Source organism: Halomonas huangheensis (genome assembly GCF_001431725.1).
Taxonomy (GTDB): domain Bacteria; phylum Pseudomonadota; class Gammaproteobacteria; order Pseudomonadales; family Halomonadaceae; genus Halomonas; species Halomonas huangheensis.
Genome location: NZ_CP013106.1, coordinates 3,395,514 through 3,453,184 on the forward strand (window position 1 = coordinate 3,395,514; position 57,671 = coordinate 3,453,184).

Annotated in this window: 50 protein-coding genes and 1 tRNA gene (2 of these 51 cut by a window edge); 19 read left to right on the forward strand and 32 right to left on the reverse strand. The window is 58.8% G+C overall.

The window, feature by feature from the left end; all coding sequences use genetic code 11:
• From AR456_RS14705 to AR456_RS14785, 20 genes are all read right to left on the reverse strand, one after another.
• Window positions 1-380, reverse strand: the start of a protein-coding gene (locus tag AR456_RS14705) for a GIY-YIG nuclease family protein (RefSeq protein WP_021818595.1). The gene continues 562 nt to the left of window position 1, outside the view; the window shows 380 of its 942 coding nt (coding positions 1-380); the start codon lies at window positions 378-380; its stop codon lies beyond the left edge, outside the window.
• Window positions 377-1,780 carry a restriction endonuclease subunit S gene (locus AR456_RS14710; RefSeq protein ID WP_021818594.1) on the reverse strand — a complete coding sequence of 468 codons (1,404 nt, stop codon included), beginning with the start codon at window positions 1,778-1,780 and terminating at the stop codon, window positions 377-379. The genes AR456_RS14705 and AR456_RS14710 overlap by 4 nt, the downstream gene beginning before the upstream one ends.
• Window positions 1,777-2,757 carry an Abi family protein gene (locus AR456_RS14715; RefSeq protein ID WP_021818593.1) on the reverse strand — a complete coding sequence of 327 codons (981 nt, stop codon included), beginning with the start codon at window positions 2,755-2,757 and terminating at the stop codon, window positions 1,777-1,779. The genes AR456_RS14710 and AR456_RS14715 overlap by 4 nt, the downstream gene beginning before the upstream one ends.
• Window positions 2,758-2,893: 136 nt before the next feature.
• Window positions 2,894-4,873, reverse strand: a complete 1,980-nt coding sequence (locus tag AR456_RS14720; protein ID WP_021818592.1) for a type I restriction-modification system subunit M — start codon at window positions 4,871-4,873, stop codon at window positions 2,894-2,896.
• 440 nt (window positions 4,874-5,313) lie between these two features.
• Window positions 5,314-5,910: a plasmid fertility inhibition factor family protein gene (locus AR456_RS21835; protein ID WP_417935339.1), complete on the reverse strand. Its 597-nt coding sequence runs from the start codon at window positions 5,908-5,910 to the stop codon at window positions 5,314-5,316.
• Window positions 5,911-5,941: 31 nt separating this feature from the next.
• The gene (locus AR456_RS14725) at window positions 5,942-6,172 is read right to left on the reverse strand and encodes a hypothetical protein (protein ID WP_021818591.1); all 231 of its coding nucleotides are present in this window, start codon (window positions 6,170-6,172) and stop codon (window positions 5,942-5,944) included.
• A gap of 68 nt (window positions 6,173-6,240) precedes the next feature.
• On the reverse strand, window positions 6,241-6,507 hold the full coding sequence (locus tag AR456_RS14730; protein WP_021818590.1) for a hypothetical protein: 267 nt from the start codon (window positions 6,505-6,507) through the stop codon (window positions 6,241-6,243).
• A 12-nt stretch (window positions 6,508-6,519) separates the two neighbouring features.
• Window positions 6,520-8,022: a P-type conjugative transfer protein TrbL gene (gene trbL / locus AR456_RS14735; protein ID WP_021818589.1), complete on the reverse strand. Its 1,503-nt coding sequence runs from the start codon at window positions 8,020-8,022 to the stop codon at window positions 6,520-6,522.
• 13 nt (window positions 8,023-8,035) lie between these two features.
• On the reverse strand, window positions 8,036-8,266 hold the full coding sequence (gene trbK / locus AR456_RS14740) for an entry exclusion lipoprotein TrbK (RefSeq protein ID WP_021818588.1): 231 nt from the start codon (window positions 8,264-8,266) through the stop codon (window positions 8,036-8,038).
• An 11-nt stretch (window positions 8,267-8,277) separates the two neighbouring features.
• On the reverse strand, window positions 8,278-9,045 hold the full coding sequence (gene trbJ / locus AR456_RS14745) for a P-type conjugative transfer protein TrbJ (RefSeq protein ID WP_031207559.1): 768 nt from the start codon (window positions 9,043-9,045) through the stop codon (window positions 8,278-8,280).
• A 286-nt stretch (window positions 9,046-9,331) separates the two neighbouring features.
• Complete coding sequence (gene traI / locus AR456_RS14750) at window positions 9,332-11,113, reverse strand: TraI/MobA(P) family conjugative relaxase (RefSeq protein WP_021818586.1); 1,782 nt, start codon at window positions 11,111-11,113, stop codon at window positions 9,332-9,334.
• Between the two features lie 34 nt (window positions 11,114-11,147).
• On the reverse strand, window positions 11,148-11,519 hold the full coding sequence (traJ, locus tag AR456_RS14755) for a conjugal transfer transcriptional regulator TraJ (protein ID WP_021818585.1): 372 nt from the start codon (window positions 11,517-11,519) through the stop codon (window positions 11,148-11,150).
• Window positions 11,520-12,136: 617 nt separating this feature from the next.
• Complete coding sequence (locus AR456_RS21330; protein WP_155829227.1) at window positions 12,137-12,514, reverse strand: hypothetical protein; 378 nt, start codon at window positions 12,512-12,514, stop codon at window positions 12,137-12,139.
• A gap of 9 nt (window positions 12,515-12,523) precedes the next feature.
• The gene (locus AR456_RS14760; protein WP_021818584.1) at window positions 12,524-12,736 is read right to left on the reverse strand and encodes a hypothetical protein; all 213 of its coding nucleotides are present in this window, start codon (window positions 12,734-12,736) and stop codon (window positions 12,524-12,526) included.
• A gap of 638 nt (window positions 12,737-13,374) precedes the next feature.
• Window positions 13,375-13,602, reverse strand: a complete 228-nt coding sequence (locus AR456_RS14765) for a hypothetical protein (protein ID WP_021818583.1) — start codon at window positions 13,600-13,602, stop codon at window positions 13,375-13,377.
• Between the two features lie 146 nt (window positions 13,603-13,748).
• Window positions 13,749-14,126 carry a hypothetical protein gene (locus AR456_RS14770; protein WP_021818582.1) on the reverse strand — a complete coding sequence of 126 codons (378 nt, stop codon included), beginning with the start codon at window positions 14,124-14,126 and terminating at the stop codon, window positions 13,749-13,751.
• A gap of 97 nt (window positions 14,127-14,223) precedes the next feature.
• A complete protein-coding gene (locus tag AR456_RS21335) occupies window positions 14,224-14,910 on the reverse strand; it encodes a hypothetical protein (RefSeq protein ID WP_021818581.1) in 687 nt (228 codons plus the stop codon).
• 228 nt (window positions 14,911-15,138) lie between these two features.
• Window positions 15,139-16,200, reverse strand: coding sequence for a tyrosine-type recombinase/integrase (locus AR456_RS14775; protein WP_021818580.1), 1,062 nt, complete (start codon window positions 16,198-16,200; stop codon window positions 15,139-15,141).
• 97 nt (window positions 16,201-16,297) lie between these two features.
• Window positions 16,298-16,374, reverse strand: a tRNA-Ile gene (locus AR456_RS14780).
• Window positions 16,375-16,530: 156 nt separating this feature from the next.
• Window positions 16,531-17,574 (reverse strand): hypothetical protein, encoded by a 1,044-nt coding sequence (locus AR456_RS14785; RefSeq protein ID WP_021818579.1) that lies wholly within the window; start codon window positions 17,572-17,574, stop codon window positions 16,531-16,533.
• Between the two features lie 281 nt (window positions 17,575-17,855).
• On the opposite strand from AR456_RS14785, the gene AR456_RS14790 reads away from it, so the two are divergent.
• The 6 genes from AR456_RS14790 (at window position 17,856) to AR456_RS14815 (ending at window position 25,585) form a co-directional block, all read left to right on the forward strand.
• A complete protein-coding gene (locus AR456_RS14790; RefSeq protein WP_236995513.1) occupies window positions 17,856-20,090 on the forward strand; it encodes a TonB-dependent receptor in 2,235 nt (744 codons plus the stop codon).
• A 268-nt stretch (window positions 20,091-20,358) separates the two neighbouring features.
• Window positions 20,359-21,795: a DHA2 family efflux MFS transporter permease subunit gene (locus AR456_RS14795; RefSeq protein WP_021818577.1), complete on the forward strand. Its 1,437-nt coding sequence runs from the start codon at window positions 20,359-20,361 to the stop codon at window positions 21,793-21,795.
• On the forward strand, window positions 21,792-22,928 hold the full coding sequence (locus AR456_RS14800; RefSeq protein ID WP_021818576.1) for an ABC transporter substrate-binding protein: 1,137 nt from the start codon (window positions 21,792-21,794) through the stop codon (window positions 22,926-22,928). The genes AR456_RS14795 and AR456_RS14800 overlap by 4 nt, the downstream gene beginning before the upstream one ends.
• Window positions 22,921-23,934, forward strand: coding sequence for a FecCD family ABC transporter permease (locus AR456_RS14805; RefSeq protein ID WP_021818575.1), 1,014 nt, complete (start codon window positions 22,921-22,923; stop codon window positions 23,932-23,934). Before AR456_RS14800 ends, AR456_RS14805 begins: the two co-directional genes overlap by 8 nt.
• Window positions 23,931-24,962 (forward strand): FecCD family ABC transporter permease, encoded by a 1,032-nt coding sequence (locus tag AR456_RS14810; protein WP_021818574.1) that lies wholly within the window; start codon window positions 23,931-23,933, stop codon window positions 24,960-24,962. The genes AR456_RS14805 and AR456_RS14810 overlap by 4 nt, the downstream gene beginning before the upstream one ends.
• Complete coding sequence (locus AR456_RS14815) at window positions 24,962-25,585, forward strand: RraA family protein (protein ID WP_021818573.1); 624 nt, start codon at window positions 24,962-24,964, stop codon at window positions 25,583-25,585. The genes AR456_RS14810 and AR456_RS14815 overlap by 1 nt, the downstream gene beginning before the upstream one ends.
• Window positions 25,586-25,728: 143 nt before the next feature.
• On the opposite strand, the gene AR456_RS14820 is transcribed toward AR456_RS14815, so the two are convergent.
• The 6 genes from AR456_RS14820 to AR456_RS14845 form a co-directional block, all read right to left on the reverse strand.
• On the reverse strand, window positions 25,729-27,810 hold the full coding sequence (locus tag AR456_RS14820) for an IucA/IucC family protein (protein WP_021818572.1): 2,082 nt from the start codon (window positions 27,808-27,810) through the stop codon (window positions 25,729-25,731).
• A complete protein-coding gene (locus AR456_RS14825) occupies window positions 27,807-28,616 on the reverse strand; it encodes an HpcH/HpaI aldolase family protein (RefSeq protein WP_021818571.1) in 810 nt (269 codons plus the stop codon). Before AR456_RS14825 ends, AR456_RS14820 begins: the two co-directional genes overlap by 4 nt.
• A complete protein-coding gene (locus tag AR456_RS14830; protein WP_021818570.1) occupies window positions 28,610-30,541 on the reverse strand; it encodes an IucA/IucC family protein in 1,932 nt (643 codons plus the stop codon). The genes AR456_RS14825 and AR456_RS14830 overlap by 7 nt, the downstream gene beginning before the upstream one ends.
• 55 nt (window positions 30,542-30,596) lie before the next feature.
• Window positions 30,597-31,964, reverse strand: a complete 1,368-nt coding sequence (locus AR456_RS14835) for a type III PLP-dependent enzyme (RefSeq protein WP_021818569.1) — start codon at window positions 31,962-31,964, stop codon at window positions 30,597-30,599.
• Complete coding sequence (locus AR456_RS14840; RefSeq protein WP_021818568.1) at window positions 31,957-33,339, reverse strand: IucA/IucC family protein; 1,383 nt, start codon at window positions 33,337-33,339, stop codon at window positions 31,957-31,959. The genes AR456_RS14835 and AR456_RS14840 overlap by 8 nt, the downstream gene beginning before the upstream one ends.
• A 695-nt stretch (window positions 33,340-34,034) precedes the next feature.
• The gene (locus tag AR456_RS14845) at window positions 34,035-36,155 is read right to left on the reverse strand and encodes a TonB-dependent receptor (protein ID WP_021818567.1); all 2,121 of its coding nucleotides are present in this window, start codon (window positions 36,153-36,155) and stop codon (window positions 34,035-34,037) included.
• 240 nt (window positions 36,156-36,395) lie between these two features.
• Between AR456_RS14845 and AR456_RS14850 the strand changes: the two genes are divergently transcribed.
• The 5 genes from AR456_RS14850 to AR456_RS14870 all read left to right on the forward strand — a co-directional run bounded on the left by AR456_RS14850 (window position 36,396) and on the right by AR456_RS14870 (window position 42,784).
• Window positions 36,396-37,346, forward strand: coding sequence for an ABC transporter ATP-binding protein (locus tag AR456_RS14850; protein WP_021818565.1), 951 nt, complete (start codon window positions 36,396-36,398; stop codon window positions 37,344-37,346).
• The gene (locus AR456_RS14855) at window positions 37,343-38,350 is read left to right on the forward strand and encodes a sucrase ferredoxin (RefSeq protein WP_021818564.1); all 1,008 of its coding nucleotides are present in this window, start codon (window positions 37,343-37,345) and stop codon (window positions 38,348-38,350) included. Before AR456_RS14850 ends, AR456_RS14855 begins: the two co-directional genes overlap by 4 nt.
• Window positions 38,351-38,464: 114 nt before the next feature.
• Window positions 38,465-39,340: a siderophore-iron reductase FhuF gene (gene fhuF / locus AR456_RS14860; RefSeq protein WP_021818563.1), complete on the forward strand. Its 876-nt coding sequence runs from the start codon at window positions 38,465-38,467 to the stop codon at window positions 39,338-39,340.
• A gap of 17 nt (window positions 39,341-39,357) precedes the next feature.
• On the forward strand, window positions 39,358-40,401 hold the full coding sequence (locus AR456_RS14865; RefSeq protein ID WP_021818562.1) for a helix-turn-helix transcriptional regulator: 1,044 nt from the start codon (window positions 39,358-39,360) through the stop codon (window positions 40,399-40,401).
• A 220-nt stretch (window positions 40,402-40,621) separates the two neighbouring features.
• The gene (locus tag AR456_RS14870; RefSeq protein ID WP_021818561.1) at window positions 40,622-42,784 is read left to right on the forward strand and encodes a TonB-dependent siderophore receptor; all 2,163 of its coding nucleotides are present in this window, start codon (window positions 40,622-40,624) and stop codon (window positions 42,782-42,784) included.
• Window positions 42,785-42,869: 85 nt separating this feature from the next.
• Here AR456_RS14870 and AR456_RS14875 read toward each other — a convergent pair whose 3' ends face one another.
• From AR456_RS14875 to AR456_RS14885, 3 genes are read right to left on the reverse strand one after another with little or no spacing between them, the layout of a single operon-like run.
• A complete protein-coding gene (locus AR456_RS14875) occupies window positions 42,870-43,790 on the reverse strand; it encodes a 5-oxoprolinase subunit C family protein (protein ID WP_021818560.1) in 921 nt (306 codons plus the stop codon).
• The gene (pxpB, locus tag AR456_RS14880) at window positions 43,787-44,500 is read right to left on the reverse strand and encodes a 5-oxoprolinase subunit PxpB (RefSeq protein ID WP_021818559.1); all 714 of its coding nucleotides are present in this window, start codon (window positions 44,498-44,500) and stop codon (window positions 43,787-43,789) included. The genes AR456_RS14875 and pxpB overlap by 4 nt, the downstream gene beginning before the upstream one ends.
• Window positions 44,497-45,249, reverse strand: a complete 753-nt coding sequence (locus AR456_RS14885; protein ID WP_021818558.1) for a 5-oxoprolinase subunit PxpA — start codon at window positions 45,247-45,249, stop codon at window positions 44,497-44,499. The genes pxpB and AR456_RS14885 overlap by 4 nt, the downstream gene beginning before the upstream one ends.
• 189 nt (window positions 45,250-45,438) lie before the next feature.
• Here AR456_RS14885 and AR456_RS14890 point away from each other — a divergent pair, with 189 nt between their 5' ends.
• From AR456_RS14890 to AR456_RS14905, 4 genes are all read left to right on the forward strand, one after another.
• Window positions 45,439-45,876: a VOC family protein gene (locus AR456_RS14890; protein WP_021818557.1), complete on the forward strand. Its 438-nt coding sequence runs from the start codon at window positions 45,439-45,441 to the stop codon at window positions 45,874-45,876.
• Window positions 45,877-46,115: 239 nt separating this feature from the next.
• Window positions 46,116-47,132, forward strand: coding sequence for a TRAP transporter substrate-binding protein (locus tag AR456_RS14895; protein WP_021818556.1), 1,017 nt, complete (start codon window positions 46,116-46,118; stop codon window positions 47,130-47,132).
• A gap of 135 nt (window positions 47,133-47,267) precedes the next feature.
• The gene (locus AR456_RS14900; protein ID WP_021818555.1) at window positions 47,268-47,828 is read left to right on the forward strand and encodes a TRAP transporter small permease; all 561 of its coding nucleotides are present in this window, start codon (window positions 47,268-47,270) and stop codon (window positions 47,826-47,828) included.
• Window positions 47,829-47,884: 56 nt separating this feature from the next.
• Window positions 47,885-49,186 carry a TRAP transporter large permease gene (locus tag AR456_RS14905; protein WP_021818554.1) on the forward strand — a complete coding sequence of 434 codons (1,302 nt, stop codon included), beginning with the start codon at window positions 47,885-47,887 and terminating at the stop codon, window positions 49,184-49,186.
• A gap of 115 nt (window positions 49,187-49,301) precedes the next feature.
• On the opposite strand, the gene AR456_RS14910 is transcribed toward AR456_RS14905, so the two are convergent.
• Window positions 49,302-51,095: an ABC transporter ATP-binding protein gene (locus AR456_RS14910; protein WP_021818553.1), complete on the reverse strand. Its 1,794-nt coding sequence runs from the start codon at window positions 51,093-51,095 to the stop codon at window positions 49,302-49,304.
• Between the two features lie 127 nt (window positions 51,096-51,222).
• Window positions 51,223-51,834, reverse strand: coding sequence for a superoxide dismutase (locus tag AR456_RS14915; RefSeq protein ID WP_021818552.1), 612 nt, complete (start codon window positions 51,832-51,834; stop codon window positions 51,223-51,225).
• Window positions 51,835-52,214: 380 nt separating this feature from the next.
• Between AR456_RS14915 and AR456_RS14920 the strand changes: the two genes are divergently transcribed.
• The 4 genes from AR456_RS14920 to AR456_RS14935 all read left to right on the forward strand — a co-directional run bounded on the left by AR456_RS14920 (window position 52,215) and on the right by AR456_RS14935 (window position 56,758).
• Complete coding sequence (locus AR456_RS14920) at window positions 52,215-52,982, forward strand: ATP-binding cassette domain-containing protein (RefSeq protein WP_021818551.1); 768 nt, start codon at window positions 52,215-52,217, stop codon at window positions 52,980-52,982.
• Window positions 52,983-53,042: 60 nt separating this feature from the next.
• Window positions 53,043-54,068 (forward strand): iron-siderophore ABC transporter substrate-binding protein, encoded by a 1,026-nt coding sequence (locus AR456_RS14925; protein ID WP_021818550.1) that lies wholly within the window; start codon window positions 53,043-53,045, stop codon window positions 54,066-54,068.
• The gene (gene fhuB, locus AR456_RS14930; RefSeq protein ID WP_021818549.1) at window positions 54,055-56,043 is read left to right on the forward strand and encodes a Fe(3+)-hydroxamate ABC transporter permease FhuB; all 1,989 of its coding nucleotides are present in this window, start codon (window positions 54,055-54,057) and stop codon (window positions 56,041-56,043) included. The genes AR456_RS14925 and fhuB overlap by 14 nt, the downstream gene beginning before the upstream one ends.
• 157 nt (window positions 56,044-56,200) lie before the next feature.
• The gene (locus tag AR456_RS14935) at window positions 56,201-56,758 is read left to right on the forward strand and encodes a peptide-methionine (S)-S-oxide reductase (protein ID WP_021818548.1); all 558 of its coding nucleotides are present in this window, start codon (window positions 56,201-56,203) and stop codon (window positions 56,756-56,758) included.
• 75 nt (window positions 56,759-56,833) lie between these two features.
• Here AR456_RS14935 and AR456_RS14940 read toward each other — a convergent pair whose 3' ends face one another.
• Window positions 56,834-57,671, reverse strand: the 3' end of a protein-coding gene (locus AR456_RS14940) for a TonB-dependent siderophore receptor (RefSeq protein WP_021818547.1). 1,238 nt of this gene lie beyond the right edge of the window; only the last 838 of its 2,076 coding nucleotides appear in the window; the start codon falls outside the window, past its right edge; its stop codon occupies window positions 56,834-56,836.

The following is a 57,671-nucleotide window of genomic DNA, read 5'->3' on the forward strand; positions in this document are numbered from 1 at the left end:
TCGCCGGCGTTCTTGATCAGCAGGCTCTCGAGGTACTTCACGTGGGCCTTGGTCAGGTTCTGATCCTTGCTGGTGATCAGGCAGACCTTCTCCCAGAAGTCCTTGCCGCCCTTCTCCTCGGGGCGGTTATGCTGCTTGAGGCGCGTGGCCACGTCGTCGCTCTCGCCAATGTAGACCAGCGGTCGCGGGTTGCCCTCAGGATCCGTACCGACCAGGAAGTAGATGCCGGTGCAGCCACACTCCGGTCGCTGGACCAGCTCGCTGAGCTTGCTGCGGGGTCCGGTCAACACATGGCCGGTCCAGTTCATGATCTCGGCGGTGAGTAGGCCGCTGGGCGTGCCGTCCACCAGGAAGAGCCGGATGCTGCGTCCTTGGGTCATACTGCCTCCGTTTGGATTGCCTCAGAGGGAGCCGATGAGCCCGCCGGAGGCTGCCAGCCACGGACATCAATCTTGCCGGTGACGGCGGCGGAGATCAGGGCGGAGCGGCGCTCCTGAAGGAAGCTAATCGACTGCTCTGCAGCCTCAAGGAGCTTTGAATAGTCTCCGAGACATTGATTTAAGTGCTCAACTATTCGGTCTTGCTCGTCAACTGGAGGTGTCGGAAGAACGTAGTTCTCATAGCGCTCAGCGCTAACATTCTGAATCGTCGCTTGAATTTGCTGCTGACCAATATACTGCCAGTAACCATGAGACTGGAAAGAGAAGTAAATGAACTCGGGCAGGGCCTTTCTCAAATCGATACGAGCGCGAATCAAGTATCCCGCAAAGCAGCACTCCCCCCATGATCTTTTATATATAAACGACTTTCCAACTGTGGCGCCGCTACGTGCGAAAAGAATGTCACCTTCTTCCAAAAGATATTGCTTAGCAACATCTGGAGGAAGCGAGCGAAATGTCTCATCACGCAACGTGCCATCGGGGGCAACATCAGTAATTCTAACGAACCGTGGATGACCTGCATTGTTGTCTGCTGCAGCTTCGTTAGCTCCATATTTAAGGGGCTCTCTGACTAGGTGCTTCAGTGGCAATGCCACCCAATGCGCCGGCACTTCCCCCAGCCACTCCACCCCGGAGTCCTTCATCGGCACATCGGTGTCCACCCCTTTGGTGACGGCATGAGAGATCACCGCCTGGCGCTTTTCCTTGAGCAGCTCGGTCAGGCGCTGCTGCTCCTCCACCAAGGCGTCGATGCGGGCGGTTTCGTAATCCAGAAAAGCAGATACTTCCACCTGCTCATGACTTGGTGGTAGAGCTACTATTCTTGTCCCCATCGTAGACAATGGAATTCGAGACCGAGTAGAGCCTGTTGACAGTAGACCTGCATCAGCCTCTGCACCGGCTGAAAGTTGATATGCCAAAAAATCAGGGAGCGCTCGTTTAGTATCCAGCCTGAACCTAAAGCAGTCGGCTTTAACCATTGCAGGAGCAATATTGCATGGGGCAACGCAAGCCCGCCCTACTACGTTATTATCATCACCTAGCCCAGCAACGAGGAGGTCGCCACCAATCACATCACTCTTAGCTATTTGCTGGCAATAATAGCCAGCATCGATATAAGCTGCATCTTCTCCATTGAAGAAATATTTCTTTATGTTTTGCAACCGAATGACACGGACACCATTATCACGGTAATGCTCAGACTTTATCGAAGATCCGAATGGACCATCACACTTCTCGAGCGAAATCAGGCTGAGCTTTAGTTTTTCCCAATGTGCGGGCACCTCCCCCAACCACTCAATGCCAGAGTCCTTGTATTCGGGGTATTTCGGGAAAGTCATGCCTTTGCCCCCTCTCTTGCGTTCATCACTGCTTCTCGCCAGAAAGGCTCCGTATCCCAATGCCCAGGGAAACCCATATGTGGACGTGAAACCTGAGGGTAATGGTCCAGCAGTGTCACCAACCGCTCAGCCCATTGGCTATTAGGCGACACGACCTGCATCAGCGACTCGATCACCACGAGTTGGAGATACAGGCGCCTACGCGGGTCGAGACGCTGATCGGGGTGCTCTTGAGACCCCGTCTCGATGCTACCGGGGATGCTCGGCCAGCCGGCCGGAACCTTTCTCGGCATCTCGGGCCGGCTACCGAATTCGCGGTTCCACACTCGGCCATGGTGGGCGCAGACGTTGCGCAGATCGGACAGGCTGCGGAACCAGGATCGCAGCACCGGCATCTTCCAGCCGAAATGGCGCTCGATACGCTGGGTATCCTTTGGAAGCCGCAGCTTGGCCAGCAGGGTCGAGACTTCCTTGAAGGTCAGCAGCTCCACCGCCATCCAGATGGGCGGCTGATTGGGGGCTGATCGGTACTTCGTGCGATAGTGCGCCAGGAAGGTCTCGATCTCTCGTCCCTTGGCCGCGTTCTCCAGCTTCTCCAACAGCCATCCATGGTTGTAGCGGGTGTCGAAAATATCGGGATCCAGGTAGCCGTGAGGGCCATGGTGCTCAGCCAGGGTGTTGGTCAACTGGGCGCGTAGCGCGACTTCCAGCCGCTCGATGGCATCAAGCAGCAGCAGGCGGAGCTCACGATCGAACACATAGAGCCTCAGCACATCCTCGAAGGAGGTGCCCTCCAGAAAACGATGCTCCTGGAGGCCTGGCTGGTAGAAGGGACGCGTGTAGGCTGAAAGGCGGAAATAGCTGATATTGGCCAGATAGTGACGCACCCGAGCCTCGTCGGGTATCGCCAGGCCACGGCTGCATAGCGTCGCGATCTGCTCATCAATGCTGTGTGCAGGCTTGTGGAAGTCGCTCATGCTCGACCTCCGGACACAAAAAACCCGCCAAAGTGTGCTTCAGTGAGAGGCATGGCGGGTGTGTTACCCGGCATGCTAGGGCATGACCCTTTCACTGTCAATGACTGTGCAAGACAAGGCTGAGCGGCGCCCTTCCTCATGCCGACAGCTCCTCGATCATCTGCTTGATCCGGTCGGTACAGGCCTTGAGGTCGGCGTCGATCTCTTCGAGCGGGCGCGGCGGCGTGAACTGGTAGAAGTGTCGGTTGAAGGGGATCTCGAAGCCGACGATGCCGATGCGGCCGTCCAGCGGGTCGCGCTTCTCCTCGTCGATCCAGGCATCGGGGACATGGGGCGTCACCTCGCGCTCGAAGTAGTCGAACACCGACTCATCGAGCGGCACATTCTCGTTATCGCGCAGGCCGCTGTCGGGCTCGGGGTTGCCCTTCTTGTCCAGGCAGATGTCCGCCTCCGGGTCGCGCTCGGAGAGAGCGTTGAGGGTAGCCTTCTGCACCGGGGCCCCGACCTTCAGGCCTGCCGCCTTGAACGCGGCCTTCAGCGCCTTGGTGAAGGTGTCGCGGTTGGTGTAGCGCTGCTCCGGGTCCAGGGTGGCGCAGGCGGCCTTGAGGGCCTCGCGCTCACCCTCCTCAAGCTTCTGGATCGGCTTCTCATCGTCGAGCCGGGCCAGGCGCTCGGGGCTGGCCTGGAAATTGAGGCGTAGCGGGCGCTCCACGGTAATCCGCCGGTAGCCGAACGCCTCCACCGGGAAGCGCTTGCTCTCCTCACTCTCCTCAAAGGCGCCGTAGAGACGAACGATCTCCTCGATGTCGCGGTCGGCGACGAACTGGCGCTTGCTGCCCAGCGACTTGCGCATCTTACTGGCCCGGCTGGTGGCGTTGATCAACTGCACCTGGCCACGGCGCTCGGCGGGCTTGTGATTGGAGAGGATCCACACGTAGGTGGCGATGCCGGTATTGTAGAACATGTCCGTAGGCAGGCCGACGATGGCCTCCACCAGATCGTGCTGCAGCAGGTAGCGGCGAATCTCGGACTCGCCGCTGCCGGCGCCGCCGGTGAACAGCGGGGAGCCGTTGAGGATGATACCGATGCGCGAGCCACCGTCCTGGCGAGAGCGCATCTTGCTCACCAGGTGCATCAGGAACAGCAGCGAGCCGTCGGAGACCCGCGGCAGGCCGGGGCCGAACCGGCCCTCGTAGCCCTTCTGCTTGTGTTCGACGGCAACCTCTTTCTGTACCTTCTTCCACTCCACACCAAACGGCGGGTTGGAGAGCATGTAGTCGAAGCGCTCGGCGGGGAGCTGGTCGTCATTGAGTGTATTGCCGAGCTTGATCTGCTCCACCGCCTGGCCCTTGATTAGCATGTCGGCCTTGCAGATGGCGTAGGACTCTGGGTTGAGCTCCTGGCCATGCAGCGAGACAGTGACGTCCCGGCTGACTTGCTGGATGTACTCGTCGCTCTCGGAAAGGAAGCCACCGGTACCAGCCGTGGGGTCATAGACGGTGACGATGCCATTGGGGCGCAGCTTGTCGTCCTGGCCGGTGAGCACCAGCGAGGTGGTCAGATGGACGATGTCGCGCGGAGTGAAGTGCTCCCCCGCCGTGTCATTAGAGCTTTCGGCAAACTTGCGGATCAGCTCCTCGAACACCAGACCCATGCCGTAGTTGGAGAGCCACTGCGGGCTCATGTCGATGGCGGCGAAGCGCTGCACCACCTGGTAGAGCAGGTTACTGGCACCAAGCTGCTGTACGAATCCCTCGAAATCGAAGTGCTCGAAGATCTCCCGGGCGTCCTGGCTGAACGACTGCACGTAGCTCATCAGGTCGTCGGCGGTTTGGGTGTCGGAGAGCGTGCCCAGGGTCAGCGGCGAGGCGTTGAAGAACGGCTGATCCGCCGCACGCAGCAGCAGCTTCTCGCGCACCGCCTCGGGCTTGGCCTGATGGGCGTGGGCTTCACGGAGCACCGCGTCCTTGGTGGGCTCCAGCACGCACTCCAGGCGGCGCAGTAGGGTGAAGGGCAGGATGATGCGGCCGTACTGGGATTGACGGAAATCGCCGCGCAGCAGGTCCGCCACGGACCAGATGAAGGCTGCCAGCTGAGAGTGACTCTCCGTGTTCATGATGCTCCCCGCGCTCAGATACCGATATTGTCTGGAGGGCCATATCATACACAGCCAGGCACGCTCTCGGGCAGTGGCGACGCTGCAAGGCTATAGCACCAAATCACTGGCAAGTGAGTCTACCAAGTCGCGCCTACCGTTCGTCTTGACTATCCAGCTCCTTGCTCTCCTCTCTCCCCAGGTGCACTGGGGGCACGCTGCAGCCGCCCCGCGAGCTTCTCCTGGAGCTCGTGCCGTTCTGTCTTCATTGGCGGCTTGGAGTCCACAAAAGCCGAGATGTACTTAGCTCGCTTCTGGTCTTTGGGGACACATCTGTTCAGGCCATTGGCTATCAACAGGAAGGGGGCACGATGATAAGCCCCATGCCCTTGAGTGCAGTCCTCCCAAGGACAGGTGGTTCGCATCGCTTTCAACTGATTGTTCGATGGCCAAGCTGTTGTTTATAGAAAATACGGCTGAGCGTTGGAGAACACTTCAGCTAGAGACTGTGGTTCAGGACCAATACCAGCGACATGGTGCAACAGACTGGCGCTGTCTGCGCCATACACTTCCACGGGGAAGGCAGGACAGCGGTTAGCCAGAAGCCAGAAGGTACGTGTTACTCCGTTGGTAAAGTCCAAGTGTAGCCGCCCACTGGTGTCGACATGGGCTCCTGCCTCAGCCAGGGGCACAGGGTTATTTATGCCATGAGAAAAGCCATCAACTGCCCATTTGTACTTGTAGTCGAAAGGCATCTGAGAACGGCAAATACAGTCTGAACCATGACGCCTTGTTATCGCTGGGCTGGCCTTAAGCCATGCGTGATAGAAGCGTTCAGCATCCAAATGCACAACAAAGAACTTGTGGTCGATTGCACCAGAGCTAACCGACATAAAGCGTGGCTCGCAATTCGGTATTGAAACCCGCCATACTGCTTCAAATGGGTCAACCTTCACGAGCGCTGGTAACTCTGGGCTTCTATGGGACTGAGCAGCCTTGCGGAGTTGGCGCAATTCCAAGTGACGGGACAGAACGTCATGAATCCTGCGTCGAAGCATGGTCAGAAAGCCGAGGCCGTGATAGGTGCCATCAATTCTCACCAAACCGCCTTGAGTTTGACAACTCGCCCTCCCTACGCCGCTTCAGCTCAGCCCGCGCCCAAGCGGATGCATCTTTCATATCTCGCCGCAGTTCGTCCAGCTCTTCGGAAGTCAGCCACCGAACCGCCGACTCCCCGCTTTCTGGGTGCGTCTCGCCGACCTGTTCGAAGGTCTTGTCTTCCAGCTCTTTCCACCGTTGTCGGCGTGTCTGTTTGCCCATATTCCCCTCCTAGCGGAAAGGCGGCCATTGGCCGCCTGAGCTATCGCTGGTCAATGGCTCCCATAATGTCAGAAGCCAGTATCGGAAAATCCCGCCGCCTCTGAAAACGGGGTTCTTCCGGTTCCAGCTTCCACATCGTTGCTAGTGTGCGTGCTGCGCGGTGTATCCTCTCGGCCCGCGTGGGCCGGACGGTTCACAAAGGCGGCAATCTCTGACTCAGCGTTCCTCTCCCCCTCGGCCGATAGCTCGACAGCCGGTAAAAAAGCGGCTTCAGTGTGGGCTTCATGCGCTTCGTCGAGCATATCCAGGGCTACCATAAAATGGCGTTGTTTCATCGTGGGGTCTCCTTAGGTGTCCTGCTGGCCACGGTTCACAAAGCGTGCGATCTCGTCGCTACGGTCCTGCTGGTGTTCACTACCGCCCAGGCTGTCGCTGTCGCTGTCGAATGAGGGAGCAGAGTCGTCCGCTTCTGCGACATCACTACCACCTTCCGGCTCCATGCCCTTGCGAATTGAGGACGCCAAGCGACCACCAGCGGTTTGATCAACCTTGTTCTGGAATTTTCCGGCCATCTTCATCCCAACCCCTTTGGCCAGCTCGCCAGCCGTTCCAGCTCCCAAGGATGCTGCTCGCTTGATTCCGCTACCGCCACCAGATCGGGAGCCAGAACCAGCGAAACCAGCCGCCTGCGCAAATGGGGTGTCACCGGTGCCAGCTTCATCTCCGGTGGAGCTGCTGCCACTCCCACCACCGCTGCTGTCACCTCCAGTGCCAAAGCTCGGCATGTCGGCTCCAGACCCCGACATATTGGACTGTGCCTTCTCGAAGGCAGCCTTGATGGCTGACCCGCCACCTACCGCATTCGCCGCACCGCCCAACATCGCGCTTCCAGCCATCTTGCCCACCGTGAGGGCCATACCTGCCGCTGTCATGGCTGCTCCTACCGCAGCACCGGCACCGAATGACCCGATGCCCATCGCTCCCACGCTGCCACCCGACACCAGGCCGGAAATCATCGGTGGAATCTTGTTAACCAGAAATAGCAGGATCACCGAAACGACCAGCATCACGACCAACTCCTGGGACGCCATGTTCTCGCTCATCTGCGAGTAATAGTGAGTAATGAACTCTCTACCGATAGCGACCAGAAGCACCATTGCCATCAACTGAGCCGCTATGCCGAGAATGGCCTTGTAGTAATTGATCGCCATATCTGAGGTCCAGCGAGAGCCACCGAATCCCAGGAAAAACACTCCCGCATAAAGCAGTATCCAACTAGCGGCTAGCAGCAGGAGCAGGTTGACGGAGATAATCGCCAACACCAGCAATACGGCCAAGGCCATACCTTCCATCACCAACGCAGTGGCAAACTGTTTCCAGCTCAACTCTGACGTAGCCTTCACTGTCTGGTCGTACAGTTCAAAACCGATATCGAGGATGCTGGAAGGCCCCAAGTTGCCGCTAGAGAGGCCACCGGCTTGTGCCCCAAGGGTTTGCAATGACTGTACGATGGTTCCCGCGATGTTCATGCCCTGAGTCGCGTTCGTCAGCAACCACCAAAAAAAGCCTGTAAAGATGGTGAAACGAACAAGCTCGGCAAAGAACTCACCAATGTCGGCCTTGCGCAGCGCCATCATGCCGAACGTCCAGACCATCGAGATCACTACCAGGGTCCAGAACAACCGACTGGCGGCCGCTTCTATGGCAGGCCCCCACGCTGATGCCGCGGAATGAAAGCGGTCCAACACATCATCCATGATGTTGCTGCTGGATAGCTCCTGAGCCATTGCGGTATCGGACAGCAGGACGACGGCGATCACGCCCAAACCACCAAAGACGAATCGTTTCATGCAACGCCCTCCCTCAATATCTGCCGGGGGAGCTGGGTTCAAACTCCCATTCCCGCATGCGTTGGGCCTTCTCGAACGACCGGCAGGCTTCGGTAAAGGCTTTTCGGTTCGATTCTCGGCTCAGCTCGCGGATAGCCTGCTGAAAGGCAACTGGCGCACACGTGATCGCGCTCGCCTCTGGTACCATTTCCTGCTCACAACCTACCAAGGCAACAGCTGCCACAAGTGGGATGATCTTCTTCATCGCGGCTCTCCTTAGTAGCGATCTGCTGAGCTGGGTTGGTAACTCCAGGTACGCATCTGCCTTTCCCGTGCTTCCCCTCTGGCGTTTGCATCCAGTTCAGCAGCGAGACGGGCGGCTTCAGCGTTCTGCTGAGCAATCAGCAAGCTGCGGATTTGCAGGAGTTGGTTGGCTTGGTTACTGGCGAGCTGGTTGGCGTAACCAATAGCGGCAAGCTGGCCATCCGCGCCCTGGGCAGCAGATTGCAGACGTTCAAGCTGTCGAGCATCAGACACCAGGTTATCCTGTTGCTGATCCAGCCCGCGGAAGAGCGCATCGTTGGCCGCTTTCTGCGATTCAGACGCCAGGCGACGATTTTCATCCATCGCCGTACGTTCGGCATCCGTGCAACCTCCACCATTGAAGCAGGGAGAACTCCGGTAATACGCCACGTCCTGGAACTTGCCCAAGTAGGCATCGAGGCTGCCGAGCTGGTTCTGGTAATGCTGAAGCGTGTTGGTTGCCTGAATCAGATCGTTAATCGTGGATTGTGCCCTGTCCCAGATATAGGCCGCTGGGGCCATGGTGTTTTGCAACTGGTTTTCATACTGCTGGAGCTGGGCCTGGTACTGCTCGATCTGCTTGAGGGTCTGGGCCACGGATTCCATTGCAGTCATGATGTTCTGTGACAGGTTGCCACCATCGATGACAGGGATGCCCGCTTGGGCAGGCATGGAAGTGGTCAACGCCAAGGACATGACGAGGGCAGCCGTTTTAGCCGCTAAAATTCGTTCTCTTCTCATGATTGAGTGCTCTTAGCTTCATCGTGACTAAGTTGCACTCACCAACCTGTAGCGGCTCGCTCATGAAGATTGCGAGCCACTACCCCTGCCGGAGAACCCAGCGGTGAAGTGTGGACCTCTACAGGGATAGCTCGTCACTTACTATCCCGGCGTCCGACCTGCGCGACACCGTTAGAATGCGCGGCCAATGGTTGTTTAACATCGGTGTCATTGTCCTGGAGAACGGTTAGGCTTCCCAAGGGTTAATCGCATCTACTGTTTGTTGCCGCCTTCCAAAGAGAAAGCACTATAGTGACCGTCCCTTCTGTTGTCTTTTTGCCCTCTTGGCGTCCATCTCTGCCCGTAAATTGGCTTTGCGGCGCTCTTGCTCGCTCGGCCTCTGTAGGGGCGGTGTCGGAGTCTTGCCCGTTTGTCCCTCAAGGTGAAGCACATCGGCCTGGGACAGCGATTGCAGACGGTTCCGGCGCACCGGGGGTGGCGGCTGACCGATGGGCGGCACTCCCGCGCGTTTGCTTCGGGTCTTGGCCGGGGCGGTGTTCTCGCCGTTCGCCAGGGCTTGGCGGCGACGTTCCAGCCCGGCGTCCGCAAACCGGATAGGCAACTGTCCATCCGCTGCCGCCTTGATCACCCGCGCTTTGAACTCGGGCGAACCGTTCACGGTGATGCGCTCGCCGTAGCGTTCCATCGCCATTCTTAGCGCGTTCTGGATGCCTGCCTGGTCGGACTCCCTGGACACCTGTAGCCGGTCGCCATCGTCGCGCACGGCGCTGGCTCCGGCCCGGTAAATGATGGTGCCCTTCTTGGTGACGTTGTCGATCACCGGCGCATGGCCGGGCTTTGCCTGTCCCTCACCCTTCAAGGTGTTGCCCTTGAGGCCCTGGGCGGCCTCTCTGGCTCGCAACGCGGCCAGGGCCTCGATATCGCCCTGCAAGGCTTCCCGTTTTAGCCAGTCGGCCCAGGTGCGGCGCCCGTGTGCTTCATGGATCGCCTGGCGTTCCTCACGGTACTGCTTCTGGATCGCGTCAATGTCGGCTTTCAGGGCGCTGCTGGCCTGCGCATACAGCACCTTCTTGGTCAGCCTGCCGCTGGTGAGCTTGATGGTCGCCCGCCGGGCCTTGCCCTTCTTCTTGGCGTTCTCAATCCGGCGGTCTTTCTGCCGCCGGGCTTTGTCCAAGGCCGCCGTCTTGTTGGCTGCCGCGCTCTGCTGTTCTGATTTGAACCGGGCGTAAAGCTCGGTGGTGTTCACGCGCAGCCGTACCGGGTCTTTGCGGTACTGGCGGTGGGGCTTGCCCTGTTGCGCCTGGTCAGGCTCGAACGGGCCGAAACGGGCCTCTAGCTTCGGCTTGGAGAAATTCCGCCCCAAGGTGCTCGCCTTGACCGCCGCGTCATCACCGGCCACGACAACCAGCCCATTCCCCCGCGCCCGGAGTTCCAGGCCATTGTCACGCATGACCTGGTGTAGCTCAGCCCAGGACTGCGCGGTTTTGATGTCGTCCAGGCACTCGCGCTTGATCCAACCGATCAGGCTTTCAATACCGGCATGACGCTCCATGTCGGTGGCTCGCGCCTCGGCCCCGCGTCGGCGCGGCATGTGGTTGTCCTGCTGCAACCCATAGTCCCGTTCCATGACCTCGCACAGCTCGGCTAGCGTCTGGTGTGGGTAGTAGGGTTCGTGGATGATGTTGCGCGTCGGGTGGATCTTGTTGACGGCGATATGGATGTGCAGGTTGTCGGTATCGTTGTGAACGGCGCTGATGCGCTGATGCTCACCAAAGCCCAGCCCCTTGCAAATGCGGTCCTCGATGGCCACCAGGGTATCGGCCTTAACCTGTTCCCCGGCCCGGAAGCTGACAATCAAGTGATAGGTCTTGTCGCTCTTCGCTCGGGTATTGGCGAACTGGGTCGCTAGTACCTCGCTGACGGCATCCTGGACCGAATACGCCTCGCAGTTGGTCAGCCGTACCGCGCCAAGACGGTGCTCCTTGCTTTGCTCGTCGGTGATGTAGTTCACCAGACCAGCAAAGTCTGACTTGCCCAGGGAGCGCATGGGGACGTGTTTGGCGATCATCAGTGCCAGCCCCACATTTTAGCGGCTAAAAAAATCACGATCTGGCCCTTGGCTGCACCACGGATTTCAACACCTGACTCATTTCCTCCTGAGTGGCTTCGATCCTTCCAAGCAGACTAAGGATGGTAGCCGCCCCGAAGTGAGCCGTTCTCACGTCATCTGTCAGCCAGAGCTTGAGCAAGCCCCCTAAACGCCCCAAGTCACCATTTACACGAACCAGCTCGCGGACATACTCGTAGTCCATAACGCCACTGACCTGATAGCCCTGCCCCACTTCCCGCAGATAACAGGCAACGCTTAGCCCCGCCTGCCTGGCGTTGGACTCAATCAGTTCCCTCTCTTCCGGAAGGCAGTACACCTTGAGCGGAGTACTGTTCTTCCGTGTCACTATTTGCTTCTCACTCATGCCAGCTCCTATCTCAGGTTCCATGCCTCGCAGAGCAGGATGTCCGTTGAGCACCGCAGGTGCGAATAAGGACCAGTGAAGAGGAACACCACGCTTGCGAGGTGGGACTACTTCACACATCCTGCCCGCACTTCAGCGTTGATTCTTGTAGGTACGCCATGTGCAAAGCAGCGCTATTTCTCTGTATTTCGTTGCACGGTCCTGTTTTTTCCTGTGCATCCGTGACGAACAGTCTAGAACCCTGATGAAATCGACACTTACGGCGGTAATGCAGCGCTACAGAAGCGGTAAAGCAGCGATCTAACAGCGATTTCACCATAGCGGAACCCTTGCGCTTTCCACATTGAATTACACAGCTTTCCACGCGATTTCCGCACTGCCCCTCAAATGTCAATGAATCAGAAGCGCTGCCCCTCAAGTGTCAACATCACTGCCGCGCAAACCATTCCTTCCATCTGATAGGTTTACTGCGTGTCAATTGACGTGAATTGACGTGGTTGGCCTTTTCTTTCTTGGCGTGCTAAACACGGCGAATGCCGTTCATCTACTTACTACCTAAGTACTTACTATACTTAGTACTTTCTAGCCTCTTTACTTATTAGCGTTGGATTTTCCGCCTACGGACTATCCGGAGTTGGATTAACCGCATTCGGAAAATCCGAACGTGGTGGGTCAAGCTCAAAGTCCCCCGGTCGGTCGGTGACTAGCCATGTGGTGCGCACGAACTTTCCACATTCACCACGCTCCCGCTGAATGCACAGATACCCCGCCTGTTGAAGTTCCTTCAGCCCCGCTCTCGTAGCATCTCGACCAGAGCCGACCTCCTTCTCTTTTGAAAGGTGCGATAGCCTGAGTTGCCAGTTATCGGGCAGAGAAAGCACGAACACCAGAATGCCCAAGGCTTTCCAGGAAATTCGCCGATCTCGAATCAATTCATTATTGAGCGTTGTAAAGTTTGAGCGCACCCGACGACGGATGATGGCGGTATCGTCCACAGTTCCCCCTCAGGACTCGTCAATCAGTCCAGCAACGTCAGTTGCACGGAAATAGACACGCCTTCCAACCTTCCTCTTGGCGGCATTCCATTTCAAAGCAAATTCTGATTGGCTCTGCAAGGATATTCGTAGCCCATCGGGGCTACGCTTCAATAACTCCGATAAATCGGTTAGTGAAAGTAATGGCCCATAACGCTCAAGCAACTGTTCTTCGGTTGTCATAAACACCTCCAGATAACGTACAACTAAACTCCATGCTTAATATTTACGACATCCTTAGCAAACTTTCAACCACATGATTTTTCTGTAAAAAAAGTATAGCTATACATCCCTTGAAAAGTTTACCTATACTTCATCAAAGGCCTTGGTTAAAAAATAAAAGTTCATGTGAAAATAAAAAAGACCATTTCCATCAAGCGCTAACAAACGGCTTTAACGGGTTTTATTAAGCACAATATTTAGTCACTGCAATTTCATTGGCACTTGAGGGGCATTTTTTATAACCACAATATTTCAAGCACATGAGCACTTGAAAAAGTATGACTAGTATGAGAACTGCTATGAGAGTGAAGATGGTATTGAGTATGCGTACCACTGAGCTCACACCAGAAAAGCAGAGGAAACTTTAGCCGCTAAATTTCCCCTATTTATTGCTGAGGGACGTTCACCCTCCAGCCGATGTAGTATGTTGTACGCTACTACAACATACTACACGCTACATAAATCCCATAACTTAAAGTTCTGGTATCGGCCAAAAGCTGCCTTTTAGGCGTCTCTGATATAACGCAGTGCTGAGGCGCGCGAGCTGTGCGAGCGTCGCCTCCAGCGCATGGTTAGAGCTAGTCCGTCAGCTCGCTCAGTCACTGATCCCGCACCACCCGCAACCCATCGCCCGCGTCCACATCATTGATGTATGCGTTCACGTTCATCGTGCCCACTGTCACGTTGACTTCCGCGCCCGGGTGGAGCGTGGCCGTAACCTCCGTACCGTCCTCCATTTCCACGCGGATGGAGATCGCGCTCGTCTGCTGATTATGGAAATTCAGCTTATCGCCTAGTTTAAGATGTTCCTGGATATTGCTGGCCATTCTGTTCCTCCTCTCTCTAACGCCCAATTAAGGTGTGAGGCACGCAATACCAATGCTTCCGCAGACCACCTTAATCACTAAAATCAACGCATAGTGAAAATACCATGCGTGCCGAATCACTCTTAAACTGTTTATTATGCAGCTTTCTAATACGGTAACTCATCAGCTTCAATGCCAACATGATCAGGAGCTAGATATTGAGGAAACCTGACTGCTCGGATTGTATCGTGACCAAGTAACACTGCCTTACACACTCTGTGCATACCATCCATTACCCTACCTTTATGACACAGAATGATTGGGTATGATAAGTCAGTTTTTTGGATGAGTTTCGTGTGCTCTATAATATTTCTACAGGTTGGTTTTTCACCACCTAGCTCAAACCAAAATTCTTCGTCTAACTCACTGATATCTGCTAGAGAGATTTCGATAACTGTAAAATCTTTAGCTAGTTCAATTAGCCGGAAAACATCCCACGATAACAGCCCTTCATCTGAGCTTCGAAAATGATACTGTTGTCTCATAATTCTCCTTGCTGCATAACGCCGCCAGCACGCGCGGCTTTGTAGTGAAGGCAAAGCCGCAACGGAAAAGCCGTCGCCGTGCCTGGCATTGTTAGGATCATTCCCATTGCGCTACGCAGCCGACGTATTCGTTTATTATAATACGAACCTCAATATAACCAACTGCCGATGCCGCATAGCGATACATATTCGGTTGCACAACGATCCAACCAGTTGGATCCATATCTTGTCCAGTTAGCATGCGCTGCATAGCTCGACTTCCTATTTCTGGCCAAACTTCGGCAGTGACTGGCTGATCGAAATCTATGCGCTGCTGTTCTGTTAGAGAAAGAAGTGGAAATACGGAAATATCATCTGGCTCACGTGCAACTGACTCATGAAGCTCAAATAACGCATGCCCTTGAGCTAGCTTGGTCAGCACTGCCTTCACCCGATCATGTTCTGGCTCAAAGATTATGTTGCCTTCGATCACAGTTATCGAGGATTCAAGTTTTGATCGGAGCGCATGTTTTCTGCGAAGAATCTTTGCGACTTTCTCGCGGCCAACTCTATCTGGATCTGTCGTGCCAGCCAAAACGCATGAAATTAGGCACGCCAAATACTCTTCGTCTTTGGAAAAGCTACTATTGCACTCTACGCAAGCGGGCACCACCGGCAAATTTTCTGGAAAAGGCTGATCAAGGAAAACGCGCGATGGGCAGTGATCCCTCGTTCCAGTTTCGCCGCCACAAAAGGCGCAGTATTTCAGTGTTCGCAGGTCTCCGAAGTTTGATATCTGATCCATGCTGACCTTGCCTAACAGGTATTAGATAGCCTGCTCATTTATTGACTTGAACGAGCGGGCGCGTTCAACATTCTTATGCCTCCACATCAAACCATTGTTTTTTCGATATTTTTCCACTGACGTGGCTATATAATACCAATACACGCACCTGCTGCCTTTGCTGCCACGTCCGCTAAGGGTCGGAATCCGCCTGATCGTTCTACCTAGTTTTCTCAAGCTATTAATGTATTAGATCTCCCTTAGTCTATCCAGCTTCTCCACCAAGTCCTCTGCCCTCAAATGTGTATATCGCCTCAGCATCTGCATGGACTTGTGACCACTGATTGCCGCTACCTCTTGGTCAGATAGCCCTGCTTCTACTAATCGGCTGACTGCCTCATGTCTTAAGTCGTGGAAGCGAAAGTCATCGAGTCCGGCCTTCTTCTTCGCTTGGTTCCAGAGCTTGGTGTAGGCGTAGGGGCCACGCTTTCCATCCCTGCCGGGCTCACCGAAGAACACCAGGTCGCAGTCGAGCGGTCGCACCGGATTGTTCAGCGCCTGCTTGAAAACCTCGGTGGCGGCCTGAGTCAGCGGTACCAGGCGGGCTTCGTTGTTCTTGGTGTCGGTGAGTCGCACCACGCGGCGTTTCACGTCGACCTGGGAGCGAGTGAGGGTCAGGATCTCTGAGGAGCGCATGCCCGTCTCCAGGGCGATTCTGGCGATCCAGGCCAACATGGGATTGCTGTGCTGCCGTAGCACGGCGAACAGGCGCTTCTCCTCGTCGGCGCTCAGGCGCCGGTCGCGCCCTTCTCCAGGGCTGGGTTTGCGGATGTTCTGAACGGGATTGTAAGTCAAACCGAGGCCCCATTCCTGGATGGCCACAGTATAGAGATGGCCAAGCAAGGCGAGCTCCAGGCGCACGGTATTGGCGCTGATCGGCTGGCCACGATGACCAATGCTGTTCAGGCGGGTGTCACGGAAATTGGCGATCAACTCCGGCGTCAGGGCCGCGAGGGAGTACTTGCCCAGGTGCTCGGTCAGCATGCTGGCCTTGTGGCGCTCGCTCTTTTGGGTGCTGGGCTTCTTGGTGGGTGTGACGTCGGCCAGGTAGCGCTTGAGCGCGGCTTCGAGCGTCATGCGCTCCGAAGCGCTGCGCTGGATATAGACACCACGCACCATTTCGTCTTCGGTGCGGCGTGCCCAGTCTTGGGCGTCTCGTTTGGTGCGGAAGGTCTTGGCGGTGGTGGGCCAGCCGGTCTTGCGGATAACGGCTTTCCAGCTACCGGCAGGGGTCTTGACGATGGTGGCCATGAAAGTCTCCAGGGGGCTGAAGGATCGGCACTGTACCGAAACTGTACCCTTGGACTATGGGACTCACCAGAGAGAATTCGTAAGATACTGATTTTAATGGTGGGCCCAGCTGGACTCGAACCAGCGACCAAGGGATTATGAGTCCCCTGCTCTAACCAACTGAGCTATAGGCCCGTCTTGCGAGGAAGGTGGCGATAGTTGCCAGGCTGTTGATCAGCCCAGCAAATCTACGCGGGCAGTATCATACCCAAAGCTGCCTGGCGCTTCCAGTGCGCAAGGCCATGATCCGACAACTTTTCTCGCGCCAGCAGGCTCTGTCTTTTGCCCACATCAGGTTCGGGCGAGGCCGAGGATGGTGTACAGCGCTTCGCAGGAGTGGCGCTCGTCTCGCTCGTCGACGCTGCCGAGCTGGTGGTTGCGGTCGTTGTCATAGGCGACGAACAGTCGCTCTCGGTCGAGCACTGCGAGGCCTTCTGCCTTGTGTTCGAACTCCAGCGGGGTGCCATCTTCCAGCGTGACTAGCGTCGGTTCCTTGCCGTCGTGGAAGTCTTCCAGCGACATCACCCACAGGTAGCCACCAATCAACTCTTCGCCGTCGATCTCGGTCTCGAAGCTGGTCAGTAGATACATCTGACCGTGATACGGGTCGTACTCGAGGCTCGACAAGGCACACTCGTAACGCACGCCTTCATGTTCGCTGGGATCGAAGCTGTACACGTCGTGCAGTTCGTCGATGAATTCCAGGTTGTGGTCATCATTGATGATGAAGTGGGCACCGATGACGCGGCGCTGATAGGTGAAGTCGTCGTGTGCGTTACCCTGCTCGCGAATGCCGAACAGCAACAGTCCATCGCCCTTGTCGCTGGGGATCGCGGCGAGGCCTTCGATCTTGTAGTAGGGCTCGCCGACGGCGGCGGTCATCTTGCGGCGCAGCTCCAGCGATCCTTCCACACCATCACGCGGGTCGGGATCCACCACCTGGACTTTCTGCGGCTCGCCAACCGGCCAGATCAACAGATGGTTATAGTCGTTCAGGTCATGCGTATGGTCGTCGATACGGTCGAAACCGGTGGTGGCGATCATGTAGCGGCCGTTGGTGGTCAGTGCGAAGTCCTCGTACTTGACCGCCTGCTTGATGCGCTCCTGAGTCAGGTATTCCAGCCTGGTGTCGTCCGGCCCACTGCTGTCGAGCGGTAGCTTGAACACCGCAGACCGCCCGTCTCCGGGAATCGGCTTGTCACTGGCCAGCATCAGGCTCTTTCCGTCGTACGCCACTGCCGACACTTCGACGTTGACGAGCTTGCCGTCACTGTCCTTCAGCCCGGCGGGAAAGCAGTGAATCGTGCCCTGTTGCAGTATGCGCACATTGGTCATGAGCTTCTCCATCTGATGAACGACAGGTACTCAGACCCAAGTATCCGGGAGAAGTTTGCAGTTTTAAACACCAGGGGATTCCAGGCATATTGCCGCCTGCCCTTGCTCCCATGGGATCGTTGCCAGGGAATGTCATCCGCGACCCTAAATGCTAAAACTTCTCATTATATTCTCAATTCGGTATATTCCCCGCCAGCATCCCTTCCCGTACTCGAGATGCATGAGTGCCCCAGGCACCCTCGATAACAACACAATTTATCCCTGATCCTTCAAGGCAAACCATGAACACATCCCGGATGACTCCTCTGGTACTGGTGGCTGCCACCACCGTGCCCGGCCTGGCTTTTGCCCAGTCCTCTACCGTTGTCAGCAGCCCCGATGCCGCCAGCTCTCAAGCCGTCGGTGCTGAAGCCGTCAGTTCTCAAGCCACGAGCTCCAGCAACACCACCGCTGTCGGTGCGACGTCTGCCGCTGCCTCGGAAACTCTGACCCAGGACACCATGGTGGTGGTCGGTTCGCGCACTCCACGCGCAATCAGTGAAATCCCCGGCGCGGTCTGGGTGATCGATCGCGAGCAGCTGGATACCCAGATGCAGACTGGTGCGGATCTGAAGACGGCCCTTGGCCGCCTGGTACCGAGCCTCGATCTCGCTCCTGAAGGTCGCACCAACTACGGCCAGAATATGCGTGGCCGTACCGCGCAGGTGTTGATCGACGGCGTGTCCATGAACAGTTCGCGTGGGCTTTCGCGTCAGTTCGATTCCATCGATCCGTTCAATATCGAGCGCATCGAGGTGCTGTCCGGTGCCACCAGTCTGTATGGCGGCGGGGCCACTGGTGGCCTGATCAATATCATCACTCGCAAGGGCGATGGCGCGGAGCGTCACTTCTCCACCGAGGCGGGTGTCACCACTGGCTTCAACAACTCCAATGATGCCCAGTACCGTCTTGCGCAGTCGGTCAGCGGCGGCAGCGAGCAGGTCAATGGACGCCTGGCGGTCGCCTATCAGGACAACGGCCGTTTCTATGATGGCCAGGGCGAGGAGATATTCCCGGATATCTCGCAGACCGACCTCCAGGACAACCGCACCATCGACATCATGGGCAGCCTCAATGTCCAGTTGGCCGAAGACCAAACGCTGACGCTGGGCGCACAGCTGTATCGTTCGGGCTTTGAGGGCGAGCGTGATGTCTACTTCCCCAACCTCGACGCTACCGTGCCAGACCTGAACGATGCCGAGATCCGCGATGGCTATCGCTCCGACCAGGTGCCGGAAACCAACCGACGCATGGTCAACCTGCAGTATCACCATGCGGATCTGCTCGGTCAGAACTTCTATCTGCAGGCCTATTACCGCCAGGAAGAAGCCAGCTTCCACTCCTTCCCCTATGCGGCGGCAGGTGGTTACCAGTTCTTCGCCTCAAAGCAGGACACCAATCTCGGTGGCCTCAAGACGCTGTTCGAAGCGGAACTGGGTGACAGTGTGACGTTGAACTACGGCCTGGATATGGATCGTGAATCTTTCGATGCCGACCAGACCGGCTTTGATATGGCGGCCAGCAATTCCAGTGGCGGCCTGGTGCAGGAAAAGACCAGTGTCGACCCGCGCTACCCGAGTTATCAGGTCGATACCTATGCCGCCTTTGTGCAGAGCGAGTGGAATGTCACCAATGCGCTGACCCTGACCGGCGGCGTGCGCCAGCAACATACCGATGTTGAAGTCGAGGACTTCAAGACTGTGCCGGGTGGCGAGAACGACTACAACGCCACACTGCTCAATGCCGGCGCGCTCTATGACTGGGGCAATGGCAACCAGAATTGGTTGCAGTTCAGCCAGGGCTTCGAACTGCCCGATCCTGCCAAGTATTACGGCAAGAGCCCGGATGTCAGTGTCGACGAGAACCCGTTGGATGCGATCAAGACCAACCAGGTCGAGCTGGGCTGGCGATTCAACAACGCCGACTGGATGACCCAGGCGGCGCTGTATTACGCCTGGTCGGACAAGGTGATCGAGAACGCCGAAGACCTGAGTGTCAGCCTGGTTGATGAGAAGACGCGCGATTACGGCCTGGAAGCGGCTGTGACCCGTTACTTCGACCATGGCATCGAGGTCGGCGGCACGCTCAACCTGGTACGCTCGGAGCAGGAGATCGATGGGGACTGGGAGAAGCGTGATGCCCGCTATGCGTCGCTGTCCTCTGCCACGGCCTTCGTCGGCTGGAAGGACTTCGAGAATGGCCGCAACGCTCGCCTGCAGCTCAACCATGCCCATAACCTCGAGGACGACGAGCAGCATCAGATCGATGGCTACACCACCTTCGATATGGCAGTGAGTCAGGACTTCGAGATCGGCACCCTGAGTCTGGGCATCGCCAACCTGCTCGACGAAGAGTACTCCACCGTCTGGGGCCAGCGCGCGGCGATGTTCTATGCGCCCTACTACGGTCCCGAGTATCTGTATGACTTCCAAGGTCGAGGCCGGACTTATACATTGACCTGGGCGATGGATTTCTAGGTCTTGTACGAAAAGAGCCTGCGCTTGAATACGCTCGGCGATTTCTTCAGTGCTTCCGGGATTGCCTGAACTACCTCGCCTGCTCATCAAACACCGGCTGCCGCGCTGCGGCAGTCGGTGTGAACCCTGCACTTGCGACTTCACTCAATTGATAATGCTTTGCATTATCTTTTGCTCTATGCGATGCTTTCGCGCCTGATTGATCTTCCACGGGTGTCGATCTGCCGCTCGTATCGCCCTTTCATTTGTCCGAGTTTCTGCAACGCTCATGCCGATAGAATCGCAGCACGGCAGTAAGGTCCTGATCAGCGTTCTGCTGGGTACCTTCACCGTGAGCCTCAACAACAGTGCCTTGAATCTGGCCATCGCTGAACTGATGAATGTCTTCGATGCCAGTGCCATTCAGGTCAGTTGGGTGGTGACGCTGTTTCTGATCAGCATGGGCATGACCATGCCGCTGACCGGCTATCTCGCCGACCGCTTCAGTCGTCGGCGCATCTATCTACTCGGCCTGTGGCTGTTTCTCTCTGGCTCGTTATTGGGTGCCATGGCTCAGCAACTCACTGGAGTGCTGCTCGCCAGAGGCATTCAGGGCATTGCCGCGGGGCTGATGATTCCGCTGTCGCTATCGCTGATCTTCGCCAGCTATCCCTCCGAGCAACGCGGCAGGATCAGCGGCATCTGGGGTTTTGCGGTGATGATTGCGCCAGCCATCGGCCCCAGTGTCGGCGGGCTGCTGCTCGAAGTCAGCCATTGGCGCATGCTGTTCGTGATGAACCTGCCCTTCGCGCTCGCCGCACTGATCTGTGGTCACCTCTACCTCCAGCCCGGCGGCGCCAATCGTCAGCGGCACTTCGATCTACCGGGCTTTGTGCTGGTCACATTGGGGATGGGAGCGGTGCTGTTCAGCCTCGGCACCACCTCGTCGTTGGACGACCTGCGCAGTCTCGATCATGCCGTTCCGCTGCTGCTGGGAATCGGACTATTGATTGCCTTTGTCAGTGTCGAGCGCCGCGTCGAGCAGCCGCTGCTTGATCTGTCGTTGTTCGCCGTTTCCGGCTATCGCACCAGTGTGATCATCGCCTGTGTGCAGGCTGTGGTGACCTTTGGCTGCATTCTGCTGATACCGCTGTGGATGCAGCATGCACTCGGCTTCAGCGCCTTGACCACCGGGATGATCTTCCTGCCCACCGCGATTGCCGCGGCCTGCTGTTCTCCACTGGCAGGCAGCATGATCGATCGTAAACCGCCACGCTGGGTGGTAGCCGCTGGCCTGGTGGTCACAGCGGGCAGCCTGTTCGGCATGGGCCTGCAGAGCCAGTTGGCACCGCTGTGGGTGGTGGCCATCCTGATGGGCTTGCGCGGTATCGGTCAGGGATTCGCCTATCTGCCATCGACCACGGTGGGCCTCAATGCCCTGCCGGATGGCAGCATCGCCCAGGGCTCGGCGATGAATAATATTGCGCGGCGGCTGGTGTCGTCGCTGGGCGTGGTCGCGTTGTCACTGTTCTACGATTTTCGGGTCAGCCAGGCACTCGCAGGCGGCGCTTCCATGCCACAGGCCAGCTCACTGGCATCCAGTGAGGCGTTCATCGCGCTGGCGCTGCTGACCTGCTGCATGATTCCATTGGCATTGACGCTGCGCCGTGAGTCTCCAAAGGAGGCCGCCGCGCCATCAACTGCTCCCTGCCGGACCCGTTCATGATCCAGATACCGCGACTGGCGTGTCGCCCGCTGTTGCTCACCTTACTGGCGCTCATCTTGCTGGTACTCATCTTGCCGGCATCAGGCCAGACCAGCACCGCCACCCCAACCAGTGATCGATCCAGTACCAGCGACCAGCGCACCATTACCAACGCTTTTGGCGAGACTGCGATTGATGGCACGCCACAGCGTATCGTCACGCTCTATCAGGGAGCCACCGATACCGCTGTGGCGCTGGGTATCACCCCGGTTGGTGTGGTGGATTCATGGCTCGAGAAGCCCATGTATCGTTACCTGCGCGACGCGCTGCAGGACGTTAATCATGTTGGTCTCGAGACCCAGCCCAACCTGGAGCAGATCGCCTGGCTCAAACCGGATCTGATCATCGCCACTCACTTTCGCCATGAGCGGGTTCGTCCGCTGTTGGAACGCATCGCGCCAACCGTGGCCCAGCGCCAGGTGTTCGACTTCAAGGACACGCTGTTGATGATGGGCGAGGCGACCGGTCGGGAGGAACGCGCCCATCAACTGCTGACCGACTGGCAGGCACGCATCGCCGACTTCCGCAGCAGGATCGCCGACCAACTAGGCGATGATTGGCCACAGAAAGCCGCCGTGGTGCGCTTCAAGAGTGACCACGTGCGCATCTACAGCACCGGTTTCGCGGGCTCGATTCTCGATGAGATTGGCTTTACGCAACCGGAATCGATCCAGGATGAAGGCTGGGGCATGAAGCTCTCCAGCGAGGAGAACATCCCGGTGCTGAATGCCGATGTGCTGTTCCTGCTGCTCGACCCGAATGATCCAGCGATCATGGAGAACTATCGCCACTGGTCATCGCATCCATTGTGGCAACAGCTCGATGCAGTGCAGGCCGGTCGCGTCTACGAGGTCAACGCCGTCAACTGGATCATGGGTGGCGGTATCCTCGCCGCCAACAATATGCTCGACGATCTCTATGCTCACTACCATTTACAAGAACCTGATCTTCACGGGTCCGGTCTTCAAGAACCCGATATTCAAGAGCAGGGTCTTAAAGAACAGGGTCTCCAGCAGACTGGCCTTGAAGTGAGTGCCCGGCAGATGCCGCTACGCGGTGCGGCAGAAGGTGGAGAAGTGGAAAGCAATGACTAACGGACTAAACCACCGCTCATGGAAGATCCTCGGGCTACTGCTGGGCGCGCTGCTGACGCTGAGTGCTTTCATTGCCAGCGTGGCACTGGGCACCACGCCAATACCGTTTTCGACGCTTGGCACAGCGCTGTGGCATTACGACCCGACGTCGGTTGATCACATCATCCTGCTCTCCGAGCGTCTGCCGCGTGCGGTGGTGGCCAGCCTGGTGGGCGCCAGCCTCGCCATTGCCGGGGCGCTGATGCAGACCATGACCCGCAACCCGCTGGCCTCGCCCGGCATTCTGGGCATCAACGCCGGGGCGATGTTTCTGGTCGTGGTCTCGGTGTCGATCCTGCATCTGCGCTCCCCCGCCGAGTATGTGTGGGCGGCGCTCGCCGGTGCCTGCCTGGCGGCGTTGCTGGTGTTCCTGCTCAGCCGTGGGCGCCATGGTGAGCTGTCGCCGTTGCGCGTGGTGTTGGCGGGTGTCGCGGTAACCGCGCTGTTCGTGTCCTTCAGTCAGGGGCTGTTGATTGCCGACCAACAGGGCTTCGAGAGCGTACTCTACTGGCTGGCCGGTTCGGTGGCGGGCCGTGATCTCGCCTCCCTCGAGCCGTTACTGCCACTGTTTGCCATTGCGCTGGTGCTGTGTGCTTGCCTGGTGCGCCACGCCAATGCACTGATGCTCGGCGATGAGATGGTGACCGGGCTCGGTATCAATGTCGGCACCATCAAGTTACTGCTCGGCGCGGTGGTCATCCTGCTCGCCGGCAGCTCGGTGGCCATCGCCGGTATGATCGGCTTCGTCGGCCTGATCGTGCCGCATATGGCCCGCGGCATCTTCGGGCTCGACCATCGCTGGATGCTGCCCGGCTGCGCCCTGCTCGGCGCCAGTCTGCTGCTGCTTGCTGATCTGACGGGGCGCTTCCTGATGCCGCCCCAGGAAGTCCCGGTAGGCATCATGACGGCGCTACTCGGCACGCCGCTGTTCATCCACCTCGCTCGACGGGGGGCCAGCGGATCATGAGTCAGTCTCTCGCCCTATCCGACCATCACCAACAGACCTCGGATCGCCGCCGAGTCATCGGCATTACCCTGGCTCTGTCGCTGGTACTGCTGGCCAGTGTCCTTGTCTCGTTGTGTCTGGGCAGTTATCCAACTTCACTCTCGACGGTGCTGAAGGCATTGGCGCAGCCCTCGCAGAGCGATATCGCCTTTATCGTCTGGGAGCTGCGTCTGCCACGCATCCTGTTGGCGGTGTTGGTCGGCGCGGCGCTCGCTGTCGCCGGAGCCATCCTCCAGGGCATTGTGCGCAACCCTCTGGCCTCACCGGATGTGATCGGTATCACCAGCGGCGCATCGCTGCTGGCGGTACTATTCCTCGCGCTGTTGAGCGGCACGCTGAGTATCGTCTGGCTGCCTGCTGCCGCTATGCTCGGTGCCGCGGCGGCGATGCTGCTGGTGTTCTCGCTGGCATGGAAGAAGGGGGTCACGCCGGGGCGCATGGTGCTGGTCGGTATCGGCCTTTCCGCCGCCATGGGTGCGGTGACTACGCTGCTGATCGTCATCAGCGACGATGCCGCGGCGATGCATGCCTATGTGTGGCTGACCGGCAGTATCTATGCCGCCCAGTGGCGCGATGTGCTAGGCATGCTGCCGTGGCTGCTGCTGTGCATTCCGCTGGCTCTGAGTCATGCCCGGCACATGGATGCGTTGCGTCTCGGTGATCTGGTCGCGATAGGGCTGGGGGTCAATGTCGCCCGCAGTCGCCTGGTTTTGATCGGCTGTAGCGTAGCGTTGGCCGGTGCGGCGGTGGCCTACGCCGGTGGGCTGAGTTTTGTCGGTCTGATTGCGCCGCATATCGCCAGTCGTCTGGTTGGGCGTAGCTTTGCGCGTCTGGTGCCGGTTGCCGCCCTCACCGGAGCACTGATTCTGTTGTATGCGGATCTACTGGGCCGCGTCGCCTTCCTGCCGCGCGACTTGCCAGCAGGCATCTTTGTCTCCGGCATCGGTGCGCCCTTCTTCGTCTACCTGCTCTACAGGACCCGTGACTGATGTTTCATATCCAGCCGCGCGCCACCACCTTCAGTGCGGAAGATCTGGCGCGCTTCGCCGAGATCGATACCTCTACTCTCGGCCACTTCAGCGATTTCGGCGCGATCAGCTCGCTGACGCCAGTGCGCCGCCCGGTACGCATGCTCGGCACAGCGCTGACGGTACGTATCCCGCATATCGACGGCAGCATCATTCGCGAGGCGCTGAAGATGGCCTGTCCCGGCGATGTGCTGGTGATCGATATGTCCGGTGACGAGCGCCGTGCCTGCTGGGGGGAGCTGCGTGCCTACGCGGCGCTGCGCAAGCAACTGGCAGGCGTGGTGACATCAGGGTCGATCACCGACTGGAAGCACCTCTCCCAGCTCGACCTGCCGGTATTCAGCCGCGGCACCAGCCCACTGACCACTCGTGCGCTACAGCTGGAAGGCGAGATCAACACACCAGTCGCCATCGATGGCGTCACCATCAACCCCGGCGACCTTATCCTCGGCGACGACGATGGGCTATTCGTCATTCCGCCCCACCGAGCCACTGAACTGGCGGACAAGGCGCTGGAGAAACAGCAGCAGGAAGACAGCCGCCGTCAGGAGCTGATGGCGGAGTTTCCGCAATGGTTTAAATAACGGTGGTTTAGGCGGGAAGCGCTCACCGCTGCATTAGTCGTCCCAAGACAACGGCAACCATCCAGCCTGAAACAGCAGAACCCCGCATTTTCAGCGGGGTTCTGCTGGCCATCTGCAAGCCCTCAGCGAGGGCCGCCTTCACATCAGGCCGTTGCGGTATCCACGGCATCCGCCGTCGCTTGTGGCGTAACACTCGGAGTGGCCATCGGCGTAGTCGCCGCTACACGCTGGAACGGGTTGGTGGTACGCCCGGTACCGAACGGCATGCTGCCGGGGCCGCCGGCACGCTCGATGATCGGTGCGATCAGCAGCTTGTAAGGCCAGTCCTCGGCTTCCAACAGCTGACTGCGCAGTAGCTGACGATCCTCGGCAGAGAATGGAATCTGCTCGATCTGGCTATCGATCACCTGGGCCATGGTCGCCCACAATGTCGTCACAGGGATCGCATAGTGGCCAGCCACGGTGTCGATGATCGCGCGTAGATTGACCTGAATCGCCAGCGTCTGCATCCAGAACAGCAACGCTTCGGGGTCGTCGTGATACAGGGTATTGGAGTGCCCTGGCTTGATGCAGTAACAAGGATCTTGCATACCATGCTCCTCAAGACGCGGCACGGTGATACGCAGCGAATCGTGATCGCGCAGCAGCAGGCCATCGCACTGGCCATCCTTCCACACCAGCACGGCATTCTGGCCATGGACTTCGGCCAGCATACCGAGCCGGAACATGCGCAGATTGAGCTCGAAGAAACACTGACAGAGTTCTGCGAACAGGCCGGTGACCGTCTCGAAGGAAGCTTCCAGGCCACGGTGCGCCAACCAGTCATCGAAGAAATGATGACCGCCCTCAGGCAGCGGTGTGCCCAGCGCCGCCATGGGAATCAGGCGGTAGGTCGAATCCGTCAGCAGTTGCTCGGGATAACTACGCACCATCGCCGACAGGTGGCGTGGTGCCTCATCAAATAACGTCGCCTCCTGCGGCATGAACGCCCACCACTTGCCTTCATCACACAGATACAGCGACTCCGCCAGGCGCTCATCCTTCTCCCGCGCCTGATGCAGCAGACTCGCACTGAGGTCGCCGTTGAGCATCTTCACTGCCGGCAGGTAACGCGAGGCCCCCAGTGAGTGGATCGCCATCGGCAGCTTGAGGAAGTGTGCCGAGCTGTCCATCGGAGCCATCGAACGCAGCGATGACGTTGCCAGCCATGGCGATGACTCAACCTCCAGTGTCACACACTGCCCGGCCTTGAATGCCTCGTCCAACCACTTCGGCAGTGCATGCTGATGCTGCCAGGGGTGCACGGGAATGGCGATATGACTATCCGCCAGCCCCTGCTGCTCCAGCGCGGCTTTCAGGGCACCTTGCGTCGTTGCATCGGCCATCCAGGCCGCGGGGCCCATATCGCTATCATCGACCCCTGCTCCCGTGGTCATCTGCCCACGGGGAATCGCCACCCAACGCAACGCGATCGGTTGGGCGAATTCGGCCATGTAGGCGTGATACTCGTCATTGCTCAGGCCCTGCTTGGCCTTGGCGGTGGGGTGATAGGGGCGATCCAGCAGCGAGGCCCACTGCTCCATGATGGTGAAGAATTCCGCCGATGAGCGTTCCAGCAACCTACGCGTATCGACACGATGATCCACCGACAGCGCGGTCTGCTCTTCACTGACCCTCAGTGCCTCGAGAAATACTTGTTCTCCCAAGCCCAGTTCTCCTGCTTCCAGCGTCTCCTCACTGGGGACGTTCTGGCCCTTGAAGATCTCCAGCATCAACTGCCTGGGCGCCAGCGCGCACCATGACGGCTCACCGCTGCTCTGCTGGTGGAATACCTGACTGCCGGGCACCTTCTCCCAGGCCTGAGTAATCCCCGGCTGCATCAACATGACCAGCGCGTGCCCTTCATCATGCTGCCAGCGCCACAAGCGGCTCTGCGGCTGCTCGGTCAGTAGCCAGCGCTCAGACAAATCCCTGGGCAAGCTGCCGAGCAGCGACTGCGCCTGCTCAAGCGCCAGCCACTCTCCATCGGTGCCATCGAAGAAGCCTTCCACCCACAGACCATCGACCAACGCCTGCAACAACTGATTCTCGGCATACTGCTGCGCGCTGCGTGTCTGCATGGATTCTGCTGCGTCTATCGTGGTGCTGGTCATATTGGTGGTGCTTGTCATATCAGTGGCTGTATTCATCTGCTCTGCATTCGTCGGTTCAGTTATTGAGTTCATGACTCATTGGCTCCTGAAGCTGTTCTGGCGCTGGCAAGGGCGCTGCTCAATGCACGGAAGGCGATGCCACGCTCGTCGCCAAGCATGAAGGTATGTACCCCCCTGGCACGCCAATCAGCCTGGGCTTGAGACTGGGTCTGAGATTCGCGAAGGAAGGCGCAGTAGGCGACACTATGACGCTGGGCGCAGTCGGCGACGTACTGCAGGGACTCGATAACCTCAGGATGTCCGGTCTGCCAGCTGACACCGAGCGACTGGGACAGATCCGCCGCTCCCTCGAGGATCAGGTCAAGCCCCGGAACAGCAGCAATGGCCTCGATATTGTCGACGCCTGCGCGACTCTCGATCATCGCTACCACCATGATCTGCTGATTGGCGCGAGCCACGTAATCCTTCAGCGGATACTTGCCAAAGGAGCCGGGCCGTCCGGCATTGAGACTACGATTGCCCTCCGGTGCATAGCGGCAGGCGGCCACTGCTCGTTCCAGCGTCTCGGCATCCTCGACATTGGGCAGCACGATGCCCTGGGCACCGGCATCGAGCAGTCTCAATATGGCTTTGGGATCGCTGTCGGCGACACGTACCAGTGGCGTAAGATCGTAGCTTTCCGCAGTACGAATCATGTGCTCGATGGTCTCGGGGTTGATCAGCACATGCTCGGTGTCGATCACCACGAAATCGAAGCCGGCCTCAGCGATCAACTCGATGGAAGCGGCGGCCGGTATCGACGCCATTACGCCGTAGCTGAGGATAGGAACCTCACCGTTCTCGGCCAGCGCTTGCTTGAGCTTATTGGCTCTCAGCATATGGCCTCCGCGGACTCGCTGGTCGCCTGTTTGGTGCGATCGGCAGCAGGCTTGAACGGTGCCAGCGGATTGGGCACCACGCGTGCCTGCAACTCGGCATCACCGAACAAGCGGCGCTTGGTCAGGGCTTCCACGTCATAGGTTGGCGCAAATACATCGAACAGCTCGAAGCGCTCATGATGCTGAGGATGCGACTGCTGATAGGCGACAACGACATCGGCAGTCATCGCCCAGAAATCGCCCTCCTCCAGCGCGAAATAGCGACGCAGGAAGATTGCCATCTCGGCGAGAGCGATAAAGAAGAACGCATCACAAGAGAAATCGCGCACCGCATTGACATCGTCGGTGATGATGAAGGAGTTGCGGTTGAGTGCTGCGTGGCTGGCCGGTAACGGCTCCAACTCAGGAGCCAACTCGGGGCGCGCCAGATGTTGCGGGCTGTAGCGTACGCCATCATGGAAGTCCTTGATGGCGATGCGCAATGGCCAGCCGTCGCGGTGGATCACCACGATATTCTGCCCATGTGACTCCATGCCCAACCCTTCGGCATACAGCATATGAATGATCGGCAGCACACTGACCTGCACCAACTGACGTGTCCAGGCCTTGAGCCCATAGCGCTCGATCCAGGGCTGGATGAAGGGGCTCAGCGAGCCGTCAGCATGGCGCTGCTGCTGGCTCAATCCGTTCAGTGGCACCGCCTGCTCTCCGGCACGCAGGTAACCGCTGACGTTCTCACGCCAGATCGCGCCGAGCGTGCCGTAGACACCGGCATAGCGCGAGGTATCGAAGGCTCGCTCATCCAGCGCCGCTCCAGCAATTTCGCCGAGAATAGCGAAACCCAGCCCGCGGGCGGTGTCATCGGTGGCGACAAGTTGCTGCAGCCACTGGGTAATGATCGGACCATTGGTGATGGTATGTCGGGCCAGAATCCGTGTGCTGGAGGTGTTGGTGATGCTCAGCGACAACTTGACGTAGGGCCGCTGCCGCTCGCGTGGTGCCAGGGTACGAATCGACTGTTGAGCGGTATAGATTGCCTCGCCCTGCCCCAGGCAGTAGATCTCTTCACTAGCCAGCTCTGGATACAGAGTACTCACAGTAATGTGGGACCACTGCCAGGGATGGACCGGAATCAGCACCACCTCATCGCGAGTCAGCTGGCGGCGATCCAGCCAGGTCGTGAGCCGTGCCAGCACTTCGGGACCGGCTTCTGCATCAACAAACTCCCGAGTGGCAATGCGGTCGACACTGGAGCAATGTGCCAACTGCTTCGGCACTGCCAACCACAACAGGCGAATCGGCAGCGCGAACTCCGGGCCATAGCGACGGTTGTCCTGCAGAGAAAAACCCAGCCGCGACTTGTAGCAGGGATGGTAGCTGTGGGCATCGGTGAAGTAGTGCTCAAGCGCATCGGCATCCAGTTGCTGCGGATTCTCGGTGCCCTGCAACTGCCAGGCGGCGGACTGCACGTCCTTGACCAGCGTCTGCTCCAGCTCATTGATGAAGCCGGGCTGCATGGCGTCGCTGCCGAGCTGTGCTTTCAGATCAATGACCAGACGCTGGAAGCTCGGTGCCTGCTCCGCGCCATCAGGTGTGACGATGCATATCGACGCATAGTCGAGGCGGATCAGCTCGAAGCTGTCGCATAGCCAACCGTCGATCTGATAGAGACTGTCAGCAATCTCGATCAGGAAGCGGCGATTGCCGTCACTCCCCTGGCCTTGTGGATCGTTACGGGGAAATATCGACGACTCACTGTAGCTGAGCACCTGCTCGTAGAGCAGTGTCTGCAGCAACTGGCCGATGACGCGCTGCTCGACACGGGCATGGTGGCGCCACTGCGCACTAGCGGTAAATGGAACTTCAATACTTGTCTCACGCGGATCGGCAGGATCACGCGCTGGCTGCATGTTCTCGAAAGACATGAATCACCTCGATAACTGGTGTGTGTCTGCTGCTGACACCCTGGATCGTTCAGGATCAGGCTGTAGTCGCAGATTCGCCGATACTGGTTGCGCGCTGGGTATCGCTCGGTTCGTTCCGTTCATCCGGCTCGCTCACCGCCTTCCGCTCCTGGGAACCAGCCTCCGGGGAACCAGTTTCCGGAGAACAAGCCCCCTGAATAAAATGCTGCTCCGGGCGTGGATGACACAGAAAATCGGCGTGGGAAATGTTGTAGCCATAGGCTCCCGCCAGCGGCAGCACCAACAGGTCACCGACCGCCACATCCCACAACTGCTGGTCACGGCTGAGCACATCCTTGGGCGTGCATAGCTGACCAACGATCGTCCAGCTTTCTGGCTCACCGGCATTGCCAGCTGTCTCATCGACAGCCTGCGGCAGATGAATCAGCGGATGATCATGGGACTGCGCGGCCGGCAGTCGGAACTGGTGGGTGCCACCACGGCAGACCAGGAAGCCCTCGCCATGGCTGAACTTGCGATCCAGCACTTCGATCACGTAATAGCCACAGAAGGCAGAGATGAAGCGCCCGATCTCGAAGCGCAACCGGGGCGGGTTATGCATCGCGCGCAGTTGTCCATCCAGCCAACTGCACAACGCCGACCAATCGAATTGCTGTCGGCAGCTGTAATCAACGCCAATACCGCCGCCAACGTTAAGCTGCACCAGAGCGTCGGGTTCGCGAGCCAAGGCACGCCACTCTGGCCAGCGCGACAGGTAGTAGCCGATCAACTGCTGATGACGGGCAACCTCCTTCTGATGCGACATGGCGTGGATATGAAAGCCCACCAGCTGCAGGTGGCTGGCGTTGTCCACGGCCTCGACTGCCTCGGCCAGGTCGGTCTCGTCGATACCGAAGGGTGTCGGCGCCCCGGCCATCTGCAGTCGGCTGGACAACGTATCGGGCAATGAGGGATTGATACGCAGCAATACCGCCTGTTGCCGCCCCCTGTCGCGGGCGATCTCCTGCAACCGCGCAATCTCGCCGAGGCTTTCGATATGGAAAGCCTCAATGCCGTTGTCGATGGCCTGACGCATATCCGAATCCAGCTTGCCGGGGCCGGACAACACCCAGGGGCGTGGATGCGAGCAACCACAGGCACGCGCGATCTCGCCGCCGGAAGACAGCTCGAAGCCGTCAACGATCGGTGCCAGCGTCTCGAGGATTGGCGCTTCGCTGTTGGCCTTGATCGCGTAGTACAGCTCGACACCTTCCGGCAGCCCGTGCTTGAGCCTGCGCGCATGATCCGACAATGCACTCAAGTCATAGAAGAACGCCGCCATCGGGTCGGACAACTGCTGACGCTGCACTTCGATCGCATCAAGCAGGCGGCTCGGTAGCGTATCGGCACTCATCGGCGTATCGATCACGGATGACTCAGGCATGTGCCACCTCCCGACACCAGGGATTGGGCAATTGCACGTACTGGGCCCTGCGATCGGCCTCAGCGAGCAGGCGCAGTTTGAAATTGGTCTTGCAGGGAATCGGCTGTCCATCGAGCAGTTGATCAAGCTCGGGGGTAGCAATGTCCAGCCGCTCACGAACCGCCAGTAGTTCCTCGCGCACCAATTCCCAGAGGCCATCGGCGAGCTCCGGTCGCTGCCAGCTGAGCGCCAGAATCGCTTCCGAGAGATGGTTGATGAACAGGCAATAGGCGATGCGGTTCCAGCCTTGCTCACGACTGTAGGTCAACGACTGCCGGACCCGTGGATGCAGATTGCTCTCTCCAGCCAGCCAGTCGATGCCCTTGTCCTCGGTGAGTTTGACGCCTTCGAAGTCACGCAACAGGACATGATGCGGCTGGCCTTGATCATGAATCAGCACACAGTTCTGAAGGTGCGGCTCCATGACGATGCCATGACGGAAGAACAACGCCAGTACCGGCTGCATCAACACCGCCAGGTAGTCTCGGAACCAGCTGAGGATATGTAGTCCACTGGGGAGCTTGTTCCCTTCGCCATCTCCTGCAAGGAAGGCCATCGCCAGCGGTACCAGCCGCGTATCACGGGCAAATAATGTGGCTGTCATCAGGCAACGAGAGGCGCCTTGCTCGCGGCAGAAGTTCTCGCGCAGGATGATGCCTGTCTGTTCGCGGAACCAGCTGCGCGTCTCCTCGTCCTCGCCCTCTGGAGACCAGTACAGCGTGGCCGGTTCACGAGCGACACATAAGCGCGCCAATGCCGGATCCTCGCGCTGCACCAGGTGATGCATGATGCGATCCACCACCAGAGTACTCTCCAGCTCATACCAGGCGTTCTTGCGCACACAGTTGGTGATGCGCACGTTGAGCGAGCCCTTGATGAAATAGCCATGGTCCTCGATATACCAGGTACGCATCGATGCCGTGGGCCTCGCCACCAGCCCCGTCGCGCCAAGGTCACGAATCACGCCATCCTGCAGCAGCGAGGCAGTACGCGGGTCGCGGCGGAACAGCTCGGCCTGTACCGGATGCATACTGATCACGGCTCGATCGTCGCCAGAACTGCAACTCTGGCTCGCTACCTCGGCCAGCGCCTGAGACTCCGTGATGCGGTTGGTCTCGACACACAGCCCATCACGCGGCACCTCGAACTGATGCAAGGCCGTCTCGCCACCGAACTCGGGCGCCTGACGATGAGCATTCGCCAGATTTGGCCATTGTCTGGCCTTGGGTGTGGGATGGTTGGGATGACCGAACAACAAGCCCTGCTCGCTGCGGGCATAGTCATCAAGGGGCCGGTATTTCTGATGGTTATCAGCATGCTGCAGAATATCGTGCATTACTTGCTGACTTTGAATGATTTGCCCGACAAGTTCTGTATTAAGCGAGTTACCCGGCAAAGGACAGGTTTCCAATAGCGTGGCCACCAGAGCCTCAAACTCCGGAACTCTCCACTCATCATCAAAAAATGACTTTATATATAACTCAGAGCAATAATACTGACTACCAATAGTTGACTTACGGTCAACCAGAACAAATAGTGAAAGTTTTTCTGACCAATGGATATGTAACGGAAAATTAACATGTAACGAAAAGTATCTATCGTTTGATGGAAGACCCTGAGTATTCTCCGGCCATTGGTACTCCAGTAGCCGATCGGGAATGGCCAGTTCCTTGATGATGCAATTCAGCAAGGCATGCACCGACGCATGCCTGCTCGCCTCACTCGGTGAGCAAAGGCCAGGGGTGGTGTCCATAATGACTCCGCAATGACGACTTGGCGTATGACTCGATCAACCCTTGATTCAGGATGACCACATGAGCCCTGCGTTACCTTCCTTGTCCTGTATATCGCTGGCGAAGTGAGTGTCACACCACGACACCAGCGTCTCCATTGCTAGTCACACTGCAGAGTTGTTGGAATAATATTATTATGGGTGGTTCTTATAGATGGTTCAGAAAAGCGATTCTTGAAGATTTTTATTGAGGGCTTGATGCTGGTCATTTCCGTCATGACCAGCATCAAGTTCAACCTTTAGAAGTCGATGCTATACCCCAGAGTTACCGTACGCCCACGCCCAGCAAAGTAGCGGTCTTCGTTGACCAGAGCACTTTGCGAGTAGTAGGTGATGTACTGCTCATCAAGCAGGTTGGCAACAGCGACATTGACCTGGCCGACCGGCAGCTTATAGCCCACGGCGGCATCGACCAGCAGATAGCCGTCGAACTCACGATTTTCTTCATCGAAGCTCTTGTCGAAAGCGTAATTGGCCTGCACAAAGGAGGTGATTTCCGGAGTCCAGCGCGACGACCAACTGGCGATCAGGCGATCCGGCGCCACATTCAGGCCATTGAGCTTGGCATCGAGGGTGCCGTTATCGTTGCTGTCGTAGCGCCCATCCATGTGCGAGTACGCCAGCCGCCCCTTGTGATTGTCGGTAAACTGATAATCGACGGAGGCTTCCACCCCTTTGATCTCGGTTTCCTCACGCTTGAGCACGAACGCATCGTTGACTTCCTCGACCCGGTCACCGAAGTCAGAAGATGAAACGTAATAGCTGAGCTCTGCGCCCAACCGGTCGCCTTGATAACGCACCCCGGTTTCAATGTTATCGGTAACGATCGGACGCAGATTCTCGAAGTTGTCGACCGAGCGTCCCGGCTCGTTGATACCACGCAGCGCGCGTCCCACATCAGGCACCGAGAAGCCTTCGGAATAGTTGGCGAACAGGCTCCAGTCTTCCACCGGATTCCATACCGCACCGAAGTTATACAGCGTCTCGTCGAAGCTCGGTGAGCCGCCTTCAACCTCAACGCCGCCGTTGGCAGCAACCGACTGGTAGCTGTCGATATCCAGTCTGGCATATTCGTAACGTACTCCTGCCGAGAGCAGCAGCGACTCAATCGGTCGCAGCTCGAATTGCAGGAAGGGCGAGATGTCGGTGTACTCAATCGGCGGTACGTAGGTACGATCGGTCAGCCACAGGTACTGTTCGGTGTTGTCGACCGTGGTATCCAGACCACCGGTAATCTTGAGGCGCTCATCCCACAGCTGATCATTGGTCAATGACAGCTTGGTGCCCCACTTCTGGGTCTCGGCCATACTCTGGTCATAGAGCGTACCCACCGGTGCAATCGACGGATCCTGGAAGTTCTTGGAGTCAGTGGCGCCGAACAGTGACTGGTAGTCCTGGTAGAACGCCAGTGCGCTGAGGTGCATGCCTGCCAGGTCGTAGTTGTCGTAACTCAGACCGGTCGTCCACACCTCATTGAAGGGCGCATCACCCTCTGGCGTACCGCGCTCGGAGGTGGTTGGCACACCATTGTCGCGATCACCGGTGACACTGAGGTAATCGCCGTTGCCTTCGATGTCGTAATGATTGACCGTGAACTGCAGACGCTGATTATCGTCGATCCAATAGGCCAGCTTGCCGAGGATGTCGTAACTGCGCGAATCCATCAGGTCGCCCTGGGTGTTGTCGACGCCGATGTAGTCGCCATCGCCATCGAGGAACATCCCCTGATCCTCGTACCCGACAGAAAACAGGTAATCGAAGTCACCGGAGTTGCCGCTCACGCCATAGTTGACCTTGTAGCTGTTGGTCTCGGACTTGAGCTGGCTGGTCGGAGTGGTCATCTGCACATCGACGTGCTGGTTGAGCGAACCCGGCTCCGGACGGCGGGTAATGATGTTGATCACGCCCCCCGCAGCACCGATGCCGTTGGTAGCGTTGGCGCCCTGGATCACCTCAATATGATCGACCATCGAGTAATCGATGGTATGCGCTTCGCGGCCAGTGGGTCGCAGCGGGTTGGACTGCGGAATGCCATCGATCAGGATCAGCGGCCGACGACCACGCAATGTCTCACCGCTACCACTCATCTTCTGGCGACTCGGCGAATAGGACGGCAACAGGTTGCTGAGTATCTGAGAAGAGTCAGAGGTAATCTGGCGCTGCTGCTCTATCTCTTCTTTGGTGATGATACGCACGGTCTGTGGCGAATCCTCGGCCGTTGTTCCCGTACGCGAGGCCGTTACCACCATGACATCTGTCGGTTCTGTGCGTGCACTGTTGCTGGTTTCCTGTGCCAGGCCCGGCGTGGAGACCGCCAGCCCAAGAATCGACACTGTCGGCCAGAGTGAATGGCGTTTCATTGAATGCTGTATCCCTTGATGGAGCTCAAAATGTTGGAGATTATCGTAATGAGAATGATTATCTTAAACGTGTGGGCGAACGTATGTCTAGCTTTCCGGCATAGTTCTGTATCGGGCAGCCAACGCTACATCCACGCATCAATGCTCGTTCCCAGTGGCCTCTCCATTGGCCGCGCCGATTGAAAATGAGAATGTTTTGTCATAGTGTGCAGCTGCTGCTGCCCAACGAGTTACCTCCCTATGCCCTCCTCTGAGTCTCGACAGCCCGGGGTCCATGCCCCCCGTTTGTATGGCGAAGGCCTGCATGCCGGCTATGAGTCGCGACACGTGCTGGACAACGTCGATCTGTCTATTGCGGAAGGCAAGGTGACGGTGTTGCTGGGCCCCAATGGCAGCGGCAAATCAACCCTGCTCAAGACACTGGCACGGACCCTCAAGCCCAGCAGCGGACGAGTAGTACTCGATGGCGAGGATATTCACCGCAGTTCGTCACGCGAGGTGGCGTGTCGCCTCGGCATCCTGCCTCAAGGCCCTACCGCACCTGAAGGACTGACCGTACGCCAGTTGGTGACCATGGGTCGCTTTCCCCATCAGCGCCTGTGGCGTCGAGACTCCGTCGAAGACGAGCGTGCCATCGCTGATGCCATGGCCTATACCGATGTCACCGATTTTGCGGAGCGTGGCGTCGATGCCCTCTCCGGCGGCCAGCGCCAGCGTTGCTGGATCGCCATGGTGCTGGCCCAGAACACCGACCTGATTCTGCTCGACGAGCCCACTACCTTTCTTGATCTCAAAGTCCAGGTTGACCTCCTCGAGCTGTTGACGCGGCTGGCCCATGAGCATGGCCGCACCTTGCTGGTCGTCCTGCATGACCTCAACCTGGCCGCGGCCTATGCCGACCAGTTGGTGATGATGCGTGAAGGGCGTATCGTCGAAAGCGGGACACCCGATGAGGTGTTTACCGCAGCTAACCTGAAGCGGGTATTTGATCTGAATGCAGAGGTGATCCGCGATCCGCATAGTGGCAGCCTGATCTGCGTGCCGCAGAGGTTCCGTCCAAGCACAGCCCCGGCTGCCGGCGAGAAACCTGCAAATGCTGCCAGGCCTGCAATGGATGACCAACCTGCCACCGACAACAGTGCTGATAGTGCTGCGGATAATGAAACAGGAAAGGAGCGTCGTACCTCATGAGCCACCGCTTCTGTACTGAGCTCAGCCGAGAGCAAGGTGACCCGTTGGCCGGCAGCGCCGCCCATATCGAGCGCAATCTGCTGCTCAGTTGGCCTCGCGCCAAGTGGAAGCGCAGCCTGCGCCACGCCAGCGACATGCCAGAAGCATTGATCGAGCAACTGGATGCCATTGCGGCCAGTGGCCGACGCATCAACCTGATCCAGCGTCGCGATCACCCCGAGGATCTGCATCGTATCTACCTGATGCCCGAGCGACTGGCCTTCGACGTGCAACGGGAAGAATTACAGGATTTTCTGAGCGCCTGGCAGCGTGGAGCCTCCCTGGATGCCTGGCAACCCACCCCAGTAACACGCGACCTGGTGTTGTGCTGCACCCATGGCAAGAAGGATAAATGTTGCGCCAAGTTCGGTTATGCCGCCTTTCAGGCACTGGACAGAACCGTGCGCGAACACCAGTTGCCGTTCGATGTCTGGGAAAGCTCACACCTTGGTGGCTGCCGACTGGCCGCCAGCGTTATTCTGTTGTCACCGGTACGCAAGTACGGGCGTATCGCCCCCGATCAAGCGTATTCCCTGCTGGCCAGTGAAGCCGATGGCCAACGCTACCTCCCCTGCTACCGTGGTGACTCAAGCCTGACCCCGCCACAGCAATGCGCGCAGCTTGCCATACTCAACCACTTCGCTGCGCAAGCAGTTCAATCACAGCCACCTCAATCACAAGCACCTCAATATCAAGCACCTCAACCCCAACTGACCCTTGAGGAAGAGTTGATCCTCGGGGACGAAGCGGGCAACGACGAGCAACGCCAACTGACATGGCGCTGTCGGCACGGAGATGGACGCACCCAACGCCTGAAGGTCAGCTGCCGAGCCATCAGCATCATGCGTGTCGACACCTGCAACGACCTCGATGAAGGGCCAACACCCAGCCTGGTGTGGCAGGCCGGCGCTGTGGAAGAGCTCCAGCCAACCACTCCCCTCCACAGCGCGCAGCCCTGTTGCTGAACGGCTGACGTCAATCTGCTTCATCAGACAATCCATGTTTGATAACAATTCGCATTCAATGCATACTGTGGGCTGGCACCTCCAGACTGCTCCGGCAGTTTCCAAGGAAGCACCATGACCTCCGCCCTCTCTCGCCTCTACTGCGGCCCCCTCGAGCAACTGACGCCTCCCCTGGTCAGTACTGCTCTACCAGAGGATGCATTGCCCGCTGAGCAACTGCTCGATGCCAACGTCCTCGAGGAGCGGCTTGAGCGCCTCGCCGCAAAGCATCAGGGCAACGACATCAAGGCCATCGCCTCGATCTGGTCGCAATGGCATTTCGCCGCTGTCGTTGTGCCATCGCTGGCCGCCAACCTGCTGCTTGAGCGCGACCTGCCGGTCAGCCTCGACGAGATGGCCATCCAGAGTGACGAACATGGCTGCACCCGACGCCTGGTTCTACCGCATGAAGGCACACCGCTGCCGTCTCTGGACGCCTTCCAGCGCTTCGAGACACTCTTTCAAGGGCATGTTTCACCGCTGATCGAGATGCTTGGCTGTATCAGCGGTGCCGCACCGCGTCTGTTCTGGAACAATTTCGGTAATTATTTCGAGTACTTCGCCAACAACGCCGAACTGCATCCCATGGCGCTGCCAGGTGTGGCTGACGAAGCCATGCGCCTGGTGGACCATCGCGTGTACCCGGATGGACGCCGTAACCCGCTGTTCATGCCGGTACGCTACCTGGAGAACAGCGCAGGAGAACGCCACCGCACGCGGCGCTTATGCTGCCTGCGTTACCGGCTGGATGATTGCGAGTACTGTGGCAACTGCCCGCTGGAAGGCGAAGCGGCAGCGGCCGCCCGGGACAGTGCCGCCAGGCAACGCGCCAGCACTCGCCTGCGCAGGAATGCTGCTGCCGAGACCAACGCTGACGTGCAGACGTATACCCCGCGCCGCAAGGTGCCGACCTCCTCCGAAACCTGCCAGGTCGCATCCGGCGGCCATTGATCCATGAGTGCTGATTTGTGAGTGCAGCCAATTCTCGCCCCCTCGCCGGAGGATCACCTGAGCTGGCGTCCGACGCCCCTCACCTGATCACGGTCGCGGACTTCCTGCGCTACGGCGAGCGTCACGGTATCGATTATCGATTCGCCGGCGGTGACATGCCCTGCCACTCACACTGCAGTCAGGCAGTCCTCAAGGGACGTGTCTTCGAGGAGCAACTGCGCCCGGGCTGGTACCTGACTTTCTCCGATGTCGAAGTGCTGCACCCCTACGATTCCTGCTCGACCATGGCCTCGCCGCTGTTCGTATGCGTGGTGCTCGAGGGACGGATACAGATCGATATCGGCGGTCGAACCCAGCATATGGAAGCCGGCAATGCCTTGAGTGCTCGCCTGGCTCAGGAAGCGGCGCTGCGCGTTCACCAGCCTGCCGGTCAGCGATTGCGCACCCTGAATCTCGCGCTGGATGACGGCGCCATTGACCGCCTGGCAAAGAGCCATGGCATGGGCGAGCTGCTGAACGTCGACCGTCCCCAGCTGCATATCTGGCCACTACCGGGATTTCTGGCTCCTGCCATCGAGCAGGCGCTGAAACCGATGCCCTCTCATGCCCAACGCCAGATGATGCTCGAAGCCCTGGGACTGCAGATGCTGGCCCTCGGATTGCCTAACGTGAGCACCATTACACGCACCGCTGGTCTCTCTCCGGACGAACAGCGTCGCCTCGAACAAGTGCGCCAACATCTACACGATGCTCCATCCCAGCCCTACCAGCTCAAGCAATTGGCCGACATGGCCTCGATGAGTCAGAGCAGCCTGCGTGCCAAGTTCCAGCGCTGCTTCGGCGTCTCGCTGTTCGATTATCTGCGCGAGATCCGCCTGCAACTGGCCCATGAGCTATTGCGCAACGGTCAGAGCGTGCAACAGGCCGCCTGGCAAAGCGGTTACTCCCACACCAGTAACTTCTCCACCGCCTTTCGCCGACGCTTCGGCCTGTGCCCCAGCAAGATCATTCCTCATTCGAGCCTCGGTTCCGGCTCAAGACCCGATACAAGGCGCGCTTGAACACCGCCAACTATCGCGGGCGCTATACCCGACAACGCACCGGGCATAGCTCCTGACATAGCTCCTGACACAGCACCAGACATAACACCTGGCACGACGCATAACACCTTTGTCATCGTGCATAAACGAAACGCGGAAACAAAATGTAATAATTCGCATTACCAAAAAATAGCTGTGCCTTTACGCAGGCTCCATAAAACTGACTGGTAACGCGAAGCTCATGTTCGACTATCCACCTTTCCCGCTCAAGCCAATGCATTCAAGAAGCCGCGCGACACTGCCGCTAGCGATCATCATTGCGCTGGCCACCGCTGCGGCATCCAGCGCCACCATGGCCCAGAACCAGGCCCAGAATCAGCAAGCTGACGTGGCTCAGGACACCAGCCTATCGACCATGAAAGTGGTCGGTGAAGCCGCCACCAAGACCGCAACGCCCTTCAACGAGACACCTCAGGCCACCTCGACGGTCACCTTTGAGGAGTACGACCAGCGTGGTGCTCGCACTGTACAGCGTGCACTGAATTACACGCCGGGTACCTACACCAATCAGGTCGGTGCCTCCAACCGCTATGATTACATCGTGCTGCGTGGCTTCTCCGATGGCAGCGTCAACAATACCTTCCTCGATGGTCTCAAGGTCATGGGTGACGGGGCTGCCTACAGCTCGTTGACGATTGACCCCTGGTTCCTCGAGTCGATTGAAGTGGTCAAGGGCCCGGCCTCGGTGCTCTATGGTCGCGCCTCTCCCGGCGGTGTGGTGGCTCTGACCAGTCGACGCCCGGAGTTCGAGGACAGTGGCGAGGTTCGTCTTGGTATCGGCACCAACAACCAGCGTGAAGCGGCCTTTGACATCACCGGTGCACTGGGCGAGCAGAAGCGAGTTGCCTACCGCTTGACCGGTCGTGGCAGCGCCGCAGACACCCAGTTCGATCACGTCGAAGATGAGAGCTACTTCTTCGCTCCTCAGCTGACATGGGATATCACCGACGCCACCAGCCTGAACCTCTATGCCTATCTCTCCCACCAGCCGGAGGGCGGCTACCATGCGGGCCTACCCTACGAGGGCACGGTAGCCAGTCATAACGGCAAGCACATCGACAACACCTTCTTTGAAGGTGAGGACGATTACGACAAGTTCGAGCGTGATCAGACGCTGTTGGGCTACGAGTTCGAGCACCGCTTCGGTGGTGGCATGACGGCTCGCCAGAAATTGCGCTATCTGGAAGCCGACGTTGAGATGGACCAGGTGTATGCCTATGGCTGGGCCAACGACAACGAGTTGATCCGCTACTTCTCCGGTGCCGATGAACACCTCACCGCGCTGACCCTCGACAACCAGTTCGAGTGGGATGTGTCGAGCGGGGATCTCGATCATCTGTTGCTGGTCGGTGTCGATTACCAGACCCGCGACAATGACGTGGACTGGCCTTCAGGTGGCTTTCCGAACATCGATGCCTTCAACCCCAGTTATGGGGCCGACCCCACTGCCATGTATGCGTCGACACGCGAGCGCCATGAAATCGACCAGACGGGTATCTATCTTCAGGACCAGATGCAGTGGGATCGCTGGCACCTGACGCTGGGCGGACGTTACGACTGGGTCGATATCAAGAACACCAATCGCGACTCCGATACTGCCAGTAGCCTTGATGACACTCAGTTCAGTGGCCGCGTTGGCTTGCTGTATGCATTCGATAACGGCATATCGCCCTACATCAGCTACAACACAGCCTTTACACCGACCAGTTTTGTCGATGCCAACGGCGATCTATTGAAGCCAATGGAAGGTGAGCAGTATGAGGCTGGACTGAAATATCAGCCCAACGGCACCAATGACCGCTACTCCATCGCCCTGTTCCATATCACTCAGGAGAACGTGGCCACCAAGGAACAACCGACCGATGATTATCGCGCCATCGGTGAGATCGAGTCGCAAGGGGTAGAGCTGGAGGCACATACGCAGTTGACCGACGCTTTCAGCCTGCAGGCTGGCTATACCTTCACCGATGCCACCTACAGCAAGAGTGACGATCCCACTGAGCAAGGAAATGAGGCCATCTATTCACCACGCCACATGGCCAGCGTGTGGGGCTACTATGATTTCCAGCGGGGGCCCATTGCCGGCCTGAATGCAGGTCTTGGCGTGCGCTATAACGCCGATATCCAGGCGGATCGCGCCAACACCGAGAAGGTCCCCGACTACACCCTGGTCGATGCCACCCTCGGCTACGACTTCAGCAATGTCGGCTTGCAAGGCGTCTCAGCGCGTCTCAACGTCAACAATCTGCTCGACAAGGACTACGTAGCCTCGTGCAACTCACTGGAATTCTGCTACTTCGGTGCCGAACGCAGTGTCGAGGCGACGGTCAGCTACAGTTTCTGACCCTGATCGATCCTTCTCCAGCGCCTCCCGATGACCTCGGGAGGCGCTGTGGTGTTGGAGTTCCCATCAGCTGTGTGCAGGACCATCATCGCTGCCACATGGCCAGTTGCTGCAGATAATCACGTCGCGCGCGCTCGGGAGTTGTCGGCGTAAAACGTACGGTGGCACCGGGCAGGCATTGCGCCAGCCGAGCGCAGGCCAGTGGCGTCAGGGCGCCGAGTCGCGGATAGCCACCGATGGTCTGGCGGTCGTTCATCAGAATGATCGGTTGGCCGTCCGGTGGCACCTGCACCGCTCCCCACGGAATGCCTTCGGAGACCATGCCCTTCAACGAGCATTCCAGCGCAGTCCCGGTCAGCCGGATACCCATGCGGTCGGCGCGCTGATCCACCTGCCACTTCTGATGAAAGGCGCGGAACAGGCTACTGCCAGTGAAGCCATGCGACTGTGCGCCCAGCACTAGGCCGAGACGCACTTCGCCAGATGCAGAGGTCTGCTGAATGTCGTCCGGCAATTGACGCTGCGATGCCTGGCTTCCCGCCGCGACCAGCGTATCGCCCTCGCGCAGAGGTTGACCATGGCCATCGAGGCCGCCGAGTCCTTCACGCACCGTGCTACTCACACTGCCCATCACCGCTTCCGCCTGAATGCCGCCCGGTATGGCGAGATAGGCGCGCAGCCCCTGCTGTGGGCCTTGGAAGGCCAGCCTCTGGCCAGGCTGCATGCTCAGCGCCTGCCCCGGCGCGACGCGTTCGCCATCCACAGTGGCCGCTAGGTCGGCGCCTGCCAGCGCGACCGGTGTCGGCGCCTCGGCGATCAATGTTAGCCCGCCGACCATGATCTCGATGCCGGCGGTATCGGGCGCATTACCCAACAGCCAATTGGCCCATCCCAGCGCGACCCAATCCATGGCTCCGCCCTGAGTGACACCAAGATGGCGCACACCGCTTCGCCCACCATCCACCACCAACGCCAGAGGCCCGGCACGTTCAACTCGCAGTGTCATGCGCTGCCCTCCGCGGCGGGTTGTGGTGTTGTATCGCCGCCCTGGGCGACGAAGGTGTCGCGATCGATAGCGACAAAGCGCACTCGATCTCCGGGCCGAAACAGTGTGTAGCCATCGCGCTGACGGTCAAACAGTCTAGTCGCGGTGCGCCCCAACAGATTCCAGCCACCCGGAGACGGAGCCGGATAGATCGCCGTCTGACGATCGGCGATCCCGACACTACCTGCTGCGACCTTCTGGCGTGGCGTTTTCAGGCGCGGTGTGGCCATGGCCTCTTCGATCAGGCCCATGAAGCCGTAACCCGGCGCGAACCCCAGCGCGAAAACACTATAGTCCCGCGCGGTGTGGCGCTTGATAACGTCATCAGTACTGGTCCCGAGCCGCTCGGCAACCAGCGTTAACTCGGGGCCAACGGAAGTGTCATACCAGACAGGAATCTCGTGCAGTGTGCCAGCCTCAGCGTCACGGGGCGCCAGCCCGGATAGCGCCTGCTGCAGGTAGCGGCGCGCTTCGCTCAGCGACAGTCGCGTGATATCGACCTGTACCAGCACGGTGGTATACGACGGCACCACTTCCAACGCCAACTCGCCCAGTGTCTGCCGAATACTGTCCACCGCGGCCAACACCCAAGGCATATGGGCCTCGTCGATCTGCTCGAACAGGCGCACGATCAGCGAGTCAAAAGCGACCGTCTCCAGTTTCGGTGTCATGCGTCCTCCAGCGCATCGAAAGCCTCGCGAATGGCGCGCACCGCGGCCACCGAGCTTTCGTTGTCACCATGCACACAGAGCGTATCGGCAGCCAGCGACAGCGATCGACCATCTCGCGCCGTCAATGCCTCACCACGCGCCAGGCTAACGGCCTGGGCCACAATGGTCGCCTCGTCATGGTGCACAGCATCCGGTTCGCGCCGTGACACCAGGCGGCCTTCCCCGTCATAGGCGCGATCAGCGAACACCTCGAACCACAGCGTCACGCCCTCCTCCTGCGCCAGAGCGCGAATCGCCGCAGTGTCCGCGGTCGACATCACCAGCAGCGGCAGCGTCTTATCCCAGGCCTTGACCGCGCGCATGGTGGCACGCAGCAACTCCAGGTCGCGCGCCATGTCGTTGTATAGGGCACCATGCGGCTTGACGTAACTGACTCGGGCGCCTTCGGCGCGACAGACGGCCTCCAGCGCACCGATCTGGTAAAGCACCAGGTTCTCGGCTTCCTGTGGCGATACCGCGAGGCTACGACGGCCGAACCCCACCAGATCAGGATAGGCTGGATGAGCCCCAATACGCACATTGTTGGCAACCGCATATCCTACGGTGCGCCGCATGACATCCGGGTCACCGGCGTGAAAGCCGCAGGCGATATTGGCGCAGTCGACAAAGGCCATGACATCGGCATCACGGCCCATCTGCCAGGCGCCGAAGCTCTCGCCGACATCACAGTTCAACAGGGGGATCGGCATGCTATTGTCCTCATTGTTGTTAAACGCGCATACGCGCAATGTTATTACGCCCAGCTTACCGCCTGTGTCACTTCGCTCGCACCTCTCGACATATCAATCATGGACGACAGGCGCAGTAAAAGAGATTGACGTACGCTGACGCTGGTGCAAAGAATCATCGCATATCCCAGATAACAAGGAGCGCTACCCATGGCCGTGAAAGACCCCTTCCATCTCGCCATCCAGGTCCGTGACATAGAGGAGGCGCGCCAGTTCTACGGCGAGTTTCTCGGCTGCCCCGAAGGCCGCTCATCCAACGCCTGGGTCGATTTCGATCTCTATGGCCATCAGTTTGTCTGTCACCTCAATGCAGCCCTCAAGGATGCTGCGGCCAGTGCGCACAAGAACCCTGTCGATGGGCATGGCGTCCCGGTACCTCACTTCGGCGTAGTGCTGGAGATGGATGCCTGGCAGGCACTTGCCGACAAGCTCAAGGCCCACGGCGTCGAGTTCGAGATTGAGCCCTATATCCGCTTCAAGGGCGAGCCCGGCGAACAGGCCACGATGTTCTTCAAGGATCCGTCAGGCAATGCGCTGGAATTCAAGGCATTCAAGGATCGCGAGACACAGTTGTTCAAGAAGGCGTGATACGGACTGCTCCAGGCGCGACCGTACCAGAAACGACTGCTCCAGAAACGACAGTCTGCTGACCAGCACCGCCATCCAACGCTGTGGGGAGTTGCTATTCAACTGTCTGTTGAACCAGGCTGAAGTTGATTTTGCCCACCCGGCCCGAGGCTCTATTCCCCTATTGGCCTCGGGGCATGCTGATATGCCGCATGGGCCTGGTGAAGATCATCAAACAACGATAAAAAGGTATCCAGACGATGACGATTCCAACGCATACGGCACGTTCCCTACGTACCCGTTCCTTGCGCACCCGCCTGGCGGCCGCCATCGCCCTTGCCCTGCTGGCCGGCTCCGCTGGCGCAGCAGACTGGAACCTCGCCACGCCCTATGGCGACGCCAGTTTCCATACGGTCAATACCAGGCAGTTTGCCGCGGATGTCGCGGAAGCCACTGGCGGCGAACTCAATATCAATGTGCACTCCGGCGGCTCGCTGATCAGCCACGGTGAAATCAAACCATCGGTACGCCGAGCCACGGTGGAAGCCGGCGAAGTGTTCCTGTCGATCCTGTCCAACGAATCCACGGTCTTCGAGCTGGATACTCTGCCTGGCCTGGCAGGCAGCTATGACGAAGCGTGGCAGCTGTGGCAGGCGAGCAAGCCCGCCATCGAACAGCTCTTTGCTGACCAGGGTTTGATGCCTCTGTATGCGGTCCCCTGGCCATCCCAGGGCATCTACACCGACTTCGAGCTCAATGACCCGAGCCAATTCAAGGGCCTGCGCATGCGCGCACCCAACATCAATACTCAGCGCCTGGCCGAGAACCTCGGCAGCCTGCCCACCGAGACCGAAGAGTCGGATATTCCCACGGCCTTCTCCACGGGACGCGTTGACGCCATGGTGACCTCGGTTTCCACGGGTGAGTCGATGGCCGCCTGGGATTATGTCTCCCACTACAGTGACGCCAATCTGTGGATTCCCAAGAATATCGTGTTCGTCAATCGTCAGGCCTTCGAGCGACTGGATGCCGACGTTCAACAGGCGGTGCTTGATGCCGCGGCCGAAGCCGAGCAGCGCGGCTGGGAAGCCAGCAAGGCCGATGCAGCGGGTAGTGCTGCAGCGCTGACGGAACATGGCGTGACCATTTCCGAACCCAATGAAGCCGTGGCTGCAGCGCTCCAGGCAGCGGGAGACAAGCTGTTCGAGGACTGGGAAAGCCGAGCTGATGCAGGTGCCAGGCAGTTGGTGGAAGGCTACCGCGAATCCATCAAGTGACCGGAAGCGGAATCGTGCTCGTAGCTCGTAGCTCGTAGCTCGTAGCTCGTAGCTCGTAGCTCGTAGCTCGTAGCTCGTAGCTCGTAGCTCGTAGCTCGTAGCCAATCATCCGACACTGCCTTGTGGAGGCCTGCGATGCCCTTCCGTCTCATGCCGTTATATCGACTCGGCGGCGCAGGTGCCGCCCTGTCGATGGTGATGATCTGTGGCCTGGTCTCACTGCAGGTCGTGTTTCGCCTCGTCGATGCGATTCTGGTGCTGTTCGGTGCCTCACGTCTGGGCATCGAAATCACTGGTGTCTCCGAACTGGCCTCGTTTCTGTTGGTCGGGGCGACCTTCCTCGGTATGGCCTACACCTTCACCCATCACGCACATATCCGCATGTCGTTGATTATTCAGCGACTGCCAGCGGCGGTGCGGGTATTCACTGAACTGTTCTGTCTGTTGGTCGCGGTCGCCCTGAATCTGCTGCTGTGCGTCTCGCTATGGACGTTACTGCAGGAAAGCACCGAGTTCAGCGACGTATCCTCCGGCCTGCTGGCGATTCCGCTGTGGATTCCCCAGCTGGTGTTGCTGATCGGAATGTCGTTGATGAGCCTCGCGCTGCTGGAAGCGTTATGGGTGACCGCAAAAACTGCCTTTACCTCACCTGCCAGCTATCGGCCGGCGGATGACGACTCCTCGACGGAGCATTGATGACTCATGGATAGATCTCAGCCGCAGAAACCGGCTCAACAGGGAGGTTGTCCGCAATGCTCATGATCAGCCTTGCCACCCTTGTCGCACTGGCGGTACTGCTCGGTAGCGGGGTGTGGATCGCCTACGCCCTGCTGGGCACCGGCTGGCTGGTGCTGACACTGTTCTTTCCGCTGGCACCCGGACCAATTCTCGCTTCAGATTTCTGGGGCGCCAGCTACGGCTGGGACCTCACAGCCCTGCCGATGTTTGTGTGGATGGGCGAAATCCTGTTCCGCTCGGGGCTGGCCAACAACATGTTCCGGGCACTATCACCGTGGCTGGGCCGCCTGCCTGGCCGTCTGCTGCATTCCAACATCATCGGTAGTGGCCTGTTCGCGGCGGTATGCGGGTCCTCGGCAGCGACCTGCGCCACCGTCGGCAAGATGACCCTGCCCGAACTCAAGAGCCGTGGCTACGATGAGAAGCTGGCCATCGGTACCCTCGCCAGCGCGTCAACCCTCGGGCTGCTGATTCCGCCTTCGATCATGATGATCGTCTATGGCGTAGTCACCGAGCAGTCGATCTCACGGCTGTTCATCGCCGGCGTCGGCCCCGGCCTGATGCTGCTCGGCCTGTTCATGGCCTATGTCATCGGCTGGTCATTGCTGGTCGGCGAGCGCAATGGTGTTGCCGGTCGCCATGAAGGGCATATCCCGTTGGGTGCCAAGCTGCGTGGCAGCCTGGAGCTGTTGCCGCTGCTGGCGCTGATCGGCGGCATCCTCGGCAGTATCTATGGAGGGCTGGCCTCGCCCACCGAGGCGGCGGCATCCGGCGTAGTGCTGTCGATGCTGATCGCGCGTGCCAATGGCCATTTCGACTGGCCGATCTTCAAGGATGCGCTGTTCGCTGCGGTGCGCACGTCGTGCATGATCGCCTTCATCATCGCTGGCGCATCCTTCCTGTCCTCGGCAATGAGTTTTACCCAGTTGCCGATGGACCTTGCCGAGCAGATTGGTGCCATGGGGCTATCGCCTGCGGCACTGTTGATCGTGCTGACACTGTTCCTGCTGGTTCTCGGCTGCTTCCTGGATGGCATCTCGCTGATACTACTGGTGACCTCGATCATCATGCCGGTCATTCAAACTGCGGGGTTCGACCTGATCTGGTTCGGCATCTATCTGGTAATCGTGGTCGAGATGTCGCAGATCACGCCACCGGTGGGCTTCAACCTGTTCGTTATCCAGAGCCTCACCGGACGCGACATCATGGCCATCACCCGGGCCACCATTCCTTTCTTCCTGCTGATGCTGGTGGCCATCGCATTGATGTACGCCTTCCCCGGAATCGCCACCTGGCTGCCTCAAGCGATGAATTGACAGCCTTGCATCTAAACAGGCTTACGTATCGATACACGCCCCCTGGGCAAGACAAGACCGCCCCACCCTCACGGGCTGGGGCGGCGTACTCTCAGTTTCAGTTTCAGTCTCAGTTTCAGGCTGTCGTTGGCATCACCAGATCGCCGGTCTGCACTCGCCACTGCGCCGCATAGCGGCCATTCACCGCCAGCAGTTGCTCATGGTTGCCTTGCTCCACCACGCGGCCATGCTCCATCACCAGGATGTCGTCGGCATGCACAATGGTCGATAGCCGGTGAGCAATCATGATCACCGTGCGCTCGCTGCCGATACGTGCCAGCGAGCGCTGAATCGCCGCCTCGGTCTCGTTGTCGACGGCACTGGTGGCTTCGTCCAGTACCAGTACCGGCGGGTCCTTGAGCAGCGCTCGAGCCAGCGACAGGCGCTGACGCTGACCGCCCGAGAGCCGAACGCCACGCTCACCCACCAGGGTATCCAGTCCTTCAGGAAGTCGTTCGATAAAGTCCCAGGCCTCTGCGGTACGCGCCGCAGCGATCACCTCATCGTCACCGGCATCGGGACGTGCATAGGCAATGTTGTCGCGAATGCTTCCTTCGAACAGATAGACATCCTGGCTGACCAGGCCAATCGCCTGACGCAACTCGCTCTGGCGCAACTGTTTGACTGCCATGCCATCAAGATACACCTCGCCACTATCTGGGTCATGGAAGCGCAGCAGCAGCTTGATCAGCGTCGATTTACCGGAGCCTGTCGCGCCAACCAGCGCCAGCGTGCGTCCCGCTTCCACCTGTAGCGAGACTTGATCGATCCCTGCTCCGGTGCCCGGATAATGGAAGCTGACATCATTGAAATTCACCGCACCACGTACCGGCTGCGGCAACGACTGGTCGCCATCGTCCGCCACTCGAATCGGTGTCGCTATCAGGTCAAGGATGCGTCGCGTACTGGCCATGGCACGCTCGAACAGGTCGATGACCTGCGCCAGCCCGGTCAATGGCCACAATAGCCGCTGGGTAAGGAATACCAATACACCATAGGCACCAACATTGAGATCGCCACGAATTGCCATCATGCCGCCGACGGTAAAGGTGGCGAGGAAGCCAGTCAGGATCGCCATGCGAATCACCGGAATGAATGCCGAGCTGATGCGAATGGCCTGACGGTTGGCCTCGACATAGGCTTCACTGTCCGCACTCAGACGCGCCGCCTCACGGCTCTCGGCGGTGAAGCTCTTGATCGTGGCGATGCCTTGCAGGTTGTTCGATAGGCGACTGGAAAGCACCCCGACTTTTTCACGCACATTGGCGTACAGCGGTGCCGCCTTGCGCTGGAACACGAAGGCACCCCAAAGAATCAGTGGGATCGGCGTAAAGGCCAGCAAGGCGATAAGTGGCGACAACACGACGAACACCGCACCGACGGCAACGACGGTCACCGCGACCTGAACCATGGAGTTGGCACCGCCATCGAGGAAACGCTCGAGCTGGTTGACGTCGTCGTTCATGGTCGCCACCAGCCCACCAGTGGAGTGGCTTTCGAAGAAGCCCATGTCGAGACGCTGCACATGCTCGTAGGCATCCTGACGCAGGTCGGCCTGCAGGCGCTGCGCCAGGTTACGCCACAGAATCTGGTAGAGATACTCGAACACCGACTCGCCGGCCCAGATCAGGAAGGTCAGAATGCCGAGCATGACGATCTGAGAGTGCGCCGACTCAAAACCGAGCCGTGCCACAAAACTGCGCTCCTGATTGACCACCACGTCGATGGCGACACCGATCAATATCTCCGGTGCGATATCGAACAGCTTGTTGATCACTGAACAGCCAGTCGCAGCGATGATGGTGCGGCGATAACCACGGGCATAACGCAGCAGGCGTCCCAGCGCCTGAAGACTCCCTGAATTGGACATGAGACGGTGCTTCCCTGAGCAGGCTCAATAACGAACCGCGGCCCCATGAAAGGGGCCGCGGTCAGTGCAGTGATCAACGACCACTGGCAACGAGTGACGCCACTTCAGTGGCATCAGTCAGCATCGATCAGGCAGTGGCTGCCTGGTAGCGACGCTCGACTTCGTCCCAATCCACCACGTTGAAGAACGCAGCGATGTAGTCAGGACGCTTGTTCTGGTACTTCAGGTAGTAGGCGTGCTCCCACACGTCCAGACCCAGTACCGGAGTGTTGCCGTTCATCAGCGGGCTGTCCTGGTTGAGACTGTTCTCAACCACCAGCTTGCCGCTGGCGTCGACGCTCAGCCACGCCCAGCCGGAACCGAAACGCGTCAGGGCCGCCTTGGTGAAGGCTTCCTTGAACGCTTCGAAACCGCCCAGTTCGCTTTCGATAGCTTCAGCAACCTTGCCTTTCGGCTGGCCACCGCCATTCGGCGACATGACAGTCCAGAAGAAGGAGTGGTTGGAGTGACCGCCACCGTTGTTGATCACGGCCTGACGCTTGTCGGCCGGAACGCGATCAAGGTTGGCGACCAGTTCATCAACCGCAACTTCCTCGAGACCAGTGCCTTCCAGGGTGGCGTTGAGGTTGTTGATGTAGGTCTGATGGTGACGGGAGTGGTGGATCTCCATGGTCATCGCATCAATGGAGGGCTCCAGTGCGTCATAGGCGTAGGGTAGTTCGGGCAGCGTGTGTGCCATGGTGATACCTCCTTCCATGTCGGATATTGTTCTGGTGTCAGGGTCACGGGGCCAGCCCAGACACCAGCTGGCTTGATACCGGGAGACATACTATCTACAGAGAAGACAAGACACTATAGGAAAGACAAGACATTCTCGCTATAGCAACCATCCCTTGTTCGACACTTCTCCGTGGTCATCTCTCTACTCTGTCACCCTTGGCCGGTGCTTTTCAACCGAATGTTGCAGCGCGGTCGCTGTCATACCGCCAAGTGCCGCATCGGATGCCGCGGATTGACAAACAGAGCAAAATTGATAACCATTCCTATCTAATTTTTACCTTTCCTCACCCTGGTTACCGGCACTCGCCGGCAGGCTCAGGCGCCATGATGGAGCCCAGAATGTTCGAACTTCAGGCCGCGACCTTCGAGGTACAGGGTAGAACCTTGCTGCACCCTACCAGCCTGAGCTTCGAGGCCGGCAAGGTCCATGGCCTTATCGGCCACAACGGGTCCGGCAAGTCGACGCTACTGAAACTCCTCGCTCAGCAGCAGCCTGCCAGCGGCGGCCAGATCTGCTTCGCTGGCCGTCCGATCAAGGACTGGGGACGCCGGGCCTTTGCTCGCGAAGTCGCCTACCTCCCCCAGCACCTGCCAAGCGCCGAGAGCCTGACCTGCCGTGAGCTGATCGGCTTCGGACGCTACCCGTGGAAAGGACTGTTGGGCCGCTCCAGCCGCGATGACGCCGAACATATCGATCGCGCCATGGCGCTGACCCATACCGAGCCATTTGCTGAACGCCTGGTCGATACGCTATCCGGCGGCGAACGTACTCGAGTCTGGCTGGCCATGCTGCTGGCTCAGGGCAGCCGCCTGTTGCTGCTCGATGAGCCCTTGGCCGCGCTGGATATCGCCCACCAGGTGGAAGTCATGTCACTGGTACGCACCCTCACCCACGAGCTGGGACTCGGGGTCGTCATCGTGCTGCACGATATCAACATGGCATCACGCTACTGCGATCACCTGGTCGCGCTGCACAGCGGCAAGGTCATTGCTGAAGGTAGCCCGGCTCAGCTGATGCACAGTGACTTGCTCGAAGATATCTACGGCATCCCGATGCAGGTCATGCCCCACCCCGGTGGCCAGCATCACGTTGCTCTCGTTCACTGACCACTGGCGGCCTGCACTATTTCAATGTCTCGCGTCCTTTCCGCTTCGGTAAGCCACCCCATGCCCCCTGCTTCTCTACGCGCTGGTTTTCATGATGGCTTGCGCCTGCTTGGCAGTAGCCTGCGCTGGCTGCTGCTGGGCATGGTCCTGTACAGCACCAACGTCATATCGGCACCCCGCATTGCCAGCCTCGACTGGACGCTTGCCGAAACCCTGGTGGCGATCGATGCCCCGCCGGTGGCACTGGCCCAGACCAATGATTACACCAGTTGGGTCGGCAACCATGTTCCTGCCGACATTGAAGACCTGGGTCTTCGCGGTCAGCCCAACATGGAACTGCTGGCCTCGCTGCAACCGGATGAGATCATCATCTCTTCGATGTTCAGCAATCTGGAGCCGATGCTGTCGGAGATCGCCCCAGTAAGGACTTACTCACTTTATACCCCCGGAACCCCCGTATGGCCGGAATTGGAGAGCTTGACTCGTCAACTCGGTGAACTGAGTGATCACGAGCAGGAGGCCGAACGGTTGATCGCAGACAGCAATGCCCGGATGAAACAATTGGCCGAGCGGATCCCAGCGGATACCCGCCCCTTGATTGCCCTGCAGTTCATGGATGCGCGCCACGTTCGCGTGTTCGGCGCAGATTCGCTGTTCGAAGCCGTCATGGAGCGGCTTGGGCTGCGCAACGGTTGGCAGGAACCGACCAACGCCTGGGGATTTACGCTGGTGGGTATCGAACAGTTGGTATCTCTGGAGGAGGCGCGGCTGGTGGTGGTTGAGCCCTACCCCGCAGGCGTCGCCGAAGCGTTGGAAACCAGCGGTCTGTGGCAACACCTGGCGAGCGTACAACGCGATGATGTCATTATCCTTCCGCCGGTATGGAGCTTCGGTAGCCTGCCCTCGGCAATTCGCTTCGCTGACACTCTCGTCGCCGCGCTCGATACTGAAACCCCTGACGCTGAAACGCTAGACGCTGAAGCTGAAGCTGTTGAGGCTGAAGTTGTGGAGGCTGAAGTTGTGGAGGCTGAAGTTGTGGAGGCTGAAGCTGTTGACACCGGAGAGGTCACCGATGCAGGTCGCTGAACGCAGGCTGACTCCCGCCCGAGCTACGCTGGTGCTGTTGCTGCTGTGCGTTGCCATTGGCTGGATGTCGTTGTCATCACTCGGCGGCGTCAGTGGCGCGCTGAGCAACCTGCTGTCACTCCATACCACTGGTGCCGAATCGCTGATTCTGCACTACAGCTGGTGGCCACGCCTGGTCATGTCGTTGCTGGCGGGTGGCGGCCTGGGGCTGGCTGGCGTCCTGATGCAGCAGGTGCTGCGCAACCCGCTGGCTTCGCCGACCACGCTAGGCGTTGCCAGCGGCGCCAACCTGGGCTTGATGCTGGCGACTCTACTGGCGCCGGGACTGCTGGTACTGGGTCGCGAGTGGGTAGCGTTGGCTGGCGGGGCCGCCGCCATGGCTCTGGTCTTCGCTCTCAGTTGGAGACGCCTGACACCGGGTGTGGTGGTGCTCGCCGGGCTGGTGGTCAACCTCTACTTCGGCGCGCTGGGCGTGGTGATGCTGCTGTTCCACCAGGAGGAGCTCAAGGGCCTGCTGGTCTGGGGCGCCGGCTCCATGGCCCAGAACGGCTGGGACAACGTCTTCTATCTATTACCGAGGCTAGTGATAGCCGGCGCTGCGGCGATCTGGCTGACTCGGCCTCTGGCGTTGCTGGAACTGGACGATGCCAGCGCTCGCAGCCTGGGAGTATCGCTGCGTTTTCTACGCCTGTCAGGACTCGGCGTAGCCGTTTTTCTGACCGGATGTGTGGTCAGCAGTGTTGGAGTTATCGGCTTCATCGGCCTTGCCGCCCCCAACATCGCGCGCATGGCAGGAGCCCGCAAACTGACTCAGCGTCTGTGGTGGTCGATTGCCATCGGCGCCCTTCTGCTGGCCACGGCCGATCTGATGCTGCAGAAGCTGGCAGGACAGATGACAGCCCTTATCCCTACCGGTGCTACCACGGCGATTCTCGGCGCTCCATTGCTGCTGTGGCTGATCCCGAAGCTGCGGCTGACACAAGGTCGCCCACCGGCGCCAGCGCAATCACTGGGGCCGCGTCACCCCATGCCATGGCGGCGACTGGCCGGCTTTGGTTTGGCGATGATCGCCATCATGCTGCTGTCACTGCTGGCCGGACATAGTGCCGAGCACCACGACAGTAGCCAATGGACCCTGACCCTGATGCCGGAAATACTCGACTGGCGTTGGCCGCGCATTCTGGCGGCAGCGGGCAGCGGCATTCTGTTGGCTATCGCCGGCACCCTGATCCAGAGGATCACCGCCAACCCCATGGCCAGTCCCGAGCTGCTGGGGATCAGTGGTGGTGCCGCCATCGCCTTGATGCTCACGGTCTTTGTGGTGCCCGGCCCCAGCAACCTGCTGTTGGTAAGTGCTGGCACACTCGGAGCGCTCGCGACACTGGTGGTACTGGTATTGCTCAATCGTCGCAGCGGCTTCCAGCCCGAGCGTCTATTGTTGTGCGGTGTCGCCATCACCGCCATCTTCGATGGCGTGCGCTCGATTGTGCTGGCCGGAGGCGACCCACGTGGTCAGCAAGTGATCGCCTGGCTGTCCGGTTCCACCTACTATGTCGATTCCGGCGCCTCACTGGTGGTCATCGGCCTCGCCCTTGTCGCCGGCATTGTCGCCCTGCCGTTGACACGCTGGCTGGATATCCTGCCTCTCGGGGCCGCCACCTCTCAGGCCCTCGGTATCGATGTTGAACGGGCGCGGCTTGGGCTGTTGGCATTGGTCGCGCTGCTGACAGCCTGCGCCACTCTGGTGGTGGGGCCGCTGTCCTTCGTTGGCCTGCTCGCGCCACATATGGCACGAATCCTGGGGCTGTCTCGCGCCCGCTTCCACCTACTGGGCGCGGCGCTGTTGGGAGCACTGCTGATGGTGCTCGCCGATTGGCTGGGCCGTCAGTTGATGTTCCCTCAGGAAATCCCCGCCGGGCTGATGGCTTCGCTGATTGGTGGTACCTATTTCATGTGGGGGCTATCGAGGCGCTGACGCTCAGCGTGGGACACAAGGCCCTGCACGGTTCGGGTTGTAAGCTGGCGAATGAATCTGCGACCAAGCAGGCATAAGGGCGCGATGCATCATCCCCATGCCGCTCGCGAACCCATGATTCCCGCGCCACCCCATCGAACCCGGAGCAGGAGTGCCCATGACCGACCGCTTTTCTCCTGCCGAGCGCATTGCGCTGGGCGGCAGTTGCTACTGGTGTCTGGAAGCAGTGTTCCAGTCACTGATCGGTGTCGAGCGCGTCGAACAGGGGTTCGTCGCTGCCACTGATGAAAACCATGATGAAACGGACTTTTGCGAGGCAGTGATCGTTCACTTCGATCCGCAGGCTATACCACTGTCCGTGCTGATCGAGATCCACCTGCACACACACCACTGCACCGCCGATCACTCGATGCGTGAGCGCTATCGCTCCGCCGTCTATGTGTTCGACGAACAACAGGCACACGCGGTGGAAGAAATTCTGGCCACCCTGCAATCCGACTTCATGGCACCACTGGTAACCAGAGTACTGCCCTTTGCCAGCTTCAAACCCTCGCAACAGCAGTATCATGACTACTTCTATACCAATCCTCAGCGACCCTTCTGCGAGCGCTGGATAGCACCCAAGTTGCGTATCCTGCTGGAACGCTTTTCCGACTCCACCGACCAGCAGAAGCTACGCAATGCAGGGCTGACGGACCGCTCATCCACGGGCTGATCATTACCCACCATAAACGATATCGCCCGGCATAAGCCGGGCGATATTCTGTAGCTATTCAGCGCATTACAAGGGTCAGAAGTTGTAGGTCAAACTACCGATCACGCTGCGTGACTCACCGTAATAGCACCAGTAATCACAGCTGGCAACATATTCCTCATCTGTCACATTACTGACATTGACCTGGGCACGCCAGTGGCGATTGATATCATAGCTGGCCATCACATCACCCACGGTGTAATCGTCGACAGTGGTATCACCATCAACGGTTTCACCCACGTAACGTAAACCAGCTCCCACCTTCAGGCCATGCAGTCCACCAGTGAAGGCATAGTCCAGCCAGGTTGATGCCATATGACGCGGAATCAATGGCGCTCGGTCACCATTCTCGAGCTCCGCATCGGCGTAGGTATAAGCCGCGGTGAGGCGCAAATTATCTGTAAGGTAGCCGACTGATTCGATTTCTACGCCCTGGGACTGACGCTCTCCTTCCTGCACCTGGATACCCTGTGGAGAGGTCACTAGAGTGTTGGATTCCTCAATATCGTAGAGGGCCAAAGTCACGTAACCATCCCAGCCGACAGGCGCATACTTGACACCCAATTCCCACTGTTTGCCTTCACGAGGCTCGTAAAGCGAACCGCCATCATCTACGGCAGTGATGGGTTCAAATGATTCTGTGTAGCTCAAGTAGGGATTGAGGCCGATATCACTGAGATACATGACGCCGCCGGACCAGGAAACCTGGTTGTCATCGGCACGTTCCTTGACCCCAGTGGTTTCGTTGACATTGTCCGTATCAGCCATGTCATAGCGAACCCCACCCAGGAAGACCCAATGGTCATCCAGTCGGAACTGATCCTGTACGTAGATCCCGGTCTGGTTCTTGTCGATCGCGCGATCGGTCATCTGA

Excerpts from the sequence above, each read along its gene's own strand:
- AR456_RS14830 (WP_021818570.1), bottom strand. The coding sequence starts at position 30,541 with ATGTCTTTCGAGAACATGCAGCCAGCGCGTGATCCTGCCGATCCGCGT.
- AR456_RS14795 (WP_021818577.1), top strand. The coding sequence starts at position 20,359 with ATGCCGATAGAATCGCAGCACGGCAGTAAGGTCCTGATCAGCGTTCTG.
- AR456_RS14905 (WP_021818554.1), top strand. The coding sequence starts at position 47,885 with ATGCTCATGATCAGCCTTGCCACCCTTGTCGCACTGGCGGTACTGCTC.
- fhuF (WP_021818563.1), top strand. The coding sequence starts at position 38,465 with ATGACCTCCGCCCTCTCTCGCCTCTACTGCGGCCCCCTCGAGCAACTG.
- AR456_RS14710 (WP_021818594.1), bottom strand. The coding sequence starts at position 1,780 with ATGACTTTCCCGAAATACCCCGAATACAAGGACTCTGGCATTGAGTGG.
- AR456_RS14825 (WP_021818571.1), bottom strand. The coding sequence starts at position 28,616 with ATGCTGAGAGCCAATAAGCTCAAGCAAGCGCTGGCCGAGAACGGTGAG.
- pxpB (WP_021818559.1), bottom strand. The coding sequence starts at position 44,500 with ATGACACCGAAACTGGAGACGGTCGCTTTTGACTCGCTGATCGTGCGC.
- trbJ (WP_031207559.1), bottom strand. The coding sequence starts at position 9,045 with ATGAGAAGAGAACGAATTTTAGCGGCTAAAACGGCTGCCCTCGTCATG.
- AR456_RS14725 (WP_021818591.1), bottom strand. The coding sequence starts at position 6,172 with ATGGGCAAACAGACACGCCGACAACGGTGGAAAGAGCTGGAAGACAAG.
- AR456_RS14855 (WP_021818564.1), top strand. The coding sequence starts at position 37,343 with ATGAGCCACCGCTTCTGTACTGAGCTCAGCCGAGAGCAAGGTGACCCG.
- AR456_RS14925 (WP_021818550.1), top strand. The coding sequence starts at position 53,043 with ATGCCCCCTGCTTCTCTACGCGCTGGTTTTCATGATGGCTTGCGCCTG.
- trbK (WP_021818588.1), bottom strand. The coding sequence starts at position 8,266 with ATGAAGAAGATCATCCCACTTGTGGCAGCTGTTGCCTTGGTAGGTTGT.
- AR456_RS14810 (WP_021818574.1), top strand. The coding sequence starts at position 23,931 with ATGAGTCAGTCTCTCGCCCTATCCGACCATCACCAACAGACCTCGGAT.
- AR456_RS14890 (WP_021818557.1), top strand. The coding sequence starts at position 45,439 with ATGGCCGTGAAAGACCCCTTCCATCTCGCCATCCAGGTCCGTGACATA.
- AR456_RS14790 (WP_236995513.1), top strand. The coding sequence starts at position 17,856 with ATGAACACATCCCGGATGACTCCTCTGGTACTGGTGGCTGCCACCACC.
- AR456_RS14920 (WP_021818551.1), top strand. The coding sequence starts at position 52,215 with ATGTTCGAACTTCAGGCCGCGACCTTCGAGGTACAGGGTAGAACCTTG.
- AR456_RS14835 (WP_021818569.1), bottom strand. The coding sequence starts at position 31,964 with ATGCCTGAGTCATCCGTGATCGATACGCCGATGAGTGCCGATACGCTA.
- AR456_RS14815 (WP_021818573.1), top strand. The coding sequence starts at position 24,962 with ATGTTTCATATCCAGCCGCGCGCCACCACCTTCAGTGCGGAAGATCTG.
- AR456_RS14845 (WP_021818567.1), bottom strand. The coding sequence starts at position 36,155 with ATGAAACGCCATTCACTCTGGCCGACAGTGTCGATTCTTGGGCTGGCG.
- AR456_RS14760 (WP_021818584.1), bottom strand. The coding sequence starts at position 12,736 with ATGACAACCGAAGAACAGTTGCTTGAGCGTTATGGGCCATTACTTTCA.
- AR456_RS14730 (WP_021818590.1), bottom strand. The coding sequence starts at position 6,507 with ATGAAACAACGCCATTTTATGGTAGCCCTGGATATGCTCGACGAAGCG.
- AR456_RS14915 (WP_021818552.1), bottom strand. The coding sequence starts at position 51,834 with ATGGCACACACGCTGCCCGAACTACCCTACGCCTATGACGCACTGGAG.
- AR456_RS14800 (WP_021818576.1), top strand. The coding sequence starts at position 21,792 with ATGATCCAGATACCGCGACTGGCGTGTCGCCCGCTGTTGCTCACCTTA.
- AR456_RS14875 (WP_021818560.1), bottom strand. The coding sequence starts at position 43,790 with ATGACACTGCGAGTTGAACGTGCCGGGCCTCTGGCGTTGGTGGTGGAT.
- AR456_RS14805 (WP_021818575.1), top strand. The coding sequence starts at position 22,921 with ATGACTAACGGACTAAACCACCGCTCATGGAAGATCCTCGGGCTACTG.
- AR456_RS14900 (WP_021818555.1), top strand. The coding sequence starts at position 47,268 with ATGCCCTTCCGTCTCATGCCGTTATATCGACTCGGCGGCGCAGGTGCC.
- AR456_RS14715 (WP_021818593.1), bottom strand. The coding sequence starts at position 2,757 with ATGAGCGACTTCCACAAGCCTGCACACAGCATTGATGAGCAGATCGCG.
- AR456_RS14820 (WP_021818572.1), bottom strand. The coding sequence starts at position 27,810 with ATGAACTCAATAACTGAACCGACGAATGCAGAGCAGATGAATACAGCC.
- traJ (WP_021818585.1), bottom strand. The coding sequence starts at position 11,519 with ATGAGTGAGAAGCAAATAGTGACACGGAAGAACAGTACTCCGCTCAAG.
- trbL (WP_021818589.1), bottom strand. The coding sequence starts at position 8,022 with ATGAAACGATTCGTCTTTGGTGGTTTGGGCGTGATCGCCGTCGTCCTG.
- AR456_RS14775 (WP_021818580.1), bottom strand. The coding sequence starts at position 16,200 with ATGGCCACCATCGTCAAGACCCCTGCCGGTAGCTGGAAAGCCGTTATC.
- AR456_RS14885 (WP_021818558.1), bottom strand. The coding sequence starts at position 45,249 with ATGCCGATCCCCCTGTTGAACTGTGATGTCGGCGAGAGCTTCGGCGCC.
- AR456_RS21335 (WP_021818581.1), bottom strand. The coding sequence starts at position 14,910 with ATGGATCAGATATCAAACTTCGGAGACCTGCGAACACTGAAATACTGC.
- traI (WP_021818586.1), bottom strand. The coding sequence starts at position 11,113 with ATGATCGCCAAACACGTCCCCATGCGCTCCCTGGGCAAGTCAGACTTT.
- AR456_RS14870 (WP_021818561.1), top strand. The coding sequence starts at position 40,622 with ATGTTCGACTATCCACCTTTCCCGCTCAAGCCAATGCATTCAAGAAGC.
- AR456_RS14935 (WP_021818548.1), top strand. The coding sequence starts at position 56,201 with ATGACCGACCGCTTTTCTCCTGCCGAGCGCATTGCGCTGGGCGGCAGT.
- AR456_RS14840 (WP_021818568.1), bottom strand. The coding sequence starts at position 33,339 with ATGCACGATATTCTGCAGCATGCTGATAACCATCAGAAATACCGGCCC.
- AR456_RS21835 (WP_417935339.1), bottom strand. The coding sequence starts at position 5,910 with ATGCTTCGACGCAGGATTCATGACGTTCTGTCCCGTCACTTGGAATTG.
- AR456_RS14785 (WP_021818579.1), bottom strand. The coding sequence starts at position 17,574 with ATGACCAATGTGCGCATACTGCAACAGGGCACGATTCACTGCTTTCCC.
- AR456_RS14895 (WP_021818556.1), top strand. The coding sequence starts at position 46,116 with ATGACGATTCCAACGCATACGGCACGTTCCCTACGTACCCGTTCCTTG.
- AR456_RS14765 (WP_021818583.1), bottom strand. The coding sequence starts at position 13,602 with ATGGCCAGCAATATCCAGGAACATCTTAAACTAGGCGATAAGCTGAAT.
- AR456_RS14720 (WP_021818592.1), bottom strand. The coding sequence starts at position 4,873 with ATGAACACGGAGAGTCACTCTCAGCTGGCAGCCTTCATCTGGTCCGTG.
- fhuB (WP_021818549.1), top strand. The coding sequence starts at position 54,055 with ATGCAGGTCGCTGAACGCAGGCTGACTCCCGCCCGAGCTACGCTGGTG.
- AR456_RS14850 (WP_021818565.1), top strand. The coding sequence starts at position 36,396 with ATGCCCTCCTCTGAGTCTCGACAGCCCGGGGTCCATGCCCCCCGTTTG.
- AR456_RS14770 (WP_021818582.1), bottom strand. The coding sequence starts at position 14,126 with ATGAGACAACAGTATCATTTTCGAAGCTCAGATGAAGGGCTGTTATCG.
- AR456_RS14910 (WP_021818553.1), bottom strand. The coding sequence starts at position 51,095 with ATGTCCAATTCAGGGAGTCTTCAGGCGCTGGGACGCCTGCTGCGTTAT.